Source organism: Mesoflavibacter zeaxanthinifaciens DSM 18436, assembly GCF_000422365.1.
Taxonomy (GTDB): Bacteria; Bacteroidota; Bacteroidia; order Flavobacteriales; family Flavobacteriaceae; genus Mesoflavibacter; species Mesoflavibacter zeaxanthinifaciens.
Genome location: NZ_AULQ01000002.1, coordinates 1 through 57,671 on the forward strand (window position 1 = coordinate 1; position 57,671 = coordinate 57,671).

48 protein-coding genes (1 of these 48 running past the window's edge) are annotated in these 57,671 nt (G+C 32.5%); 31 read left to right on the forward strand and 17 right to left on the reverse strand.

The features are described from left to right. The 4 genes from H574_RS13875 to H574_RS0102870 form a co-directional block, all read right to left on the reverse strand. Positions 1-1,049: fibronectin type III domain-containing protein (locus tag H574_RS13875; protein WP_036227028.1), on the reverse strand; the 1,049-nt coding region annotated here is incomplete at its 3' end. A gap of 145 nt (positions 1,050-1,194) precedes the next feature. Continuing rightward, a complete protein-coding gene (locus H574_RS0102860) occupies positions 1,195-2,232 on the reverse strand; it encodes an aldo/keto reductase (RefSeq protein ID WP_027879109.1) in 1,038 nt (345 codons plus the stop codon). A 141-nt stretch (positions 2,233-2,373) separates the two neighbouring features. Next, the gene (locus tag H574_RS0102865) at positions 2,374-3,330 is read right to left on the reverse strand and encodes an OmpA family protein (RefSeq protein ID WP_027879110.1); all 957 of its coding nucleotides are present in this window, start codon (positions 3,328-3,330) and stop codon (positions 2,374-2,376) included. A 27-nt stretch (positions 3,331-3,357) separates the two neighbouring features. Beyond that, positions 3,358-4,119, reverse strand: coding sequence for an exodeoxyribonuclease III (locus H574_RS0102870; RefSeq protein WP_027879111.1), 762 nt, complete (start codon positions 4,117-4,119; stop codon positions 3,358-3,360). Positions 4,120-4,237: 118 nt separating this feature from the next. Between H574_RS0102870 and H574_RS0102875 the strand changes: the two genes are divergently transcribed. From H574_RS0102875 to H574_RS0102895, 5 genes are all read left to right on the forward strand, one after another. Next, on the forward strand, positions 4,238-7,681 hold the full coding sequence (locus H574_RS0102875) for a hypothetical protein (protein WP_027879112.1): 3,444 nt from the start codon (positions 4,238-4,240) through the stop codon (positions 7,679-7,681). An 81-nt stretch (positions 7,682-7,762) separates the two neighbouring features. Further along, positions 7,763-8,797, forward strand: a complete 1,035-nt coding sequence (locus H574_RS0102880; RefSeq protein WP_027879113.1) for a flavin-containing monooxygenase — start codon at positions 7,763-7,765, stop codon at positions 8,795-8,797. 92 nt (positions 8,798-8,889) lie between these two features. Then, positions 8,890-9,279, forward strand: a complete 390-nt coding sequence (locus H574_RS0102885) for a hypothetical protein (RefSeq protein ID WP_027879114.1) — start codon at positions 8,890-8,892, stop codon at positions 9,277-9,279. Positions 9,280-9,345: 66 nt separating this feature from the next. Then, complete coding sequence (locus H574_RS0102890; protein WP_027879115.1) at positions 9,346-13,665, forward strand: CusA/CzcA family heavy metal efflux RND transporter; 4,320 nt, start codon at positions 9,346-9,348, stop codon at positions 13,663-13,665. A 93-nt stretch (positions 13,666-13,758) separates the two neighbouring features. After that, a complete protein-coding gene (locus H574_RS0102895) occupies positions 13,759-14,907 on the forward strand; it encodes an efflux RND transporter periplasmic adaptor subunit (RefSeq protein WP_027879116.1) in 1,149 nt (382 codons plus the stop codon). Between the two features lie 67 nt (positions 14,908-14,974). Here H574_RS0102895 and H574_RS0102900 read toward each other — a convergent pair whose 3' ends face one another. Beyond that, positions 14,975-16,519 carry a glycine--tRNA ligase gene (locus H574_RS0102900; protein ID WP_027879117.1) on the reverse strand — a complete coding sequence of 515 codons (1,545 nt, stop codon included), beginning with the start codon at positions 16,517-16,519 and terminating at the stop codon, positions 14,975-14,977. 79 nt (positions 16,520-16,598) lie between these two features. After that, positions 16,599-17,504 carry a hypothetical protein gene (locus tag H574_RS0102905; protein WP_027879118.1) on the reverse strand — a complete coding sequence of 302 codons (906 nt, stop codon included), beginning with the start codon at positions 17,502-17,504 and terminating at the stop codon, positions 16,599-16,601. Between the two features lie 204 nt (positions 17,505-17,708). Between H574_RS0102905 and H574_RS0102910 the strand changes: the two genes are divergently transcribed. Both H574_RS0102910 and H574_RS0102915 read left to right on the forward strand, forming a co-directional pair. Next, complete coding sequence (locus H574_RS0102910) at positions 17,709-18,398, forward strand: ComF family protein (protein ID WP_027879119.1); 690 nt, start codon at positions 17,709-17,711, stop codon at positions 18,396-18,398. 57 nt (positions 18,399-18,455) lie between these two features. Next, entirely contained in the window at positions 18,456-20,066 is a 1,611-nt protein-coding gene (locus tag H574_RS0102915) for an Ig-like domain-containing domain (RefSeq protein ID WP_027879120.1), read from the forward strand. Here H574_RS0102915 and H574_RS0102920 read toward each other — a convergent pair. Further along, positions 20,053-20,838, reverse strand: coding sequence for a nitrilase family protein (locus tag H574_RS0102920; RefSeq protein ID WP_027879121.1), 786 nt, complete (start codon positions 20,836-20,838; stop codon positions 20,053-20,055). The two genes, H574_RS0102915 and H574_RS0102920, sit on opposite strands and share 14 nt — an antisense overlap. Beyond that, a complete protein-coding gene (locus H574_RS14340) occupies positions 20,838-21,359 on the reverse strand; it encodes a hypothetical protein (RefSeq protein WP_027879122.1) in 522 nt (173 codons plus the stop codon). The genes H574_RS0102920 and H574_RS14340 overlap by 1 nt, the downstream gene beginning before the upstream one ends. 97 nt (positions 21,360-21,456) lie before the next feature. Here H574_RS14340 and H574_RS0102930 point away from each other — a divergent pair, with 97 nt between their 5' ends. Continuing rightward, positions 21,457-23,550: a S46 family peptidase gene (locus H574_RS0102930; protein WP_027879123.1), complete on the forward strand. Its 2,094-nt coding sequence runs from the start codon at positions 21,457-21,459 to the stop codon at positions 23,548-23,550. A gap of 45 nt (positions 23,551-23,595) precedes the next feature. Here the strand turns inward: H574_RS0102930 and H574_RS0102935 are convergent, their stop codons facing one another. From H574_RS0102935 to H574_RS0102955, 5 genes are all read right to left on the reverse strand, one after another. Beyond that, positions 23,596-25,365, reverse strand: a complete 1,770-nt coding sequence (locus tag H574_RS0102935) for a MutS-related protein (RefSeq protein WP_027879124.1) — start codon at positions 25,363-25,365, stop codon at positions 23,596-23,598. Positions 25,366-25,454: 89 nt separating this feature from the next. Beyond that, positions 25,455-26,201, reverse strand: a complete 747-nt coding sequence (locus H574_RS0102940) for a succinate dehydrogenase/fumarate reductase iron-sulfur subunit (RefSeq protein ID WP_027879125.1) — start codon at positions 26,199-26,201, stop codon at positions 25,455-25,457. Positions 26,202-26,279: 78 nt separating this feature from the next. Continuing rightward, a complete protein-coding gene (locus H574_RS0102945; RefSeq protein WP_027879126.1) occupies positions 26,280-28,292 on the reverse strand; it encodes a fumarate reductase/succinate dehydrogenase flavoprotein subunit in 2,013 nt (670 codons plus the stop codon). A gap of 13 nt (positions 28,293-28,305) precedes the next feature. After that, positions 28,306-28,980, reverse strand: coding sequence for a succinate dehydrogenase cytochrome b subunit (locus H574_RS0102950; protein ID WP_027879127.1), 675 nt, complete (start codon positions 28,978-28,980; stop codon positions 28,306-28,308). Between the two features lie 108 nt (positions 28,981-29,088). After that, positions 29,089-31,932 (reverse strand): WD40/YVTN/BNR-like repeat-containing protein, encoded by a 2,844-nt coding sequence (locus H574_RS0102955; RefSeq protein WP_027879128.1) that lies wholly within the window; start codon positions 31,930-31,932, stop codon positions 29,089-29,091. 101 nt (positions 31,933-32,033) lie between these two features. On the opposite strand from H574_RS0102955, the gene H574_RS0102960 reads away from it, so the two are divergent. After that, positions 32,034-33,326: an aminopeptidase P family protein gene (locus H574_RS0102960; RefSeq protein WP_027879129.1), complete on the forward strand. Its 1,293-nt coding sequence runs from the start codon at positions 32,034-32,036 to the stop codon at positions 33,324-33,326. Positions 33,327-33,386: 60 nt separating this feature from the next. Here H574_RS0102960 and H574_RS0102965 read toward each other — a convergent pair whose 3' ends face one another. Next, a complete protein-coding gene (locus tag H574_RS0102965; protein WP_027879130.1) occupies positions 33,387-34,715 on the reverse strand; it encodes an aspartate kinase in 1,329 nt (442 codons plus the stop codon). A gap of 102 nt (positions 34,716-34,817) precedes the next feature. On the opposite strand from H574_RS0102965, the gene H574_RS0102970 reads away from it, so the two are divergent. After that, positions 34,818-35,474 carry a hypothetical protein gene (locus H574_RS0102970; RefSeq protein ID WP_027879131.1) on the forward strand — a complete coding sequence of 219 codons (657 nt, stop codon included), beginning with the start codon at positions 34,818-34,820 and terminating at the stop codon, positions 35,472-35,474. On the opposite strand, the gene H574_RS0102975 is transcribed toward H574_RS0102970, so the two are convergent. Next, the gene (locus tag H574_RS0102975) at positions 35,475-37,025 is read right to left on the reverse strand and encodes a serine hydrolase (RefSeq protein WP_027879132.1); all 1,551 of its coding nucleotides are present in this window, start codon (positions 37,023-37,025) and stop codon (positions 35,475-35,477) included. A gap of 82 nt (positions 37,026-37,107) precedes the next feature. On the opposite strand from H574_RS0102975, the gene H574_RS0102980 reads away from it, so the two are divergent. Continuing rightward, positions 37,108-37,887: an alpha/beta fold hydrolase gene (locus tag H574_RS0102980; protein ID WP_027879133.1), complete on the forward strand. Its 780-nt coding sequence runs from the start codon at positions 37,108-37,110 to the stop codon at positions 37,885-37,887. A 101-nt stretch (positions 37,888-37,988) separates the two neighbouring features. Further along, on the forward strand, positions 37,989-38,267 hold the full coding sequence (locus tag H574_RS14530) for a hypothetical protein (RefSeq protein ID WP_081653165.1): 279 nt from the start codon (positions 37,989-37,991) through the stop codon (positions 38,265-38,267). Here H574_RS14530 and thiL read toward each other — a convergent pair. Next, a complete protein-coding gene (thiL, locus tag H574_RS0102985; RefSeq protein ID WP_027879134.1) occupies positions 38,264-39,319 on the reverse strand; it encodes a thiamine-phosphate kinase in 1,056 nt (351 codons plus the stop codon). The genes H574_RS14530 and thiL overlap by 4 nt on opposite strands. A gap of 158 nt (positions 39,320-39,477) precedes the next feature. Between thiL and H574_RS0102990 the strand changes: the two genes are divergently transcribed. From H574_RS0102990 to H574_RS0103080, 19 genes are all read left to right on the forward strand, one after another. Further along, positions 39,478-41,028 carry a choice-of-anchor B family protein gene (locus H574_RS0102990; protein WP_036227034.1) on the forward strand — a complete coding sequence of 517 codons (1,551 nt, stop codon included), beginning with the start codon at positions 39,478-39,480 and terminating at the stop codon, positions 41,026-41,028. Between the two features lie 6 nt (positions 41,029-41,034). Next, positions 41,035-42,303, forward strand: coding sequence for a choice-of-anchor B family protein (locus H574_RS0102995; protein ID WP_027879136.1), 1,269 nt, complete (start codon positions 41,035-41,037; stop codon positions 42,301-42,303). After that, the gene (locus tag H574_RS0103000) at positions 42,304-43,659 is read left to right on the forward strand and encodes a hypothetical protein (protein WP_027879137.1); all 1,356 of its coding nucleotides are present in this window, start codon (positions 42,304-42,306) and stop codon (positions 43,657-43,659) included. After that, a complete protein-coding gene (locus H574_RS0103005) occupies positions 43,660-44,433 on the forward strand; it encodes an MbnP family protein (RefSeq protein WP_027879138.1) in 774 nt (257 codons plus the stop codon). Between the two features lie 6 nt (positions 44,434-44,439). Continuing rightward, entirely contained in the window at positions 44,440-45,519 is a 1,080-nt protein-coding gene (locus H574_RS0103010) for a cytochrome-c peroxidase (RefSeq protein ID WP_027879139.1), read from the forward strand. A 105-nt stretch (positions 45,520-45,624) separates the two neighbouring features. Continuing rightward, positions 45,625-45,954: a HesB/IscA family protein gene (locus H574_RS0103015; RefSeq protein WP_027879140.1), complete on the forward strand. Its 330-nt coding sequence runs from the start codon at positions 45,625-45,627 to the stop codon at positions 45,952-45,954. 21 nt (positions 45,955-45,975) lie between these two features. Continuing rightward, complete coding sequence (gene sufB / locus H574_RS0103020) at positions 45,976-47,424, forward strand: Fe-S cluster assembly protein SufB (protein ID WP_027879141.1); 1,449 nt, start codon at positions 45,976-45,978, stop codon at positions 47,422-47,424. A gap of 13 nt (positions 47,425-47,437) precedes the next feature. Further along, positions 47,438-48,310, forward strand: coding sequence for a quorum-quenching N-acyl-homoserine lactonase MzmL (mzmL, locus tag H574_RS0103025; protein WP_027879142.1), 873 nt, complete (start codon positions 47,438-47,440; stop codon positions 48,308-48,310). A 6-nt stretch (positions 48,311-48,316) separates the two neighbouring features. Then, on the forward strand, positions 48,317-48,703 hold the full coding sequence (locus H574_RS0103030; RefSeq protein WP_027879143.1) for a hypothetical protein: 387 nt from the start codon (positions 48,317-48,319) through the stop codon (positions 48,701-48,703). Positions 48,704-48,708: 5 nt separating this feature from the next. Beyond that, positions 48,709-49,461 carry a Fe-S cluster assembly ATPase SufC gene (sufC, locus tag H574_RS0103035; RefSeq protein WP_027879144.1) on the forward strand — a complete coding sequence of 251 codons (753 nt, stop codon included), beginning with the start codon at positions 48,709-48,711 and terminating at the stop codon, positions 49,459-49,461. Positions 49,462-49,553: 92 nt separating this feature from the next. Next, positions 49,554-50,867, forward strand: coding sequence for a Fe-S cluster assembly protein SufD (gene sufD, locus H574_RS0103040; RefSeq protein WP_027879145.1), 1,314 nt, complete (start codon positions 49,554-49,556; stop codon positions 50,865-50,867). Positions 50,868-50,979: 112 nt separating this feature from the next. Further along, on the forward strand, positions 50,980-51,789 hold the full coding sequence (locus tag H574_RS0103045) for a hypothetical protein (protein WP_027879146.1): 810 nt from the start codon (positions 50,980-50,982) through the stop codon (positions 51,787-51,789). Between the two features lie 57 nt (positions 51,790-51,846). Beyond that, the gene (locus H574_RS0103050) at positions 51,847-53,061 is read left to right on the forward strand and encodes an aminotransferase class V-fold PLP-dependent enzyme (RefSeq protein WP_027879147.1); all 1,215 of its coding nucleotides are present in this window, start codon (positions 51,847-51,849) and stop codon (positions 53,059-53,061) included. A gap of 165 nt (positions 53,062-53,226) precedes the next feature. Continuing rightward, positions 53,227-54,297: a zinc metalloprotease gene (locus H574_RS0103055; RefSeq protein ID WP_027879148.1), complete on the forward strand. Its 1,071-nt coding sequence runs from the start codon at positions 53,227-53,229 to the stop codon at positions 54,295-54,297. Between the two features lie 84 nt (positions 54,298-54,381). Continuing rightward, positions 54,382-54,861 (forward strand): hypothetical protein, encoded by a 480-nt coding sequence (locus tag H574_RS0103060; RefSeq protein WP_027879149.1) that lies wholly within the window; start codon positions 54,382-54,384, stop codon positions 54,859-54,861. A gap of 79 nt (positions 54,862-54,940) precedes the next feature. Beyond that, positions 54,941-55,366, forward strand: coding sequence for a SufE family protein (locus H574_RS0103065; RefSeq protein ID WP_027879150.1), 426 nt, complete (start codon positions 54,941-54,943; stop codon positions 55,364-55,366). A 34-nt stretch (positions 55,367-55,400) separates the two neighbouring features. Then, positions 55,401-55,721, forward strand: coding sequence for a DUF59 domain-containing protein (locus H574_RS0103070; RefSeq protein ID WP_027879151.1), 321 nt, complete (start codon positions 55,401-55,403; stop codon positions 55,719-55,721). A gap of 11 nt (positions 55,722-55,732) precedes the next feature. Beyond that, entirely contained in the window at positions 55,733-56,236 is a 504-nt protein-coding gene (locus tag H574_RS0103075; RefSeq protein ID WP_027879152.1) for a DUF2480 family protein, read from the forward strand. Positions 56,237-56,358: 122 nt separating this feature from the next. Next, entirely contained in the window at positions 56,359-57,264 is a 906-nt protein-coding gene (locus H574_RS0103080) for a DUF3078 domain-containing protein (RefSeq protein ID WP_027879153.1), read from the forward strand. Positions 57,265-57,429: 165 nt separating this feature from the next. On the opposite strand, the gene hflX is transcribed toward H574_RS0103080, so the two are convergent. After that, positions 57,430-57,671 carry the end of a GTPase HflX gene (gene hflX / locus H574_RS0103085; RefSeq protein ID WP_027879154.1) on the reverse strand. It continues 988 nt past the right edge of the window, so the window shows 242 of its 1,230 coding nt (coding positions 989-1,230); the start codon falls outside the window, past its right edge; it ends in the stop codon at positions 57,430-57,432.

Sequence of the window (57,671 nt, forward strand, 5' to 3'; positions counted from 1 at the left end):
ATATCCCAGTTACCATTACTATCTGCAAAAGTTGTTCCTGTCCATCCTGATGGTACATAGTTTGTATCATTTCCAAAATCTTCTGTAAAGATAAATGTTGATGTTCCACTAGAACATGTTACACCTACTGGTGCTGGTGGTGGTGTGTTAAACGTTGTGAAGTTTACTGGTCCCACCCAGTTACTAAACCCATCAGTATCACAATCAGCTCTTACATAAACTTCATAAGCTGTACTTGGTGTTAAACCACTTGCTGGATAAGGGTTGTTAGTCGATGTTGTTGTACCATCTGTTGTTGGCTCTCCTGTTCCTGCTGGTTGTATCCAAATTTGCCATTCAGTCTCTGATCCGCCTGCTAACCATGTTATATCTGCAGTGCTCTCACTTAAAGTTGTAACCGATAAATTTAATGGCTCAGGGCATGTCACATCAAAAATAGACACATCATCAAAAGCAAATCCTTCATCCTGAACAGATCCATCTGATCCAAAAGCTATTCTTAGCTGAACACTACTTTCGCCTGCTAAGCCTACTAAAGCATGACGTGCAGTTACCCATCCATTAGACCCAGAACCATTTCGTCCTGTCCATCCTTCTTGTTGCCCTCCTGGATTACCATTAATTGTAGTATCTGTATACCAATTATTAGGGTCTCCAAAAGCACCAACATTTTGCCATGTTGCTCCACCATCAATAGATGACTGTAATACAGTTCCATCCCAACTAAACTCTGATTCCCACCAAATACTCATTTCAATGCTTGGTGATGACAATGTTGATAGATCAAAAATTGGACTACTTACAAAAGAGTCCTCATTACTATTATAATTTCCGGTTAGATTTGTTACCCATGAGTTACTACCAGATGCTGCACTATTTATAATAGTAGCTGCTGGCGTTCCTAAAGCCCATGTTCCTGTACCGTTTGCTGTCCAGCCACCATCTCCAGATTCAAAATCTTCTGAGTAAGGATAACTGGTAATTTGTGAAAATGATTGTATGCTCGAAAATAAAGCAATCAAACAAATTAGTAGAGTAGTTTTTTTCATATTAATTAATGAGATGTTTAGTTTTAGAAACATCTAAGCTATTAAAAAAAACCTACTACTACTTACCCTAAATAGTTAATATAGATAAAATGTTTTAATTTATCGTTTAAAAGAAAACAGCGACTAATCCCTTAATGACTATCGATTAAGGAGCAGGATTAGGTATTATGGAATGAATTTGATTTATTTTTTCTAAAATTTCTGAAGATAATTCAATATTAATGCTTGAAATATTTTCTTTAAGTTGCTCTAAATTAGTTGCTCCAATAATATTACTAGTTATAAATGGTCTTTGATTAACAAAAGCCAATGCCATTTGCGCTAAGCTAAGATTATTAGCTTCTGCTAGCTCTAGATATTTTTTTGTTGCAATTGTTGAATTTTCACTACTGTATCTAGCAAATCTTGGAAACAATTTTAATCTAGAGTTTTCTCCTGCAGTTCCTTTAATATATTTACCAGATAACACACCAAATGCCATAGGCGAATAAGCTAATAATCCTATATTTTCTCTTATTGAAATTTCAGCCATGTCTCCTTCAAAAACTCGGTTAATTAAAGAGTATGCATTTTGAATGGTTATCGGTCTTATTAAATTATGCTTTTTAGATTCTTCTAAATAGCGCATTGTTCCCCATGCTTTTTCGTTAGAAAGTCCTGCAAAACGAATTTTTCCTTCTTTTTTTACAGCCTCTAACTGCTCTAAAACGTCTTTAAAATTATCTTCCCATTTGTCGTTTGGATTATGATTATAATCTCTTACCCCAAACGTATTAGTTTGTCGTTCTGGCCAATGTAATTGAAACAAATCTATATAATCTGTTTGTAGTCTTTTTAATTCTTTTTCTACAGCATCTTTAATTGATCCTTTTTGAAATCCTGATGTACGTATGTGTGCGGTATAATCGCCTGGCCCAGCTATTTTGGATGCGATAACAACTTTTTCTCTATGTCCTGTTTTTTTAAGCCATGTCCCTATTATTTCACTAGTTCTTCCTTGCGTTCTTGCTTCAGCAGGTACAGGATATAATTCTGCTGTATCTATAAAATTCACACCTTGTTCTATTGCATAATCTAATTGTGCATGACCTTCTTCTTCTGTATTTTGATTTCCCCAAGTCATAGTACCTAGGCAAATTTTACTCACTTTTATATCTGTGTTTGGAAGCGTTGTATATTTCATTTTTTGGATAGTTTACTTTTTAACAAATATAAAAAGACCTTTAATTAAATAATTTAACTAAAGGTCTAAATGTTTGTTAAGAATTTTATACTCAAAACTTAACAATTTGCGCTAAGTATAACTCAAGACTGTGCTAACGCCCTAATTATTTAACAACTCTGTGATTTTGTCTAATTTTGGTGTTAAAATAACCTCTATACGACGGTTTTTTGCTTTTCCTTCAGCTGTGTCGTTAGTTGCAACAGGAGCATACTCGCCACGACCTGCAGCTGTTAAACTTTCTGGATTGATATTTTTATTTTCTTGAAGGATATTTACTATTGCTGTAGCACGTTTAGTTGATAAATCCCAGTTGTCTTTTACGTTTCCGTTACCAGAAAATGGGTCGTTATCTGTGTGTCCTTCTATCAATACTGAAATGTCTGGATTATCTGCCAACACTGTTCCTAACTGCTTTACTGCTTGTTTACCTTGTGTTCCTACTGCCCAACTACCTGATTGGAATAACAGTTTATTTTCCATAGATACATAAACTTTTCCGTTACGTTTTTCTACGGTTAATCCTTTACCTTCAAAATCTACTAACGCACTTGAAATGGCGTCTTTTAACGCATTCATTTCGGCTTCTTTTGCAGATATTATAGCCTCTAGATCTGCTACACGTTGCGATCTTGCTTCAAGTTCTTTTTTTAACTGCTCTAATCTAGCGTTTTCTGTAGCTAATGCTTGCTCTTTAGCTTCTAATTGCGCTAATAATTCTCTGTTCTTTTTTGTGTTTGCCGCAATTGCAGAACTACTATTAGCTTCTAAAGCGTCATATGATGCTTTTAAAGTATCATAATTAGTTTTTGTTGCTGCTAGATCTGCTTGTAATTGGTCGCGTTTTGCTACAGCTTCGTCATATTTTGCTTGTAATGAAGCTAAGTCATTTTCAGCTTGGTTTTTTGCTTTTTGTAAATCCTTATTTTGATCTTTTAACGATCTATTTTCTTTTTTTAAGTCTGCATATTTACTTTCTAGCTCTTTGTACACTTTTGGCGATACACAACTTGATAATACAAAAGTTGAAAGCATTAAAGTTAAAAAGGTGTTTTTCATTTTTTATTTATTTGGGATTGTTGTTTATTAGTTTTCTAGTTCTAGCAAAATTGGACAATGGTCACTATGTTTTGCTTCTTGTAATATAACTGCTCTTTTTATTTTTTGTTGTAATGGCTCGCTAACCATTGCGTAATCTAAACGCCAACCTTTATTGTTTGCTCTTGCATTGGCGCGGTAGCTCCACCACGAATATTCTTGTCTTTCTGGATGAAGATATCTAAAGGAATCAATAAAACCGCTATCTATAAAGCTTGTTAACCACTCGCGCTCTTCGGGTAAAAAACCTGAAACGCCTTTCATTTTTGGGTTATGAATATCTATTTCTTCATGACAAATATTGTAATCTCCACAAACAACTAGATTAGGTCTTTCTTGACGTAAATCATTTAAATATTGATGAATCATGTCCATATATTCAAATTTGTGCGATAATCTAGCATCGTTTGTTCCAGAAGGCAAATACATACTCATCACCGATAAATGTCCAAAATCTACACGCAAGTTTCTACCTTCAAAATCCATAGATTCTATTCCTGTTCCAAACTCGACATGATCTGGTTCGGTTTTACACAACACAGCTACACCGCTATAGCCTTTTTTTTGTGCGCTAAACCAATAATTATAATGGTAACCAGCGTCTTTAAACAAGTCTAAATCTAGCTGTTCTTCCATTGCTTTTATCTCTTGCAAACACAAAATATCTGGATTTGCACTTTTTAACCAATCTATAAATCCTTTGTTTATTGCTGCTCTAATTCCGTTAACGTTGTATGAGATAATTTTCATCTTAATTATTAATTTCTGCTAAAATAAATAATGCGTTACTTTTACAAGATGAATTATAGCCTTTTTAACTAAAAAATATTAACAAAATAAAGTAACCATTTTACTGTTATAGTTGTAGATGAAAAATTGCTTTACCTTTTTTATTTTCTTGTCAGTCTTTTTTGCTTTTGGGCAAGACCAAGACGATTTATTGGTAAAGAAAACCATCGCCGTTAAAGACACTATAAAAGTAGATAGCGTAAGTATAAATTCTAATTTTTTTGAACTAAAAACTAATAGCAATCAGGTTTTAGATACTACGTATTACACTATTGATTTTGCAACGTCAACGCTTCAACTTTTAAAACCTATTGAAGGAGATTCTGTAATAGTAAGTTACCAAAAATATCCTGAATTTTTAACTAGAACTTACCAACAATTTGACAAAAGCGTTATTGTAGAAAGTATTGCAAACATTGACAAACTTGTACAACTTAAACAACCCAATATTACAAACACTTTTACACCTTTTGATGGTTTAACCACTACAGGTAGTATAAGTCGCGGCGTAACTATTGGTAACAACCAAAATTCTGTTTTAAATAGCGAATTAGATTTACAAATCACTGGTAAACTAAACGATAAAGTCTCACTGCGCGCCAGCATACAAGATGCCAACATACCATTACAAGAAAGTGGTTACTCACAACGTTTAGACGAGTTTGACCAAGTGTTTTTAGAGCTTTTTAGTGACCGTTGGGCAATACGCGCAGGAGATATCGACTTACAAAATAACAACTCTTATTTTGCTAGTTTTTCTAAGCGTGTGCAAGGCTTACAAATAAGAGCGAACTTGGGTAACGACAACCATCAAACCAATCTTTTTGCGTCTGGCGCTTTGGTACGCGGGCAATTTACCAACTACCAATTTACCGCTCAAGAAGGTAATCAAGGTCCGTACAAACTGCAAGGTCCAAGTGGCGAGTTGTTTATACTTATCGTTTCCGGAAGTGAAACCGTTTACGTAAATGGCGTACCGTTAAAAAGAGGAGAAAACGAAGATTATATTATAGATTACAATGCAGGTGAAATTATTTTCAACCCTACGTATCCTGTAACTTCAGAAATGAGAATTAGTGTTGATTTTCAATATTCTGAACGAAATTATTCTAGAATTGTCGCTTTTGGAGGTGGAAATTACAGTAGCGACAAACTGAAAATTGGCGCTTCTGTCTATTCTGAAAACGATTCTAAAAACAATCCATTACAACAAAATATCTCTCAAGCACAAGCTGAAATTTTAAGCAACGCAGGTGATGATCAAAACCTAATGACAGCGCCTTCTGAAGTCCCAGAAGCATATAATGAAAATAGAATTTTATACAAAAAAGAAATTTTTAACGGAGAAGAGATTTACATATTCTCCAACAATCCAGATGACGAGCTTTACAGCGTTACCTTTACTTTAATTGGAGAAAATCTAGGTGATTATATACTATCATCGTCAAATGCCATTAATAATATTTATGAATACGTTGCGCCAATAAATGGTATACCACAAGGTAATTATGCACCTGTAGTACAATTAGTAGCGCCAACGCTTTTACAAATTGCAGTAGTAAATGGTGAATACACACCAAATGAAAAAACAAACATTAGTTTTGAATTAGCCGGTAGCAAAAACGACCTTAACCTGTTTTCTAATTTAGATGATGAAAACAATAATGGTTATGCAGGTAAATTAACCGTAGAACAGTCCATAATCAAACAAGATAGTCTTTGGAATCTTAATGCAATTGCAGATATAGATTACATCAATCAAGATTTTAAAACTATACAACGTTTATACCGACCAGAATTTAATCGTGACTGGAATTTAAGCCAAAACAGCACCAATCTTCAAAATACAACCTTAGGAAATCAAGCTTTAATTTCAGCAGGTTTTGAGGCTGTTCACCCAGAAAAAGGAAATGCAAGTTACAACTTTCAGCATTTAAACTACTCAGGAACATTTAGCGGAAGCAAACACAATTTAAACACCAATTTAAGACTTAAAAAACTTAATATTTCATCACAAACAAGTCTATTAAATTCGGATGCAACTTTTAACAAATCTAGATTTTTCAGAAGTTACAACAAAGCCATTTACGCCTTAAAAAAGCAATGGTTTGGGGCTGGTTTTTCAGCTGAAGAAAACAAAGAGCGCATTAAAGAAACACAAGCTTTTACAGACCTATCTCAACGTTTTACAGCTTATCAAGCCTTTACAGGAATTGGTGATAGCACCAATGTTTTTGCAGAAGTTGGTTATAAATTTAGAGTTAATGACAGTATTCAAAATCAAAAATTAACTCGTGTTAATACCTCAAAAACATACTATTTAGATTCGCGTTTGATAAGTAACAAAAACACCAATCTATCAATGTATGTTAATTACCGTACGCTGACTTATGAAGATGAAGACATTGCAGACGAAAACTCTCTAAACTCGCGTATATTATTCAATCAAAAGTTTCTAAAAAATGGTGTTATTTGGAATACTGCTTTCGAGACTAATTCTGGCTCTTTACCTCAACAAGATTTCACTTACGTGCAAGTAGAACCTGGTCAAGGCGCATACACTTGGATTGATTATAATAATAACGGTATACAAGAATTAGAAGAATTTGAAATTGCTCAATTTACCGATCAAGGTGAATATATTCGTGTGTTATTACCTAATCAAGTTTATATAAAAACACATCAAAACAGATTGAGTCAAACCCTAACTTTAAACCCAATAAATTGGGTGAATTCAGAGCAAAAAGGAAAAAAATTATTATCTAAATTTTACAATCAAACCAGTTATTTAATTGATAGAAAAATTAGAAGAAACGGTGATAATTTTGATTTAAATCCTTTTAAAAAAGACGAAGACAATCAATTGGGACTTAACCAAAACTTTAGAAATGTACTGTTTTTTAACCGAGGCAAGCAACGCTATACAACGTCTTACACGTATTTAAACAATCAATCTAAAAGCACACTAAGTTTTGGGTTTATAGAAAACAAATTGAAAAGTCACCAATTAAATTTCACGCACAAAATAGCTAATAGTTGGCTAGTTACTTTAACCTCTACTTTAGAAAATCAATTTAATAAAAGTCAAAACTTTAGCAGTAAAAATTTCGATTTAGATACTGAAGCTTTCAACCCAAAAATATCATATTTATTAAATGATAATGTTCAATTTGACGTGTTTTATCAATATACAAACAAAGAAAATACAATTAATAATTTAGAAACTTTACAGCAGCAAAAGTATGGTTTATCATTTGCGTTTTCGCCTAAAAGCAATGCACAATCTGGCGCAATTTCTGCTGAATTTAACGTATTCAATAACGACTTTACAGGCAACGCCAACAGTCCTGTAGCTTATCAATTATTAGAAGGTTTACAACCAGGAAAAAACTTTACTTGGACACTTTTAGCGCAAAAAAAACTAACCAAATTTTTAGATTTAAATCTTAATTATTTTGGTAGAAAAACTGAAACCTCAAAAACCATTCATACCGGTAACGTACAGTTAAAAGCTTATTTTTAAGCATTTACGTATTTTAAAAACTTCCATTTGCTAAAACCCTTTAAAAAACGTATACTATGACAATAACCACAATACGTTTTAATGAAAGATTTTATAATTATTGGTGCAGCACAAGCAGGATTATCTATGGCTTATCACTTAAAGAAAAATCAAAAAGATTTTTTAATAATTGATAAAGAGGATGAAATTGGTGCTTCTTGGCTTAACCGTTGGAACTCGTTAAAACTATTCACACCAACCGAGTTTAATCATCTTGCAGGAATGCCTTTTCCTGCACCTAAAGGACATTATCCTGACAAATACGAAGTCGCAGATTACTTTAAAGCTTATGTAGAAAAATTTGACTTCCCAGTGCAATTAAACACGCTTGCAGAACGCATTGAAAAGAAAGACAATCATTTTATTGTAAAAACAAATAAAGGTGATTTAAAGTGCAAAGAAGTTATTGTAGCAACTGGACCGTTTCATATTCCTTACACGCCAAAATTTCATAATAATCTTTCCGAAGATATTTTTCAAATACATAGTAATTACTACAAAAATCCGGAACAACTTAAAGATGGCGCAACACTGGTTGTTGGTGGCGGTGATAGCGGATTTCAGATTTTAGATGAAATTTCAAAACAAACCAATAATAAAACTTATTTCTCAGGAAATACAGACATCAAAACTTTACCACAAGAAATCTTAGGAAAAACACTTTGGTGGTGGTTTACTATAACAGGCTTTTTAAGTTTTAGTAAGGACTCTTGGCTTGGAAAAAAGATTAGTAAATCTAAACAGCCAATTATTGGCACAGATGTAAAATCTATAATTAAAAGAGATAACGTTATACCTGTCGGATACACACTTGACGCCGAAAAAAACACTATTAAAACATCAAAAAAAACACTTAACGATGTAAAAAATATTGTTTGGGCAACCGGTTATAAACCCAACTTTAATTGGATAAAAAATATTGAGTTAACCCAAAATGGTTATCCAAAACATCATCGTGGTATTAGCACAACAAACGGACTATATTTTATTGGTTTACCATGGTTACACACACGTGGATCTGCTACTTTAGGCGGCATAAAAAAAGACGCCAATTACCTAGCTAATAATATTTTATAAATAAAAATCCTTAATTAAAAACGTTCTATATTAACAGTCATATGTAACTTTTGTAACAGTTTAATTCCTTTAATTTTGTAATTTCGTAAGGCATGAACAAAATATTGGCATTAACATATTCGTTTCTGATTCTTATTCAAAGTTTCAATATTAACTTAGACGACATTTCTAAGATTAATGCCTTGATTGATCATGCTCAATTTCATAAAGAAATGTATGGCGATTCTTTTTTTGATTTTTTAGCTGAACATTATGGTGAAGCTAGAGATGATCATGAAAGCGACCATAAAGAACATAAAGATTTACCGTTTAAAGACAATCACCACATGTGCACACATATTAACTTGTCTTTTATAAGTCCTAATATTTCATTTAAAATAAGCAATGAAGTCTTCATTGAAATCCCTTTCAACTTCTTCTATAAAGAATCCTTTACTTCTTTCGAAAAACCATCTGTTTTTCAACCACCAAAACACGCATAATTCATTTTAAAATTCATCCTGTTTTTAATTATAGACAGGTACTTTTCAATTTTATCATTATGAATTATGTTAGAAAAAATCATAAAATCAAGCTTAAATAATAAGCTAATTATTTTCCTTTTTACAGCATTTATTATTGGTTTCGGAATTTTCTCTTTAACCCAAATTCCTATTGGCGCTGTACCAGATATTACCAATAACCAAGTCCAAGTGATTACCACATCTCGCAACTTATCAACCCAAGATGTTGAGCAATTTATCACCTATCCTGTTGAGCTAGAAATGGCAAATTTACCAGGCGTAGAAGAGATCAGATCTGTCTCAAAATTTGGACTTTCGGTAGTCACCATTGTTTTTAAAGATGAAAAGGGCACATATCTACCAAGACAATTAATTGCAGAAAAAATCAAGTCAGCTTCTGAGAAAATTCCAGACGGTTTTGGCTCGCCAGAAATGGGACCAATTACCACTGGTTTGGGTGAAATATTCCAATACATTTTAGATGTAAAACCTGGTTACGAAGACCAATATTCCATTACCGATTTGCGCACCATCCAAGACTGGATTGTAAAACGACAACTCTCTGGTATTCCTGGTGTAGTAGAGGTTAATACTTGGGGCGGATATTTAAAGCAATACGAAGTTGCCATTAACACAAACAAGTTAAATGCTATGAATATTTCGGTGTCCGAGATTTACGATGCATTAGAAAAAAACAACAGTGTTGCTGGTGGTGGTTATATCGAAAAAACTGATGAAGCCTATTTTATTCGTGGCGAAGGCTTGGTTAAAAACCTTGAAGATATTGAGCAAATCGTAGTCAAAAATGAAGGCGCGCCAATTTATATTAAAGACGTTGCTAAAGTTGGTTTTGGAAGTGCCACGCGTTTTGGTGCTATTACCGGTAATGGCGAAGGCGAAAAAGTGCTTGGGCAAATTATGATGCTTAAAGATGGTAACTCTAAAGCCATTATTGATGCTGTAAAAGAACGCGTAAAAAGCATTGAAAAAAGTTTACCTGAAGGTGTTTACATCAACGGATTTTTAGAACGTAGTGAACTGATTGGGAAAACCACCTTTACCGTGTCCGAAAACCTAATTTTAGGATCACTCATTGTCATATTCGTTGTAGTGTTATTGCTTGGCAATTTGCGTTCAGGTTTGGTCGTTGCGTCTGTTATTCCGTTGAGTTTATTATTTGCCATTTCAATGATGAATATTTTTGGTGTAGATGCCAATCTAATGAGTCTTGGCGCGATAGATTTCGGAATTATTATTGATGGCGCAGTGATTATTGTCGAGTTTATTGCTTTTAGAATTATTACGGAAAGTGAAAAACTAAAATCACTCACAAAAGAAGCAAAACAGTCAGAAATCGATCAAATTACATTAAAAAGTGCCTCAAAAATGATGAATTCTGCCATTTTTGGACAATTAATCATCTTAATTGTTTTCATTCCAATTTTATCATTAAGCGGTGTAGAAGGCAAAATGTTTAAGCCTATGGCATTAACATTCAGTTTTGCGTTAGTTGGTGCAATGTTACTTTGTCTCACTTATGTTCCAGTAGTATCATCATTGTTTTTGAAACCTAAAGCACCAAGCGAAAAAAATGTTTCCGTTAGGTTAATGAAAGTGCTTAACTCTTGGTACAGACCTACTATTAATTGGGCTTTACATCGTAAAAAAACAGTAGTAAGTATAGCCGGAATTCTACTCGCTATCAGCATCTTTTTATTTAGTAAAATGGGTGGTGAATTTGTACCAACTTTAGACGAAGGCGACTTCGTAATTCAACCTGTTTTAAAAACAGGAACATCACTTGGAAAAACCATCGAAATCACGACTAAAATTGAGAATATTCTATTAGAAAATTTCCCGGAAGTTGACCAAGTTGTTAGTCGTATTGGTGCTGCCGAAGTCCCAACAGATCCAATGTCTATGGAAGAAAGCGATGTCATCATAAAACTAAAACCAAAAAACGAATGGGTAAGCGCGAAAAGTAAAGACGAACTAGCAGATAAATTTAAAGAAGCATTAAGCATCATTCCTGGTATGGAAGTGGAATTTACACAACCTATCGAAATGCGTTTTAACGAGCTAATCACAGGTGTTAGAGCCGATGTGGCTATTAAAATATTTGGCGAAGATTTATCCATTTTAGCCAATAAAGCAGACGAAGTCAAAGAACTAATTAAAAATGTAGAAGGTGCTTCAGATATAATAATTGAAAAAGTTGAAGGTTTACCTCAAATGAGTGTGTCTTTCAACCGAAGTAAAATTGCACGTTACGGACTTAATATTTCCGATGTTAATCAAGTAATTTCAATGGGATTTGCTGGCGGAACTGTTGGTCAAGTTTTTGAAGGCGAAAAGCGCTTTGATTTAGTGATGCGTTTAGACCAAAACAATAGAAAAAACCTAGCCAGTCTTCAAAATTTATATGTCGATACACCAAGTGGAACAAAAATTCCGCTTAGCGAATTAGCAGAAATCACATACACCACTGGACCTGCAAAAATTTCAAGAGACGACACCAAACGTCGTATAGTCGTTGGGATTAATGTACGTAACCGCGATTTGCAATCGGTAGTAGATGATGTCAGATCCATTCTAGACCAGCAACTAAAATTACCTGTTGGTTATAATGTAACTTATGGTGGACAATTTGAAAATTTACAAAGTGCCAAAGCACGTTTAATGATTGCGGTACCAATTGCTTTAGCCTTAATTTTTTTACTGCTGTATTTTGCATTTAGCTCAGTAAAAGAAGCCTTATTAATATACTCTGCTATTCCATTATCTGCTGTTGGTGGCGTATTGCTTTTATGGTTACGCGATTTACCGTTTAGTATCTCGGCAGGTGTTGGTTTTATTGCACTTTTTGGTATTGCCGTACTTAACGGTATTGTACTTATAGAGCATTTTAAAGAACTAAAAGAACACGGTATGGATGATATTGAAGAACGCATAAAACGTGGTACTTCAGAGCGTTTGCGACCTGTTTTACTAACCGCAGCAGCAGCAGCTTTAGGATTTTTACCTATGGCGGTTTCGACCAATGCTGGTGCCGAAGTGCAGCGTCCGTTAGCAACGGTAGTGGTTGGTGGACTAGTCTCTGCAACCGTATTAACCCTAATCGTGTTACCTGTTTTATACGCTTGGTTTGAAACTAAAAAAGACATAAAAATGAATAAAACAGCAATCGTTAGCATAATTGGTTTCTTTTTTATGATGAATGCTAACGCACAAAATCCATTAACTATTGAAGAAACTTTGGATTTAGCAATAGATAACAATGCCAGCTTAAAAGCGTCGAGTCTTAAGGTAGACGAAAGTAATGCTTTAATAGGAAGCGCATTTAGTTTTGATAAAACGTCTATTTATTACAGTTATGACGAAAATAATTTAGCCATAAACAATCAACCATTAAAGGTGTTTGGTATTGCTCAAGATTTTAAATTTCCAACGGTATATTTTGCGGAAAAGAAAACGAATAAAGCAAAAGCTAGTTTAGAAGAAACACATTACAATCTTCGATTTCTGCAATTACAGCAAGCGATTTACGCCAACTATTATCAGTTGAGTTATGCTAAAAACAAGGCAAAAACTTACAAATATTTAGATAGTCTGTATCAAGATTTTGCCAGTAAATCAAAACGCCGTTTTGAACTTGGCGAAACCAATTATTTAGAAATGATTACCGCTAAATCCAAACAAAAACAGTTAGAAACCTTATACAAACAAGCACTTAAAGAAGTTGAATTTTCTAAAGAGCAATTAAAAAGTGTTGTGCAAGTTGATAGTTTAGATATAGTAGACCAACCGCTTGAACAGTTACAAATTGAAACTATTTCAACACAAAACAATGTTGGTTTTCAATACTTTGAACAAGCTAAAAACTATCAAAACGCCATCTATCAACAGGAAAAACAAAACCTGTTACCAGACATTAGTGTAGAGTATTTTCAAGGTACAAATGACCAATTAAATACCAATTTAAAAGGGTATCAATTCGGGTTAAAAATTCCGTTGTTGTTTTCTGGCAATGCTTCAAAGATAAAAGCTTCAAAAATTGCTAAAGACATTATTACAGAGCAACAGCAAGATTACAAAACCAAATTAAATACTAAATACAATGCGCTTTTGGCGACTTTAGCGCAATATGAAGAAGCTGTAAACTACTATAATAATGAAGGTGAAGAGCTGAAAAATCAAATTATAAAAACCGCAAACCGTACCTTTAAAGAAGGTGAAATTGACTTTTTTCAATACATACAAAGTCTTGAAACCGCTAGCGAAATTGAATTATCGTACCTAGAAAATTTAAACGCTTACAATCAAACCGTAATACAAATTAACCACCTTACTCTAAATATTTTTTAACATGAAAGCCCATAATGGGCATTTGGCAAATAAAGACCAACAACTTTAGAAAAGTAAATAACCGAACCAATGGTTCTTGAAAATTTTAAATCTATGAAACATATATACATACTTCTTTTTTCGCTTTTATTTTTAACCTGCGGAAATAAAGAAAACAACTCAGAAACAGTCGAAAACACAGCAACAAAAAACAATATTATAACCGTAACTAAAGCTCAATTTAAAAGCGAGCAAATGGTTTTAGATACGTTGAAAACACTTGATTTTTCAGCAGGAATTGCCGTTACCGGAATGATAGACGTGCCACCAAAAAACAAATCGAGTATCACGACATTTATTGGCGGATATATTACAAACACACCACTATTAGTTGGTGACGAAGTTAAAAAAGGACAACTTTTAGTGAGCTTAAAAAATCCTGAGTATGTTGAAATTCAGCAAAACTATTTAGAAATCGCAGAGCAACTTAATTATTTGAAAGCTGAATTTAACAGACAAAAAACGTTGTTTGATGAAAAAATAACTTCAGAAAAAAACTACCTAAAAGCACAAAGCACTTACAAAAGTAGTTTGGCTACTTACAACGGACTAAAGAAAAAATTACAAATGATGAATATTAGTCCAGCTGCTGTAGAACAAGGAAACATTACCTCAACCATTAGTTTATATGCACCAATTAATGGAAACGTCACTAAAGTAAATGTAAGTAATGGCGCTTATGTTGCGCCAAACGATGTGATATTAGAAATTGTAGATATTGACCATATTCATTTGGAATTATCAGTCTTTGAAAAAGACATTATGCACATTAAAAAAGGTCAAAAAATACTCTTTAAAATTCCTGAAGCTTCAGAAAAAACTTTTGAAGCAGACGTGCATTTAGTTGGCACTACCATTGATGAAACTACAAGACGTGTTAAAGTTCACGGACACGTAGATAAAGACTTAGCCAATTTTATTGTTGGTATGTTTGTAGAAGCTAACATTATTACAGACAGTAAAAAAGGTCTTGGCTTACCAAACGAAGCTATTGTAAGTGAAGACAAAAACAATTATGTGCTTGTTTTAGATGAAACAACTACTGATGGCTATCAATTTAAAAAGCTAAAAGTAAACATAGGTCAAGAAGACGAAAATGCTACAGAAATTTTAAATCCTGAAGCATTACAAAACAAACAAATATTAGTTAAAGGTATAGGAATGTTACTAGAAGAAGGTGGCAAAGGTGGACATAGTCATTAAACTAAAACGCCCAAAACATAAAGTTTTGGGCGAATTTTATTTATAAATTTCTGTTTTTACAGGAATTTTACATCTTCATTAACCATTCTTTTACATCAACTTCTTTTTTAATGATGTCGCGTAATTCTTCAACTTTAACACGTTTTTGCTCCATAGTATCTCTATGACGTATCGTTACAGTGTTATCTTCTAGACTTTCGCCATCTACAGTGATACAAAATGGCGTACCTGCTGCATCTTGACGACGGTAACGTCTACCAACTGCATCTTTCTCGTCATAGGTAACGTTAAAGTCCCATTTTAAATCGTCTACAATATCTTTTGCCATTTTAGTTAAACCTTCGTCTTTTTTAACTAATGGTAAAATTGCTGCTTTTGTTGGTGCTAAAACTGCTGGTAATTTTAAAACGGTTCTTTCGCTTCCGTCCTCTAAAGTTTCATCTTGTAAACTGTTAGAAAACACTGCTAAAAACATACGATCTAAACCAATTGAGGTTTCTAAAACATAAGGCGTATAACTTGTATTGTCTTCGTTATCAAAATACTGAAGTTTTTTACCAGAATACTCTTCGTGTTGTTTTAAATCGAAATCTGTACGAGAATGAATTCCTTCTAATTCTTTAAATCCGAATGGGAATTTAAACTCGATATCTGTAGCTGCATCTGCATAATGTGCTAATTTTTCGTGATCATGGAAACGGTAATTATCTTCGCCTAAACCAAGCGATTTATGCCATTTAAGACGTGTTTCTTTCCAGTAATCAAACCATTCTTTTTGTGTTCCTGGTTTGATAAAGTATTGCATTTCCATTTGTTCAAACTCGCGCATTCTAAAGATAAATTGCCTTGCAACAATTTCGTTTCTAAAAGCTTTTCCTGTTTGAGCAATACCAAAAGGAATTTTCATACGTCCTGTTTTTTGAACGTTTAGGAAGTTTACAAAAATACCTTGTGCTGTTTCTGGACGTAAGTATAAATCCATTGCGCTGTCTGCACTTGCACCTAATTTGGTACCAAACATTAAGTTGAATTGCTTAACGTCTGTCCAGTTTTTACTTCCGCTTAATGGACAAGCAATTTCTAATTCTTCAATTAAGGCTTTTACGTCTACTAAATCTTCATTTTCTAAAGATTTACCTAGACGTTTTAGGATGGTATCAATTTTTTCTTGATAGCCTAAAACACGACCGTTTGTGCTTAAAAATTCTTCTTTATTAAAAGCATCGCCAAAACGTTTTTCGGCTTTTTTAACTTCTTTATCAATTTTAGCTTCGATTTTTAAGCAATAATCTTCAACTAAAACATCTGCACGGTAACGTTTTTTTGAGTCTTTATTATCAATTAACGGATCGTTAAAAGCATCTACGTGTCCAGACGCTTTCCAAGTGGTTGGGTGCATAAAAATTGCAGCGTCTAATCCTACAATATTATCGTGCATTTGCACCATTGCGCGCCACCAATAGTCGCGTATGTTTTTCTTTAATTCTACACCGTTTTGTGCGTAGTCGTAAACTGCGCTTAGTCCATCGTAAATTTCGCTACTTTGGAATACGTAACCATACTCTTTTGCGTGAGAGATTACTTTTTTAAATTGATCGTCGTTGTTTGCCATAATACAGCAAAGATAAACGTTTATAAAAAGTTTACAATATAATTTTTGGCTGATTTAAGCCTAATAATTAAGAAGAAAATTAGTCTAACAATATTGAAGTACTAGCTAAACGGTTGTCTTGGTTAAAAACGTTTACAAAATAAACACCTTGTTTAAAAGGTTCATCTTTATCAGCATCTATAAAAGTTGAAACTGCTAAATCTTTATTGTTAAAATTAACATCTAGTTTTTTACTGTAAATTAAGGTTTGTTTACCAAACTTAGCTTCGTCTTTGTTTGACACCACATTATTATTTGGATTAACTATTTGTATATAAATATCTTTTTTACCCTTAGTAATTAAATCATTTTTTGGTATTACAAATTCGACTAAAAGTTTGTTTGTTCTTTTTGCTTTATCTGTTGTTACAACCTTATTTTTACTAACACGTTTTACTGCTTTTGCATCTAACATGGTAATTTGCATTTGACTTGCCTTAACAATGTGTTTATTTAAGGTTTCATTACGTTTTTTAAGCTTTACATTTGTTTCTTTTAATGTATTGGCTTTAACTTTTATACTGCTTAATTGTTGTTTAGATTGAGTAACTTCTGTTTGTAAAGTTTTATTTTGAGTCTCTAAACTATTAACTAAGTTAAGAATACGCGCCTTTTCTTCCTTAAGTAATTGTACTTTGGACTTATAATGAGTTAATAAATTGGCTGTGACTTTTAGTGTTTTTATAGAGTCTAACGCTTGTTCTAGTTTTAGCTTAGAAGCTTCTAATTGTAAACTTAATTCTTCATTCTCAATATCTAAAGTATCAAATCTAGATATCATCTCTGACAACTCATTTTGAATTAAGCTTTTTTCTTGAGCTAAGTATGCATTATACTCTTCTAACTTATTTTGATTTTGAAATGTAAATACTCCTAAAACGGATAACGCTATTATCAATGAACCAATAATTAACTTGTAGTTATATGTTTGAGGGAAAACTATCATTGTTAATTTTTTTTTTGCAAAGTAAACAAGAAGAATAAAGACCATCAATAATTATCGATAAAACGAAAAAATAATTGATTAACTATGTTAATTGATTATCAAATTATAATTATTAAAACCTAAATTTAGAAATATGTTTAATCATAGGTTTTTAATATTAAACATTTATTCATTATTTTCATTGAAGAATAAAATGAATATTCGATGCAAAATTTAATAAGAGATTTTATTAATGTTTTCTTCCCTTCAGTTTGTAACGCTTGTAAAAACTTACTTTATGATAATGAAGATTTTATATGTACAGATTGTAGACATAAATTACCAAATACAGAGTTTCATTTTAATAATGATAAAAGTATTGATAATGTTTTATACGGTCGTGTTGCTATAGAAAACGGTACTGCTTTACTTAGGTTTGAAAAACAAGGCACGGTACAATATTTAATACATCAACTTAAATACGGTGGCAATGAAAAAGTAGGTGAATTTTTTGGAAAATGGATAGGCACAGAACTTAAAACTATAAAAAGTTATAATGATGTAGATATAGTAATACCAGTACCCTTACATCCAAAAAAACTAAAAAAACGTGGTTATAATCAAGTTGAAAAATTTGGAAAAGAAATTGCTTACGCATTGCAAGCTGAATTTATAGATGATATTTTGATAAAAATTAGTGGTTCTTCAAAATCTCAAGCATCAAAAAAACGTCTTGAAAGATGGCAACTTAATAACGAACTTTTTTCTACTAAAAACATAGAAAAATTGAACAATAAACACATTTTATTAGTTGACGATATAATTACTACTGGAAATACAATAGAGTCTTGCTGCATACAACTTCAAAAAGCAAATAATATAAAAATAAGCATTGCTTGTATGGCAATAGCATAAAGGATTTTTCGTTAAGACATAAATATGTTGTTAATTTGTGCTTCTATTTGATTTTTTATGCAAAAACGTTGGATAAATTTTAGTTTTTATTTAATACTAGCACTTACTGCTATTAACTGTGCCAACCGTGGATCTATTGGTGGCGGACCAAAAGATGTAACTCCACCTGAAATAGTAAAAACTGTACCTGAAAATTACTCGACTAACTTTAACGCAAACGAAATAAGAATCTACTTTAATGAATATGTAAAAGTTAAAAATTTACAGAAGCAGTTAATTATTTCGCCTCCAATGGATATTCAACCAGAAATAACACCTTTAAGTTCTGCTAGTGAGTATATAAAAATTAAAATTTACGACATTTTAAAACCTAATACAACATACGCCTTTAATTTTGGTAATAGTATTGTAGATAACAACGAAGAAAACCCTTACGAGTATTATCGTTACGTCTTTTCTACCGGAGACTATATTGATTCTTTAAATGTTAAAGGAAGTGTGGTAGATGGATTAGACCGAATAACAGAATCTTTCATATCTGTTCATCTTTACGAAGTAGATTCTACTTACACAGACTCAATCATATATAAAGAAAAACCTAAATACGTCACCAACACATTAGATAGTACAACAAATTTTACTATCGAAAACTTAAAAGCTGGTACATACCGCTTAATTGCTTTAAAAGACAATAACAACAATAATTTATACGAGCAAAAAAGTGATAAAATTGGCTTTTTTGAAGATTACATTACCGTACCAGATACTTCTGCTAATTATCAACTTAAAGTGTTTAAAGAAGATTTAGATTATAAAGCATTTAAACCAAGATTAGTTGCAGGCGAAAAAATAGCATTTGGTTACCAAGGTGATTATACAAAAACTAAAATAGATGTATTATCCAAAGTACCTGAAGATTTTAAATTTAGAATTGTAAAAGAGCAAGACACAGATACTTTAAATTATTTTTACTACCCAAAATTAGAAGACACAGACTCTTTAATTTTTAAAGTACAAAACGATAAAATAATAGACACATTTACTGTTAAGCTTAAGGATAATTTAAAAGACTCTTTAAATCTAAGAGCAGAACCTATAAATACTATTGCTATAAACGAAAGTTTTAAATTAAAAGCTAATATCCCTATTACTAAAGTAAATAAGGATAACATTAGCATTATGGATAAAGACTCTGTATTTATTGATTTTGATACTAAACTTGACACATTACTAAATCATCTGGAAATCAAATTTGCAAAAGAAGAAAAAAGCCAATATAAAATAACAATTTTACCAGAAACAGTAACAGACTTTTTTGAAAACACTAACGACTCTTTAAATTACAATTTGCAAACTCCAGATCCTGATGCGCTAGGAGAAGCAAGAGTTTTAGTAAAAAATGCAACTTATCCTATTTTAGTACAACTTGTTAATGATAAAAGTGAAGTTAAATACGAAAAGTATAGTACAAAACCAGAACCATTAGATTTTTTCTATTTAAAACCAGGAAAATACTATTTAAGAGTTGTTTTTGACAGCAATAAAAACGGAAAATATGACACAGGTGATTTTTTAAGAAAAATTCAGCCAGAACGTGTAAGCTACCGTAAAAAAGAAGTCGAAATTAGGGTTGGTTGGAGTAATGTTGAAGAGTTTATTCTAAACTAAAACTATCTTTATCATCTAAAAAACGAAGTTTACTTCTTACATCATCAATATGTTTTTTGTTTAAAACTATTACTTCTACACCTTCAAAATTTGGCTGTATGGTTGAAAGTTTTTTACCTAAAGCATCATAGACTGCAGAGTGACCAGAATATTCATAGTTATTAGCATCTAAACCAACACGGTTAACACCAATACAATAACTCATGTTTTCTATTGCTCTAGCTTGTAACAAAGTATTCCAAGCATGTACTCTTATTTTTGGCCAATTAGCAACGTAGATTAATACATTATAATCTTCTTCAGCTATTCTTGTCCAAACAGGAAATCTTAAATCGTAACAAATTAGAGGTTGTATTTTAAAACCTTTATAATTTACGATGACTTTAGAATTTCCTCTTTTGTAAACCTTGTCTTCGCCTGCTAAAGTAAACGTGTGCTTTTTATCGTATGTGTCTACCAAACCATTTGGATGCACAAAAAATAATCTATTGTAATAATGGTTATTATCTTTAATTGCAACACTTCCGACAATAGCTGCTTGTTTTTGAAAAGCCATTTTCTTCATCCAAATAATGGTCTCTCCTTCTTCAGTTTCGGCAATATGTTCTGGCGTCATTGTAAAACCCGAAGTAAACATTTCTGGTAATACAATTAGATCTACATCTTGTGTAATTTCTTCAATTTTTTTGGTGAAATTTTCTCTGTTTTGATTGGGATTTTCCCACACCAAATCTGCTTGAATTATCGCAACATGTAGAGTATTTTGTTCCATTACAATTTTTTTAATTTCTTTTCTGCTTTGGCTACTTTATCATTAAGTTTTTCAATTTTTTTTAGCCATTTAGCTTCATCTTCTGTACTTAATTTTCCTTTTTTACTAAGTTTTTCATATTTAGATTGTGCTTTTTTAGCTTCTTTTTCGGCTTTTGCTAATTGTTTTTCTGCTTTAGCTTTTTTAGCAATTGCATTTTCTTTCTTTTTTAATGCTTTTTGCGTCTTTTTTTGTTGTTTTTCAAGCTTTTTTAATTGTTTTGCTTGTTTTTTGGCTTGTTTTTTAGCTTTTTCAGATGCCTTTTTCTCTAATTCAATTTGTTTTAATGCGTTTTGCTTTTCTTCAGCTAAATTGTATATTTTTTGCTGCTGCTCTTCATTTAAAGCATTAGTAATATCCTTACCATTAGACAATATTGTTTTATCATCTACTTGGTATTTTTTATCGTCTAAAGTAACCTCTTGTGCAAATGTAAAACCTGCACCAAATAGGATAATAATTAAAGTAATTATTGATTTCATTTATAAAATATTTAATACCTAAATATAAGTAATTGATGTTTGCTGGCTTACGCCTTTAACTAATTTTTTATATTTGAGTTTTAATAAACTAAATACAATGAGACTTATAAAATTTTTACTGCTTTTTATCACTTTTAGTGTATCTGCACAACAAGGTGGAATGTGGATTCCTTCGCTTTTGGATGGAATGAATGAAACCGAAATGGCTAACCTTGGAAGCATGCTTACTGCTGATGATATATACAGCGTTAACAAATCTAGTTTAAAGGATGCTATCGGTCATTTTAATGGTGGTTGCACTACCGAAGTGATCTCTCCAAAAGGATTAATTTTAACTAATCATCATTGTGGTTACAGTCAAATACAATCGCACTCTTCTTTAGAAAACGATTATATTAAAAATGGTTATTGGGCAATGAATTTAGATGAAGAATTGCCAAACGAAGGTCTTTTTGTCGAATTTATTGTACGTATTGAAGATGTTACTAACGATGTTTTAGCTGGTGTAACTGATGAAATGTCTGAGAAAGAAAAACAATCTGTAATTGACAAAAACAGCAATAAAGTTCAGACTTACTACGATATAGAACCTTGGCAAGACACTAAAGTTAAGGCGTTTTATAAGGGTAATCAATATTTTTTATTTATTACAGAACGTTTTGAAGATATTAGATTAGTTGGTGCGCCACCAGCAAGCATAGGTAAATTTGGTAGCGATACAGATAATTGGGTATTCCCGAGACATACCGGCGATTTTTCTTTATTTCGTATTTATGCAGATAAAAATAACAGACCAGCAAAATATAGTACAGACAACGTACCATACACACCAAAACATTATTTACCAATATCTTTAGATGGTATAGAAGAAGACGATTTTACCATGGTATTTGGTTTTCCTGGTCGTACAAACGAATATCTTCCTGCAGTAGCTATACAACACATCACACAAGAATATAACCCAAGCAATATTGCAATACGCGAAGCTGCTTTAAAAGTTATTGACGCCAACATGAAAGCTAACGATGAGGTACGTATTAAATACGCCTCTAAACAAGCAAGAATTGCTAACGCGTGGAAAAAATGGATTGGAGAAAATCTTGGTATCGAAAAAAGTAATGCAATAGCAGAACGACGTGCTTTTGAAGCTGAATTTACAAAAGCTTTAAAAGACAAAAATTTAGAAAGTAAATACGGAAACATTCTTCCTGAATTTGATCGACTTTATAAAGATTTTGCAGCAATAAACATTAAAAGAAGAAATTTTATTGAAGTATTTATTGTTACCAACGAGTTAATGACCATGACGCTTAGAGCTTATCAAATGGAGCAAGCTATTAAACAAAATCCTGATAATTTTGAAAAAGCTAAAGCGCGTTTTGCTTCAACTTTAAAAAGTATTCATAAAAATTATGATGTAAATGTAGATAAAGGTGTTTTTAAAAACGTTATGCCTTTTTACACACAAAAAGTAGACGCTTCTATTTATGATAAAACAGCTCTTACAGATTTAAACGACGCATTAAAACTTCTTGATGGTAAACCAAAAGACGTCCTTAAAAAGTTAAATAAAGACGTTGCTTATAAATATGCAAAAGCATTTATTGATGAGTTTTACAGCACAATAAACCCAGAATTTGAAACTAAAAACGCACCGATCACTGCTTTAGAAAAACAATACATGAAAGCTTTGATGGAAGCGTTACCTGATGCTAGATATTTTCCTGACGCTAACAGTACAATGCGTGTAACTTACGGGAAGGTAAAAGGCTATTCGCCTAAAGACGCAGTTTACTATATGCCAGTAAGCTACTTAGATGGTGTGATTGAAAAGTATGTACCTGGTGATTACGAGTTTGATGTACCACAAAAACTTTTAGACCTATACGCTGCAAAAGATTTTGGACAATATGCAGATGCAAACGGTAAAGTACCTGTTTGCTTTTTAGGCACCAATCATACCACTGGAGGAAACTCTGGTAGTCCTGCAATAGACGCAAATGGTAATTTAATCGGACTAAATTTTGATCGCGTTTGGGAAGGTACAATGAGTGATATGAATTACGATCCAGAAATTTGTCGTAACATAATGGTTGACGCTAGATATGTTTTATTTATCATAGATAAATTTGCTGGTGCGAAACACTTAATTGAAGAGATGGAATTAGTGCATCCTAAAAAAAATAAATAATCCTAATTTAAAAAAAAGCCGAAACTAAAAGTTTCGGCTTTTTTTTTAAACAATATTCATCTTCTTTAACAAGAAGCTAGCATTCATGTTTTGACAAATTCCCTTTTTAAAGGTGTAATCAAAAAATAGCTCATCATTAACTATTTGAGCATCGAAATAATAGTTTTTAACTGCTTGTAACTCTTTTTCTATTTCGCACAAACTTAAGTCGTGTGTAGCAATTATTCCTGTTGCTTTACTTGCCACCAATTTCTCTACAAACTTTTTACTACCAATAGCTTTATCTGTACTGTTTGTTCCTTTTAATATTTCATCTAAAATGATAAAATAATCGTCGGTTTTAATAGTTTCAACTATATATTTAAGTCTGGTAAGCTCACTAAAAAAGTAGGAACTATCATCTGTTAAAGAGTCTGTTGTGCGCATACTTGTTATTAACTTTACGGGACTATATTGACTTGACTTTGCGCAAACGGGCAAACCTACATTTGACATTACAATATGCAAAGATACAGTGCGTAAAAAAGTACTTTTACCAGCCATATTAGCGCCTGTAATTATAAAAAATTGTTGATTTTTAATTTCAAAGTCATTATCAACTCGCTTTTCTGACTTTAATAAAGGATGACCTAATTGCTCAACTTTAGTCGTTTGCTTGGTATCTAATATTTCAGGAAAAATATAATCTGGATTATTAAAAGTATAATTACCAAAACTGTTATAAGCATCAAAAAAACTAACCACTTCAAACCACTGTTCTACGGTATCATGATAATTTTCTATCCATTTTTCTATGGAGAAACTGTGTTTAATATCTGTCAAAAAATAACCGTTACCAAAAATGGCAGAAATGAAGTTATTACGATTATCTAATGCATCCATTGCTTTAGATAATTCTGTTAAAATCTCAGAAGCTTTTTTTGACTCTTGTTTTATTTTTTGTTGTTTATCTTTTAGTAAAGAGGCGTTAAATTTTTCGTTTTCAATTAACTTAAGTAGCAACGCGTATTGTCTAAACGTATCTCTTATTTTATCTGTGCTTGAAGCTAAACTGCTTAATTTTTTTAAATATTTACCAGTAATAAAAAAGCCAACAAAAATCCAGTATCCAAAATATTGTGGTTGTAAAATTTTAAAAATGACTAGTGCTAATAACACTAAAGATGAAATTCCGAAAACTAATGGAATATGCTTCATCCATTTTGGTAAAAAATTTTTATGATTATTTAAAAAATAAACGACTTGATTAACATCGGTTTCTACGTGTATTAAACTTGCTGTTGCTTGATATTCTTGACGCCAACTAGGTTTTTCGGCTAACTCTTTTATAGCTTGTTGTCTATCTTTTATATTTGTTATTTGATTAGCTTTTAACGCATTTGCTAGTTTTTCCTGTCCTTGTTTTGTTGCTGTTCTATCTAAAAACTGAAAAAATGATCCTCTACCAAACAAATCAATATCTAATGCATAATTATGATTAACATTTTGATATTGTTCTCCTTTGTCTTTATAGAAAAAATCTCCTGATATAATTCTAATTTCTTCCTCATTAATTGAAACTAACTGTTTATATAACAACAGTTGTTTTTTTATATTGGTATATTTAGATAATAGCAATAAAAACAGGCTCAATCCAAGTGTAGTTATAATTGAAAAAAATATCCATTCTCCAAAAAAACTATACAATCCAATTGTGGTAAGAATAAAAATCGAGAAGCGTAATAGACTTAAACCAAATAATTGCTTACTTAGTTTTGACACCTGATTAGAATAGTTTGTAATATTTTTTTGGTAAAAAGCAGAAGGTTGTTGCATATTCAAAATTAAAAAGTAAAGAAACAAAAAAATCTCAAGAAGCAAGCCTCTTGAGATTTTACTAATTATATCTTATTTTAGGTTATAAACTAACCTTTAAGACTTGCTTTTAAGTATTCGCTATTCATACGAGCTATGTTTTCTAAAGAGATTCCTTTAGGACACTCAACCTCACATGCTCCTGTATTTGTACAGTTACCAAAACCTTCTTCGTCCATTTGCTTCACCATGTTCATAACACGGTCTGTAGCTTCTACTTGTCCTTGTGGTAATAAAGCAAACTGAGATACTTTAGCACCAACAAAAAGCATTGCACTAGAGTTTTTACAGCTAGCTACACATGCACCGCAACCAATACATGTTGCTGCAGAAAATGCATCGTCTGCATCATGTTTATTTACAGGTATTGCATTAGCATCTATAGTATTACCAGATGTATTTACAGAGATAAATCCTCCTGCGTGCTGTATACGATCAAAAGCACTTCTATCTACAACTAAATCTTTAATTACAGGGAACGCTTTTGCTCTAAATGGCTCTATAAAGATTGTGTCACCATCTTTAAACATACGCATATGTAATTGGCATGTTGTTACGCCTCTATCTGGTCCATGTGCTTCTCCATTAATATATAAAGAACACATACCGCAAATACCTTCACGACAGTCATGATCAAACGCAACAGGCTCTTCACCTTTGTTAATCAACTGTTCGTTTAATACGTCTAACATTTCTAAAAAAGACATATCTGGAGAAATATCGCTGACTTGATAGTCAACCATTTTTCCTTTATCGTTGGCGTTTTTTTGACGCCATATTTTTAATGTTAAATTCATATATTCAGATTTTAGTATTGAGTATTGAGTATTGAGCGTTTAAATCTGTGTCTAACATCTCTTACCTCAATACTTAATCTATTTATAACTTCTTTGTTTTAACTCAATATCGTTAAATTCTAATTCTTCTTTATGTAGTTGAGCTTCACTTGGTTGCCCTTTGTATTCCCAAGCAGCAACATAAGCAAAGTTTTCGTCATCACGTTTTGCTTCACCTTTTTGTTCTCCACTTTCTTCAACAAAATCTTCTCTAAAGTGTCCACCACAAGATTCTTCACGATGTAATGCATCTTTAGCAAATAACTCTCCTAATTCTAAGAAATCTGCTACACGACCAGCTTTAGCTAACTCTTCATTAAATTCGTTAGCAGTTCCTGGTACTTTAACTTCTTTCCAAAATTCTTCACGTAAGGCTTTAATTTCTGAAATAGCTTCAGTTAATCCTTTTACGTTACGTGCCATTCCTACTTTATTCCACATGATTTTTCCTAATTTCTTGTGGAAATAATCTACAGAGTGCTTTCCTTCATTGTTTACAAAAAACTCTATACGTTCTCGAACGTTTTTTTCTGCTTCTTCAAATTCTTTAGATTCTGTAGAAATAGGTCCTGTTCTAATATCGTCTGCTAAATAATCACCAATTGTATAAGGCAATACAAAGTAACCATCTGCTAATCCTTGCATTAATGCAGACGCACCTAAACGGTTAGCTCCGTGATCAGAGAAATTAGCTTCACCAATTGCATATAATCCTGGTACTGTTGTTTGTAAATTATAGTCTACCCAAAGTCCACCCATTGTATAGTGTACTGCAGGATAAATCATCATTGGTGTTTCGTATGGATTTTGATCTACAATTTTTTCGTACATCTGGAATAAGTTACCATATTTAGTTTTGATAACTTCTTGCCCTAATTTTTTTACTAAAGCAGCATCGTTTTCGTCTAATCCTTTAACGTGTGCTTGCTCTTTACCGTAACGTGTTATTGCAGAAGCAAAATCTAAGTACACTGCTTCTCCTGTTGCGTTTACACCGTAACCTGCATCACAACGTTCTTTAGCTGCACGAGAGGCAACATCACGAGGTACAAGGTTACCAAATGCTGGGTAACGACGCTCTAGGTAATAATCTCTATTTTCTTCAGCAATTTCTGTTGGTTTTAATCGTCCTTCTCTAATTGCTTTTACATCTTCTATATTTTTTGGTACCCAGATACGTCCATCATTACGTAATGATTCTGACATTAACGTTAGTTTAGACTGATGATCACCTGAAACAGGAATACAGGTTGGATGTATTTGAGTATAGCATGGGTTTGCAAAGTATGCACCGCGTTTGTGTGCTTTCCAAGCTGCTGTTACATTACTTCCCATTGCATTTGTTGATAAGAAAAATACGTTTCCGTATCCTCCTGATCCTAAAACTACTGCGTGTGCCGAATGACGTTCTATTTCACCTGTAACTAAGTTACGTGTTATGATACCTCTTGCTTTACCATCTACTACTACAACATCAAGCATTTCATGACGGTTGTACATCTTTATCTTTCCACGTCCTATTTGACGGTTCATTGCAGAGTAAGCTCCTAATAATAATTGCTGACCTGTTTGTCCTGCAGCGTAAAATGTACGAGATACTAATACACCACCAAAAGAACGGTTGTCTAATAATCCTCCATATTCACGAGCAAAAGGTACTCCTTGAGCTACACATTGGTCAATGATATTTGCAGAAACTTCTGCTAAACGATATACGTTTGCTTCTCTAGAACGGTAATCTCCTCCTTTTACAGTATCGTAAAACAAACGGTAGTTAGAATCACCATCTCCTTGATAATTTTTGGCAGCATTAATACCACCTTGTGCTGCAATAGAGTGCGCACGTCTTGGTGAATCTTGAAAGCAAAATGCTTTTACGTTATAACCTAACTCTGCTAAAGTAGCAGCAGCAGATCCACCAGCTAATCCAGTACCAACAACAATAACATCAATAAGACGCTTGTTAGCTGGGTTAACTAAATTAATATTATTTTTATGATTAGTCCATTTGTCTGCAATTGGACCCTTAGGTACTTTTGAATCTAAACTCATAGTCAACTATTTTTTAGTGATTAAAATGGTGAAACAATGCAATAAAAATAAATCCTAACGGAATTAATATAGCATAGGCTTTACCAAAACCTTTTAATCCTTTTGTATATTTATTGTTAGCTCCAACTGACTGGAATGCCGAGTTAAAACCGTGAAGTAAATGCAGTGCTAAGAATACAAAACCTAAACAGTATAAAGCAACTCTCCAGATTGGTTCAAATTTATGCACTAACTCTTCGTAATATCTAAACTCACCATTAGGTAATGTTCCAGACATATCACCAACAATATACTTAGTATTGATTTCTGGAAACCAAAAATCGATAAAGTGAATAATTAAGAATACTAAAATGAAGCCTCCACTCCAGATCATATTTCTACTCATCCAAGTAGAATTTGCACTACCATTGTTTTTAGCATAGCTAATTTGACGTGCTTTCTTATTTTTAATTTCTAAAACAAATCCCATGATGAAGTGAAAAACTACCCCAAAAATTAAAACAGGCTGCAATACAAACTGTATTAACCAAAACGTACCCATGAAGTGTGATACTTCATTAAACGTATCTGGGCTAAAAACAGATAAGATATTGATTGCGAAGTGTTGAAGAATAAAAATCATAAGAAAGAATGCCGAAAGTGCCATAGCAACCTTTCTTCCTATTGAAGAATTTAAAATTCCGCTCATTGTGTATATGGTTATTTTTTCTTTTTACAAAGATAAGCCTCAGAGCAATTTATAACAAATTAAAAGCTTTATTTACGCTATTTAGAATGAGTTTAATTAACCTGAGTTTTACTTTACTTCAAACGTTTTAGATGTATTATTGATTTTTACAAAATACTTACCTTTAGGCAAATAAAATTTTCCGTTTTTAGCTTTATTAATAACAAGGGAAGCGTTTTCCTTTAAAAGCTTTTTCTTTGCTTTTTCTGTAATCTCTAAACCATAATCTACATAATTAAATCCTTTATTTAATTTAACATTATCACTATGTAGAACTGTACCTTTTTCTGTTACTATATTAAAATCTGCTTGACCTGAATTATTACTATAAAACTCGACAACTACTTTTGGTTCAAACGGTTTAGCCCATTTATTCCAACTACTTCCCCAACGTCCAGAATATCTAATATTATTTATATCAAAAATTGAAATGTTTTGAGATGCACTTTCAACATCATCATATTTTTGAAGATTAGCCACATTGGTTTTATAAATACTTCTTCCGTGTGTTGCCAACAACAAATCATTAGTGTCTTCATGAATCACTAAATCATGTACAGCAACTGCTGGTAAACCTTCAGAAAACGCTTGCCAAGTTTCACCTTTATTAAAAGATACATATGCACCGTTATCGGTTCCTAAATACAATATATTTTGATTTACTGGATCTTCTTTAATCACGTTTACTGGAGACATTGGTACGTTTGAAGAAATATTTTTCCATGTTTGACCATAATCATCAGATCTATAAATATAGACTGAGAAATCATCCCAACGGTAACCGTTTAATGTAGCATAAACACGTTCTTTTTTATGCGAAGATGCTATAACACGACTTACCCATAGATCTTTAGGAAAAGATGTAGAAATATTTTGCCAAGATGCTCCTCCATTTTTTGTTATATGAAGTAAACCATCATCGCTACCTGCATAAATTAACCCAAATTGAAATGGTGATTCACTAATACTAGTTAATGTGCCATAGGCTACGTTTCCTTTTTTACCACCTTTAGTTAAATCGTCGCTAATAGCTTCCCAAGTATTCCCTTGATCTAAAGAACGCATTAATTTATTACCTCCTAGATACAAAATATCCTGATTATGACTTGATAGTTGTATTGGAGTTTGCCAGTTAAAACGATAAGGGCTTTCGCCTAATTGATGCTTTGGTTGTATGTAAGTTTGCTCTTCGGTATCTAGATTTAGACGGTAATAATTCCCAAACTGATAACCTGTATAAACGATATTTGGATTACGGTTATCAATTTCAATTTGCATACCATCTCCTCCCATAATCATTTCCCAAGGGTATTGTCCATATTGTTGCCAACTTCTGTCTTCTGGTGCGTTGTTTGCACCTTTCCATACACCATTATCCTGCAAACCTCCATATACATTATATGGTGTTTGATTATCTACATTAATAGCATAAAATTGCCCAACGGATGGTGAGTTATTTTTTATCCAAGTTTCACCATCATCATATGTAATATTTACCCCACCATCGTTACCATTAATTAAATGATTTGGATTCTTTGGATTAATCCAAAGCGCATGATGATCTGCATGTACATTTTCTGCAGAAATCGAAGTAAATGTTTTACCTCCATCCTTAGATTTTAAAATAGGCACACCATAAATATATAGGTGTTCTTTATTAGCAGGTGATACATAAATATGTCCAAAATAGTATCCGTAACTATAATATAAATCTTCTATATAATCATCGTGAGTTTTACTCCAAGTTATTCCGCCATCAGTACTTTTATATACTTCTGCACCAATAACAGGCGTATCAAACAACATAGAGTTTGCATCTTCTAGATATGTTGCTATATCTGCAGGTTTTACATTACCGCTGCGCACCATTTGTTTAACGTTTTCTGCTCTGTATTTTTCTTGAAATCCGTTAGTCTTTAAAAAATTATTCAGCTTCTTATCTTCTAATTTTAAAAACACATCTGTAGTCATCGATTTAAAATCGTCTTTCTGCAAGCCGTTACTTTCATCTTTTTTACCTTCAGAAGGTCTTCTAAATTGACTATCATGTATAGCATAAACAATATTACTGTCGTAAACTGCTAATCCTATTCGACCAACACCATTCCCAGTAGGAAAACCACTTTTTTCTGTAGATACTTTTTGCCAAGTTTCACCTGCATCGGTACTTTTATAGATTGCTGAGTTATTTCCGCTTCCATCAAAATTCCAAGCTTTTCTATCTTTAGTCCAAGACGTAGCAAACATGATATTATAATCGTTTGGAGCATGTTGCATGTCAATAATTCCGCTAACATCATCTATATACAATGTTTTGGTCCATGTTTTACCTCCATCTTTAGTTTTGTAAACACCTCTATCTACGCTTTTAGAATACAAACTACCCGTTACACCAACAACCACTTCTTCTGGATTATTAGGATTAATTAATATACGTCCAACGTGTTGCGAGTTTGGTAAACCAACATGTTGCCAAGATTTTCCGTTATCAGTAGATTTAAGTATTCCTATACCAGCGTAAGACGATCGTGAGGCATTGTTCTCTCCAGTTCCTACCCAAATAGTTCTAGTGTTCCAATCTACAGCAATATCACCAACATTTTGGGTTTGCGCGTTGTCTAAAATAGGCGTAAAAGACGTACCATTATTTGTAGTGTGCCAAACGCCACCAGATGCGTAACCAACATAAAATTCGGTTGGATTTTCTGGATTTACAGCCAAATCTACCACGCGACCACTCATAACTGTAGGTCCAATATTTTCAAAAGGTACATTTTTAACTAAAGAAGCGTTTACAAGTTCTTTTTTATTAATTAAAGCTTGTTGTACCTCTCTTGAAGTCGTTAAGTTTTGTTGTGCTTCAGCACTAAAAGTAAAAAGTGCTGTTAAGATTAACAGAAGTTTAAGTTTCATAGTTAGTATAATTTTCTTTAAAGATAATTAATCTTCTTATTTTTGAAGTAAATAAATAGATAATAACTTTTCGCTTTCGCGGAAAGTAAAACAATATCATAATGAAATACCATAAAATAGAGAAAGAACTTTTTATAAAAAACCGTAAAAATTTTGCTGCAAAAATGCTTCCTAGCAGTTTAGCAGTTTTTAATTCTAACGATATTTATCCGATTGGTGCAGATAGCACGTTACCATTTCAGCAAAATCGAGATCTTTTTTATTTAAGCGGCGTAGATCAAGAAGAAAGTGTACTTGTTATTTTTCCTGATTGCCCAAACCCAAAACATCGCGAAATCTTATTTTTAAAAGAAACTAACGAACATATTGCTGTTTGGGAAGGCGAAAAATTAACCAAAGAAAAAGCGTTTGAAACTAGCGGTATCAAAACCGTATACTGGTTACAAGATTTAGATAAAATCTTATTCGAAATCATGACGCAATGCGATACTGTTTACATTAATACTAATGAGCATTACCGTGCTAATGTTGAAACCGAAACACGCGAAGACCGTTTTACAAAAAAACTTAAAGACCGTTTTCCTGCACATCGAGTAGCAAAAAGCAACCCTATTTTACAACGATTACGCTCTGTAAAAGATCAAATTGAAATTGACTTAATACAAAACGCTTGTAATATTACCGAAAAAGGTTTTAGACGTATTTTAGAGTTTGTAAAACCAGGTGTTATGGAATTTAACATTGAAGCCGAGTTTATGCATGAGTTTTTAAACAATCGCTCTCGTGGTTTTGCATACACGCCAATTGTTGCATCTGGAAACAATGCTAACGTATTACACTACATAGAAAATAATCAAGAGTGTAAAGCTGGTGATTTAATCCTTTTAGATGTTGGTGCAGAATATGCTAATTACAGTAGTGACATGTCTCGTACTATACCTGTGTCTGGTAAATTTACAGCACGTCAAAAAGAAGTTTACAACGCTGTAAACCGTGTAAAAAATGAAGCTACAAAACTACTTACACCAGGAACCATTTGGGCAGATTACCACGTAGAAGTTGGTAAATTAATGACTAGCGAGTTAATAGGTTTAGGCTTATTAGACAAAGCAGATGTACAAAACGAAAACCCAGATTGGCCAGCTTATAAAAAATACTTTATGCACGGTACGTCTCACCACATGGGATTAGACACACATGATTACGGTATTTTAACCGAGCCTATGCAAGCTAATAATGTTTTTACTGTAGAGCCTGGTATTTATATACCAGATGAAGGTTTTGGTATTAGATTAGAAGATGATGTAGTTATCCAAGAAACAGGAGAACCTTTTAACTTAATGAGAAATATCCCAATTGAAGCAGATGAAATTGAGGAGATTATGAATAAATAATAGTCTTTAGTAAAGATTTTAAAAAGCGAACCGAATGGTTCGCTTTTTTTTCAAATCAACTTAAACTAAAACTTGGTTATTTTCAAAGACATAGCGTTGTAGTTTTTTAAGGGTTTCTACTTTATCGCTAGTATTAATTAATAGTGAGATATTATTATTGCTTCCGCCGTAAGAAATCATTCTTACATTAACATCTTGTAAAATTTGAAACAGATTAGGTGTATCAGGATGATAAACAATTGCGTTTCCTACCAAACATACAATACTCATAAAATCGTCTACCTCAACATGCGCAAAAGCATTAAGCTCATTTACAATGTCTTGTAAATAGGTAGTGTTGTCTATGGTTAATGACACTGCAATTTCAGACGTGGTAATCATGTCTATAGAAGTCTGATAGCGCTCAAAAATTTCAAAAACTTTCTTTAAAAAACCGTGCGCTAATAACATTCTTGCCGACTTAATTTTGATTGCCGTAATACCATCTTTTGCAGCTATAGCCTTAATACCTTCGCCATGTACTTGATTAGTAATTAACGTACCGTGTGCATTTGGCGACATGGTGTTTTTTAATCGCACAGGTATATCATAAGCGCTAACTGGCATTACCGTTTGCGGATGTAAAATTTTAGCTCCAAAATATGCCAACTCAGCAGACTCGTCAAAAGACAAATTAGAGATTGCTGTTGTGTTTTCTACAAAACGCGGATCGTTGTTATGAAATCCATCAATATCAGTCCAAATTTGTACTTCTTCGGCTTTTAATATTGCACCAATTATAGTTGCGGTGTAATCGCTTCCGCCACGTTGTAAATTTGCAATATTCCCATCTGCATCACGACAAATAAAACCTTGTGTGATGTAGATTTGAGATTCGGAATTCTCAAAAAGGATGCGGTTTAAATTTTGTTGAATATAAAAATTATCAGGCTCGTTAGTTTTATCAATTCGCATAAAATCTAATGCCGAAATCAAACAAGCATCGATACCTTCTTGATGTAAATATCTAGTAAAGATATAGGTTGATAATCTTTCGCCTTGCGCTACAAATGTATTGTATGTTAAGCGATTATATTCATTATTGGTATTTTGCGTTAAAACCTCAAAAATATTAGATACATACGCATTAACTTCTGCATTAAATGTTGGATTAGTTATTAACTGATCTATAGTATTTTTATATGTTTTATGTAATTGATCAAGTAACACTATTGCTTCTTCGGCATTATTTTGCTTCAATTGCTCAGAAATATTAACCAACGCATTTGTTGTGCCAGACATTGCAGATAATACAACCACTTTTTTCTTACCATCATTAATAATGTTTTTTACATTAATCATGCTTTCTACACTACCTACAGATGTACCACCAAATTTTAATACTAGCATTTTTTTATTATTTAGACTGCTAAACTACTATTAACCTTAGCAATAGCCTTAAAAATGAAAAAATTATACTACTTTTACACAAATTGTTAAATAATTAACATTATGAAAACCATTTCATCTTGCGTTGAAGATATCTTAATTGCACAACCATTTTTAGAAGAAGCTTTAACACGCAGTATTATAAATTATTCTGCTTTAGCAGAAGAGCTACGCGAACCTATTAGCAATATGCTAAGAAAACCCGTAAAATCTGGCGCTATTATGATGGCATTAAGACGTTACAATACACCAAATAATTTACGTCATTCTTTAAAACTAAAAACGACGCTTCAAAAACTTGGTGATATTACGGTACGTTCTAACCTTAGTGATTTTACGTTTCAAAACTCGGAAACCTTAATACAATGTCACACCAAAATTTTAGAACAAGTCGAAACGAACAAAGACATTTTTTATGCGTTTACCAGAGGAATTTACGAAAGCAACATTATTATTTCTAGCTCTGAAAACAAGAAAGTTTTAAAACGTTTTAAAGATGAAATTCAAATTGGATTGCAAGAAGGTTTGTCTGCAATAAGTGTACGATTACCTAAAGACAACTCTAAAGTATCTGGTTTGTATTATCAAATTTTTAAGCGCTTAGCTTGGGAAAACATCCCAATTTACGAAGTGGTTTCTACTACCAATGAGTTTACTGTATTGGTTGAAGATCACGTGGTAGACAAAGCGTTTTCTGTGATTAAAAATTTGAAGAATTAACTATTCTGTCCTTTTTAAAAACAAATCTTCAAAATCGTAACTAAAATCTGTTATAGGTGCAATTGGTTTTAGGGTAGCACTTTGTGCTTTTCCTTTTTCATCAAAAGTAAATTGCATAAAGCAATCGGCATCATAACTACGATTATCCCATTTTACTACAAATGTTGTGGCGTTATATGGTAATAATTGACCTTTAATAGTTTTAGAGTTTTCCGATGAAATTAACAAATCTTCACCTTCTTCTTTAATCACCATATCACCAAACCAAGCATCGGTAAACGTACCTGTAATTTGTTCTGGACTAGGTATGATTGGGTTTGATGTCATCATTTCAACTTTATTAAATACTTCGGTTTTGATACTATCGTTGTACTTATACCAATCTTTGTTGCTTTGTCCTAATTTGTCCAACCAATCTCTATCTTCGTAACCTAAATACGTGTCTTTAATGGTGTTGGTTATAGTGGTAAATGCAGAACCATTCATTTGATTAGTTAAGACAACTATTCCTAAATTTAGTTCTGGAATGATAGTAAATTGGGTCACTGTTCCTAATAACCCGCCAGTGTGATACACTTGTTTATATCCGCCTTTTACATCGGTTACAAACCAACCTAAACCATACCCTCTAAAATTAGAATTGTAACTGTCATTGGCTCTAACTTTTAATGGTGTTTGTAGTTGCCAAAGCTCGTGTAATTGATCTTCACTTAATAATCGTGTTCCGTTTTCGGTTACAGCATCATTCATTAAAAATTTTGCCCAAGTTAGCATATCGGTAACGTTACTTACAATTCCTCCAGCAGCATTAGCAGTATCATCCCAATCATGCGGAATTTCTTCTAATTTACCATCAGCCATCGTATGTGCTTCGATTATATTAGACTTATCTGTCACACGACTGTAAGCAGCTTTACTGTTAGTCATCCCAACAGGTTTTAAGATTTTAGTTTCTATAAAATCTTCCCAAGATAATCCGCTTACACGTTTTAAAACTTCACCAGCAACGATAAACATATTGTTATTGTATTCAAACGTACTTCTAAACGAGGTACTTGGCTCGATATACTTTAAATTATCAATTACTTTTTGCACATCAAAATGGTCGTTTTCTGGAAAAAACATTAAATCTCCTGCACCTAAACCTAGTCCACTTCTGTGCGTAACCAAATCTCTAACCGTAAAATTTTGGGTTACCCAAGCATCGTATAATCTAAATTCAGGAATGTGTTTTGTAACTTTATCGTCCCAACTTAATTTACCTTGGTCTACCATCATTGCTAATGCAAAACAGGTAAACCCTTTACTGTTTGACGCTATACCGACTAAGGTGTTTTCATTCATTTCTTTTTGGTTAGACAATGCTCTAACACCATGTCCTTTTGCGTAAACCACTTTTCCATCTTTTAAAATCCCAACAGAAATACCAGGAACATCAAAGGTTTTTAAAGTTTTTTCTACTAATTTATCTAATTGCTTTTCTTCGATTTGAGCTTGTAAAAACAAACATGTAAAAAAGGCAAAAATGAAAGTGATTTTATTAATTTTCATTTTAAAAATTTTAAGTTGAAAGTCTTCAAATATAATAAATCCTTGAGCTACTTTTTACGCTCTTAACTTATATTTGCAAACTATGACAACAACCTACAAAAACATTACGGTTTCTTATAACGATATTGGCAAAGGTGATACAATAGTATTAATCCATGGATTTTTAGAAAACAGCACCATGTGGAATGCTTTAGTTGACACATTAAAATATACTAACAGAATAATAACTGTAGATTTATTAGGTCATGGTCAAACCGATTGCTTGGGTTACATTCATACTATGGAAGATAATGCAGACATGATACATGCATTAATTACCCAATTAAATATTAAAAACTTTACAGTAATAGGTCACTCTTTAGGCGGTTACGTTGCTTTGGCTTTCGCCGAAAAACATCCAGAATACATTAATGGGTTATGCTTAATGAACTCGACACCATTTGCTGATAGTCAGTTACGTTATGATACTAGAACACGAGCTATAAAAGCAGCAAAGAGAAACTACGAAAGCTTGGTTAGTATGTCTATTAGTAATTTATTTTACGAAAAAAATAGAGAATTATTTAGTGAAGACATTGAAGCCTTAAAAACAGAAGCTTTAAAAACACCTTTGCAAGGTTACATTGCTACTCAAGAAGGTATGAAGCTAAGAAAAGATAGAACCAAAATTTTAAAACATCTTAACTGCAAGAAACTAATTATTGCTGGTAAAAACGACCCAATTTTAAGCTTAGAAGACCTTGAATCTTTAAAACCTATTAATCTTCTAGATATTAGCATTTTAGAAGGCGGACACATGTCTTATATTGAAAATGAAAGTGATTTCTTACAAGAAACAGTGTATTTCATCGAAAAAATATAACTTTTTATCGGTGTTTTAGATTTTATTATTTACATTCGAAATGTTAACTACTACATTTTTAATCTTTTAGCCCCAAAGCTATCTAAAACAAACATACACCGATGAGAAAAGTAGACAACCAAACAACTAATCGCAGTAGTCTATACTGCGCTATTTTTGGACACAACTTTCAGGTGAGTAAAAATATCACCTATCATGTTAAAGAGTACAAATGTTGCAATTGCAAAAAAGAAATGACCACCAATAGCAATGGTGACTTAACAGAATTAACTCCTAAATTTAAAGAAATTAATTCCGTTTTAGAACGAATACATAACAACAAACTAATTAGGTTGTCTAGACAAAGGATTGATTATCCTCAATTTAAAATGACGTCCTAGTCCTCTGTAGATTTAAAACTTTTCCATCCTTGCGCTTGCAATTCAATTTTTTGATCTGCTCTTGTAACTAAGTGTGCTCCTGAATTTTTTTCAGTAATATATCCTATTACTGTTAGGTTTGGATTGGCCTTAATTTTCGGGAAATCTTCTTGGCTTATCGTCATTAAAAGCTCATAATCCTCACCTCCGTTTAAAGCTATTGTTGTACTATCGATATTAAATTCTTCACAAGTAGCAATAACTTGAGGATCTAAAGGTATTTTGGTTTCGTATAGATCGCAACCTACTTCACTATTTTTACATATATGAAGTATTTCTGAAGATAAACCATCACTAATATCAATCATAGATGTAGGTTTTACATCTAACTCCTTTAATAACTTAACAATATCCTTTCTTGCCTCTGGTTTAAGTTGTCTTTCTACCAAATAAGTATACTGATCTAAATCTGGTTGATTTTGAGGGTTTACTTTAAACACTTCTTTTTCGCGTTCTAAAACTTGAAGTCCTAAATAAGCAGCTCCTAAATCTCCGGTAACCACAAGCAAATCGTTTGGTTTAGCTCCACTACGATATACCTCATTATCTTTATCTACATGACCTATTGCTGTAACAGAAATTACTAGTCCAGATGTTGAACTTGTAGTATCTCCTCCTACTAAATCTACGCCATAAATATTGCAAGCAGTTTGTATACCTGCGTAAAGCTCTTCTATAGCTTCTAACGGAAACCTGTTAGAAACCGCAATAGACACAGTAACTTGAGAAGCTTGTGCATTCATTGCATAAATATCAGATAAATTAACCATAACTGCTTTGTAACCTAGGTGCTTTAAAGGCATGTAGGACAGATCAAAATGCACACCTTCAACTAAAAAATCTGTTGATACTACAACTTTATCTCCTTTAAAATCTAAAACAGCAGCGTCATCGCCAATTCCTTTAATAGTTGATGATTGTTTGATTTCAAAATTTTTAGCTAAATGGTCTATCAAGCCAAATTCTCCTATTTGACCTAAATCTGTACGTTGTTGATTTTTATCTTCTATCATAGTGCAAAAATACTAAGGCTATTTTAAAAGGTAGGTAAAAAGTAAGATTAATTGTTATAATTAATAGTTAGCATAAATCTAAATTAACTACAAATTTTATTTAATTGTTAGTATTTCTGTTAAATTTGCTAAAATCTCAATATCAGAACTTAACCTAAATGAATTATTTAAAAAAATTACCATTTATAGCTTTTAGTCTTTTTTATTATTTAACTAATGCTCAAAGTCCATGTGAAAATGGATTTGCTTCCCATACAATAAATGGCGTAACAACATCTTACCCTTGCAACGGTTACGACTTGCTATCTAGAGTACCTATTTCTGTTTTAGCAACTACACTAGGGACAGAAGAAGGTAGTGATATTTGGGGATGGACCGATCCTTTAGACGGAAAAGAATATGCTATTATTAGCACAACAAACAGCACTGCTTTTGTTGACATTTCTGACCCTTTAAATCCAACTTTTTTAGGAAGAATAGAAACTGCAAACGGAAACACATCCTATTGGCGAGATGTAAAAGTGTATAATAATCATGCTTACATAGTTGCTGATGGCGTAGGTAATCATGGCATGCAAGTTTTTGATTTAACCAATTTAAGAAATGGTCCAAATCCGGATTTAACATTTACTAGTGCTATAAATGATGGTGGAGTTGTGGTATTTAGTGGCGATAACGGAATTAACATTGGCAGCTGTCATAATATAGTTATTAATGAAGAAGACGCAACCGCTTATCTGGTAGGCTGTAACGCAGTTAGTGGCGGACCTATATTTGTAGACATTTCTAACCCTAGCGCACCAACTATTAGTGGTAGTTACGCCGCAAGCGGATATACACATGACGCACAAGTTATAACTTATAATGGACCAGACACAAACGCTAGTAATGTTACTGGAGTTTCTAGTTATATAGGTAGACAAATTTTAGCAGCTAGTAATGGAGGATCTAATGATAAAGTTGTGTTTTTAGATGTTACAGACAAAAGCAATCCGCAGTTTATTTCAGAAATTACATATCCAAGTCCAGGTTACGCACATCAAGGTTGGTTTACAGAAGATCATAAATATTTCATTTTTGGAGACGAAACAGACGAAATGAATTTTGGAAACAATACACGAACTTTAGTGTTTGATGTTAATGATTTAGATAACCCATCATTGTTATCAACATATTATGGACCTTCAGATGCAATAGACCATAATGGCTACATTAAAGGTAACAAGTTTTACTTAGCAAATTATCGTGCTGGCATGCGTGTAGTAGATATTTCAACAGTAAACACAACTTCTAACTCTATGACAGAAATTGGTTATTTTGATACTTACCCATCTAGCAACAGCACAGCTTTTAATGGCGCTTGGAGTATATATCCTTATTTTGCAAGCGGAAATATTATTATTAGTGATATAGAAAGCGGCTTATTCGTAGTTAGAGAAAGTGATAATGCATTAAATAATAAAGAATTTGAAATTGCTAATAATTTTTCAATGTCTCCCAACCCAACAAAAGGTAAAAGTAAATTAACAAGTAACAGCACAAAAAAAATAATGACTGTTCAAATATTTAATGTACTTGGTAAAAAGGTATTTGATAAAAACAATATCAATGCCAGAAGCTTCGTTTTACCAACAGACAATTATAATAATGGGATTTATATTGTCCGAATAAACGATAGAATATCTAAAAAATTGATAATCAATAAATAACAAAAAATGAACAACTTTAAGCTTAAAATAAAACACTATTACAAAACATTAAGTTTAATAGTTATTCTTTTATTAAACCTTAGTTGTTCAGAAAATGAAGAGATTACCTCAACACAGCCTAACAATAGTACACAAAGCTCTCAATCACCCTGTATTGATGGATTAGCAGGAAATTATCCCTGTAATGGCTTTGATTTAATGGGAGAAATAGATGTTCTAACTTTAAGCGGATCTACTGCAGCAAGAGGTAATGACATTTGGGGATGGACAGACCCATCAACCCAAAAAGAATATGCAATAGCCGCTTTAACTAACAGCACAGCATTTATAGATGTTACTGATGCAACAAACCCTATATTTTTAGGTAGACTTGAAACAAACACAACTTCAAGTATATGGAGAGATGTTAAAACTTATAATAACTATGCTTTTATTGTTGCTGATAATGCAGGCACGCATGGGATGCAGGTCTTTGATCTTACTAGGCTAAGAAACCTTACTTCTATACCAGTAACATTTACTGCAGATACAACCTTTAACGGTGTAGATAGCTGTCACAACATAGTCATTAATGAAGAGGAAGGTGCAGCATACCTTGTTGGATGTACCAATAATAATGGAGGTCCTATATTTGTAGACATTACTGACCCTTTAAATCCGACATACTTAGGCGAATATAACTCAGCAGGCTACTCTCATGATGCGCAAGTTGTAACTTATAACGGACCAGACAGCGACTACACTGGACATCAAATATACATAGGTAGTAATGGCAATACAGATCAAGTTGTAATTTTAGACGTTACAGATAAGTCTAACATCACTCAAATAAGCAGTATATCTTATCCTCAAACAGCCTACGCACATCAAGGTTGGTTTACAGAGGATCAAGCCTATTTTATTTTAGGTGATGAGGTAGACGAAATCACCTATGGCTTTAACACAAAGACTTTAGTTTTTGACTTTAACGATTTAGACAACCCTTCATTATCTTCAACATATTTTGGACCAACACCTGCAATTGATCATAACGGTTATGTAAAAGGAAACGAATATTATTTAGCCAACTATCGTGCAGGTCTAAGAGTATTAGACATCAGTAATGTGTCTGCAGCATCCAACGCTCTTGTTGAAACTGGTTTTTTTGATACTTATCCTGCAGATGACAATCCTGATTTTAATGGTGCATGGAGTGTATATCCTTATTTTGAGAGTGAAAATATTATAATAGGAGATATTGATGCTGGACTTTTAATTATTAGAAAAAGTAATTAAATGAAACATATTTATCTAAAAATAATTGCCTTAGCTTTCGTTTTAACTTCTTGTAAAACTGAAGATGACACACTTCAATCTCAACAAGAACAAGAAACTCCAGAAGTTACAACAACAGGCAGTATAGAAAACATATCAACTTTTGGCGGTTCAAAAAATGATAGCGCAGAAGCAGTAATCAAAACATCTGATGGCGGATACGCTGTTGTTGGATATACACAATCTGTAAATGGCGATATCACAAACAAGTCTGACGAAAGTTATGATGCATGGTTATTAAAATTTGACGCTAACAACAATTTACTATGGAACAAAACTTACGGAGGTAGTAATGATGAAAAAGCTAATGATATTATCCAAACTAACGATGGTGGATTTATTGTAATAGGATACACTTTTAGCAACGATGGAGACGTAAGTAATAATGCTGGTCAACAAGATTTTTGGGTATTTAAAACAGATCCTCAAGGTAATATTGAATGGGAAAAAACTTATGGCTATTCTGGTTTAGATTACGGATTATCAATAATACAAACAAATGACAACGGTTATTTTTTAACAGGTGTTTTAGACGTTACTGCTTCTGGAGGAGAAGGTAACACCAGAAGTAATCAAACCTTACATGCTGGCGGCGACTATTGGGCTTTAAAAATAGATGAAACAGGTAACCTTCAATGGAGTAAATATTTTGGCGGTTCCTTCTCAGATACGCCTTACGACACAATACAAACAGAAGATAATGGCTTTATTATTATAGGATCCTCAGATAGCACCGATTTTGACGTTACAAATAACATCGGTTCTTACGATTTTTGGGTTATCAAAATAAATAGTCAAGGTATTTTAGAATGGAAAAAAAATTATGGAGGCTCTCAAATAGACGAAGCACGTAAGATAATAAAAACAAATAATGGTAATTATCTAATTGTTGGTGACACAAGAAGTGAAGATGCAGATATCTCAAACAGTTTAGGTGCTGCAGATGTATGGTCTATTATAATTGATGATTCTGGTCAACTTCTACAAGAAACCAATTATGGAGGAGAAAGTTTTGATGTTGGTCGGGCTGTTATTTCTGATTTAGAAAACGGATATCTTTACTGCGGAAGCTCTAGAAGTGGCACAGGACAACTCACTCAAAATAATGGACAAAATGATATTTGGGTATTTAAAACTAATTCTAATGGTGATTTAAATTGGCAAACATCAATTGGAGGAAGCAACATAGATTACGGACATGGAATTACTCAATTAGACAATGGTAAAATTGTAGTTGTTGGCGTCTCTAGCAGTAACGATATTGACATACCAGAAAACAAAGGTTTTGAAGACTTAATTATAACAACATTAAATTAAATGAAGAAAATAGCAACATTAATAGCTTTATTTTTAACCCTAACTGCATGTAGCGAAGATGCAGACGACAATGCTGTAGCAGAAACAAATGCTAGTGTTAGTTTTAAATTTACACACAATTGGAATGACCAATTATTAGATAGTTCTAATTTTGAAAACTTAGATCTTACAAACGAAAACGGAGAAGTAATAAACATTGACAGAATAAGATACCTTATCTCTCGTATTGAATTAATTAATACCGACAACAACCTTAGCTATGTATTTGACGGTTATAAATTTACAGATTTATCAAACGAAGATACATATGATTTCTCTCCAGAAACCAATGCCGTTCCACTAGGTAATTATCAACTTAAATTTATTTGGGGATTTAACGAACAAGATAATATAAACGGTGCTTATCCAGATTTAAATATTGCTTCTTGGAATTGGCCAGACATGCTTGGTGGCGGTTATCACTTTTTACAATTTGATGGCATGTATAATGTTAACACAACTAACCCTGCTCCTTTTAATTATCATAACGGAACTGCAAGAGTAAGCGAAGGTGTTTTTGAGCAAAATTTTGCAACAATAACATTTTCAGAGTCATTCACTATTTCAAACAATGCAACGATTGAAGTTAAAATGAATATTGCCCAATTTTTTACCAATCCAAACACTTGGGATTTAAACGTATTAGACACACCACTAATGCCTAATTATACCGCACAAAAAATGATGCAAGAAAATGTATTATCTGTATTTAGCTTAGGTGAAATTATACAATAAATATTAATGAAATATTGGATTACATATTGCCTATTAACAATTATTATTTGTTCGTGTTCAAAATCTGAAGACACAATAAACAATAATGATGCTTATGTACCTATACCTTATCAATTAGAAGTACCGCAACATTTTGACCAATTGTTAATAGATCCAATTATTCCTTTTGACAATCCAATGACAGAAGAAGGTGTTTCTTTAGGAAAACGCTTATTTTACGATCGTATTCTATCTGTAGATAACACAAAAGCTTGTGCAAGTTGCCATATGCCACAAAATGGATTTTCAGACTCTAATAAATTTAGCATAGGTGTTTCAGGAAATTTTGGTAATCGCAATAGTATGCCTTTAATTAACTTAGCATGGAATTTTGATGACAAATACTTTTGGGACGGACGCGCATTAGGACTAGAACATCAAGCATTAGAACCAGTTACCAATCCAATTGAGCTAGAAAATCCTTCATGGAGTGATGTAGAAGACAGACTTAACAACCATCCAGAATATCCAAATTTATTCAACCAAGCGTTTGGTACTTCAACTATTACAAAAGACTTAGTAACAAAAGCAATTGCACAATTTGAGCGTACTTTAATTTCTGGTAATTCAAAATTTGATAAATTTCTAAATGGAGGAGCCACCTTAACTGCTCAAGAACAAGAAGGTTTAAATGTGTTTATGGATGAAGAACGTGGTGATTGTTTCCATTGTCATGGTAATCCTAACAATCCGCTTTGGACAGACAATCAATTTCACAACAATGGTTTAGATGCTACTTTTACAGACTTAGGCTTGGGTGCAGTTACAGGCAATCCTAATGATAATGGTAAGTTTAGGTCACCAACACTACGTAATTTAGCTTACACTGCACCATATATGCACGACGGTAGATTTCTAACTTTAGACGATGTTATAGAACACTACAGTAGCGGTCTTCAAAATTCTTCAACTATTGATCCTTTAATGAAAAAAGTAGAGCAAGGTGGCGTTCAACTTTCAGAAGAAGACAAGAACAACTTAAAAGCTTTCTTGTTATCACTTTCTGACCCTTCATTTATAAACAATCCCGCATTTCTTCCTCAATAAGAAAAATCAATCTGCCTATTTATTAATATAATGTTACTAAATATGGTAAACAGAGACTTAAATTGTATCTTTGCATTCTATTTAGATAAACTCTAATAAACAGGTATGATAAAAGTTTCTGATACAGCAAAAAAGAAAGTCATCGAATTAATGAATGATGATGGCTTTAATCCTAGCACTGACTACATAAGAGTTGGTGTAAAAAGTGGTGGTTGCTCTGGTTTATCTTACGATTTAAAGTTTGACAAAACCAAAGCAGAAGAAGATAAAGTTTTTGAAGATAATGAGGTTAAAATTATTGTTGACAAAAAAAGTTTTTTATACCTAATAGGTACCACTTTAGAATATTCAGGAGGATTAAACGGAACTGGATTTGTGTTTAATAACCCTAATGCCAACCGTACTTGCGGTTGCGGAGAAAGTTTTTCACTTTAAAAAAAGAAGACAAAAATTACTATGTCAAAATATACTGAAGACGATTTAAGAGAAGAATTAAAAACTAAAGAATACGAATACGGTTTTTACACAGATATTGAATCTGACACCTTTCCTGTTGGTTTAAACGAAGACATTGTTCGTGCCATTTCGGTTAAAAAAGAAGAACCTGAATGGATGACCGAGTGGCGTCTTGATGCCTTCAAAACTTGGAAAGAAATGGTAGAACCAGAATGGGCAAACGTACATTACGAAAAACCAGATTTTCAAGCTATTTCTTATTACTCGGCTCCAAACAACAAACCTAAATACGATAGTTTAGACGAAGTAGATCCAGAATTATTAGACACTTTTAATAAACTTGGAATTTCTTTAGACGAACAAAAAAAATTAGCAGGTGTTGCTATGGATGTTGTTGTAGACTCTGTTTCTGTTGCAACAACATTTAAAAAGACATTAGCAGAAAAAGGTATTATTTTCTGTTCTATCTCTGAAGCTATTCGCGAATATCCAGATTTAGTAAAAAAATATATTGGTACCGTTGTACCTAAAAAAGATAATTTTTACGCAGCATTAAATAGCGCAGTATTTAGTGATGGTAGTTTTTGCTACATCCCTAAAGGTGTAAAATGCCCAATGGAATTATCAACATACTTCCGTATTAATCAAGCAGGAACAGGACAGTTTGAGCGTACATTAGTTGTAGCAGATCAAGGTAGTTATGTAAGCTATCTTGAAGGTTGTACAGCACCAAGTCGTGACGAAAACCAATTACACGCTGCTGTTGTAGAGCTTATAGCATTAGATGATGCCGAAATAAAATACAGTACCGTACAAAACTGGTTTCCTGGAAATGCCGAAGGAAAAGGTGGTGTTTATAACTTTGTAACCAAACGTGGTTTATGTGAGAAAAACGCAAAAATTTCTTGGACTCAGGTAGAAACAGGTAGTGCTGTAACTTGGAAGTACCCAAGCTGCGTATTAAAAGGAGATAACAGTGTTGGCGAGTTTTATTCTATTGCAGTAACTAATAATTTCCAGCAAGCAGATACAGGGACTAAGATGATCCATCTTGGTAAAAACACAAAATCTACAATTATTTCTAAAGGGATTTCTGCAGGTAAATCTCAAAACTCTTACCGCGGATTAGTACAAATAGCAGGTCGCGCAGAAAATGCACGTAACTTTTCACAGTGTGATAGTTTACTAATGGGTAACGAGTGTGGCGCACATACATTCCCATACATTGAAGCAAAAAACAAATCGGCACAAATAGAACACGAAGCTACAACCAGTAAGATTGGAGAAGATCAAATCTTTTATTGTAATCAACGTGGTATTGATACCGAAAAAGCAATTGCTTTAATCGTCAACGGTTTTAGTAAAGAAGTATTAAATAAATTACCTATGGAGTTTGCTGTAGAAGCGCAAAAACTTTTAGAAATTTCATTAGAAGGTTCTGTAGGATAATCAATATTTAACTATGAAAAAACTAATCATTCTTCTTATTACCCTTTCATTATTTGTTGCTTGTAAAAAAGACAAAAAAGAAACTAGTGTAGAGCAAACAGAAACTGAGGTTAAAAAAGAGCCTATTAAAATGTTTATGTTTGATGGTGGTACTGTTCAAGTTAACATGCTTGAAATTTTTTCTCAAGATGATGCTTACAAAGGACAATCAAAAACCTTTGCAGATGCTTTTTATTTAATTCAGCATCCAGACGGTAACTTATTATGGGACGCAGGATTGTCTGAAGATTTAATAGGAAAAGAACCATTTACAACTCCAGAAGGCGCTTTTACTGTAAGTAGAAAAACTGGAATTGAAGAACAACTAAAGTCAATAGGCTTATCAACCAATGATGTAAAATATATTGCCCTATCGCATACACATTTTGACCATTCTGGATCTGCATCTAAATTACCAAACGCCATTTGGATCGTTCAAGAAAACGAGTATAACTTTGTAACTAGCGAAGAACAAAAAAAACAAAGTCCAGACAACTTTAACGCGATAAAAAACTTAAAAGCTTTAAAGAAAATAAATGGTAATTATGATGTTTTTGGTGACGGAAGAGTTGTTATAGTATCAACTCCAGGTCATACGCCAGGTCACCAATCTTTATTTGTAGATTTAGAACAAGAAGGACCATTAATGCTTACAGGAGACATGTATCACATGGAAGAAAGCAGAGAAAACTCTAGAGTACCAATCTTTAATCATGATGTTGACCAAACTTTAGCATCAATGGAAGTTTTTGAAACATTTGCAAAAGAAAAAGAAGCACGTGTTATTATACAACATTCAACAAAAGATTATAACAGTTTAAATCCAGCACCAGAACCAATTCAATAGTAAAAAATGAAAAAAATAATTCTTATTTGTACTATCATATTAGCTTTTGGTTGTAAAGACGAAAAGAAACACACCGAAACCACTTCAACAGATAAAAAAGTTGAAACCAAAAGATTAGTTGGAGAGTTTGTATACTATGCAGACGCAGCAGTTTTTCAAGTAAAAAATGATATTTACGGTGTTATTTTAGATGAAAAATCTAAAGCTTTAAATAAAGAAGCAGAGCCTTACAAAAAAGAAGCTACAGATATGGTTATAGCAGATGTAGAGGCACAAATTATCCCAAAAGATAAAAATGAAGAAGGCTGGCCATACAAACTAAAAATAGAAAAAATACATAGTGTTAAAGCACTAGACCCGAATAAAAACGACGTTATTAAATTAGGAAAATAAACAGTATGTTAAAGATAAATAACTTACACGCAAGCGTAGAAGACAAATCTATATTAAAAGGTATTAACCTAGAAGTAAAACCAGGTGAAGTACACGCCATTATGGGACCAAACGGTTCTGGTAAAAGTACATTAGCTTCTGTAATTGCTGGTAAAGAAGATTACGAAGTTGAGGATGGAGATATCTTTTTAGAAGGAGAAAACATTAACGAGCTTGCAGCAGAAGAGCGCGCACATAAAGGTGTATTTTTATCGTTTCAATATCCAGTAGAAATTCCTGGAGTTTCGGTAACCAACTTTATGAAAACTGCTATAAACGAATCTAGAAAAGCAAAAGGGCTAGAAGATATGCCAGCTAACGAGATGTTAAAGCTAATTCGTGAAAAATCAGAATTACTAGAAATAGATCGTAAATTCTTATCTCGTTCTTTAAACGAAGGGTTTTCTGGAGGAGAAAAAAAGCGTAACGAAATTTTCCAAATGGCAATGTTAGAACCAAAATTAGCTATTCTTGACGAAACTGATTCTGGTTTAGATATTGACGCTTTACGTATTGTTGCAAACGGTGTAAATAAATTAAAAAACAAAGATAACGCTGTTGTAGTAATTACGCACTACCAACGCTTATTAGATTACATCGTACCAGATTATGTACACGTGTTATTAAATGGACGTATTGTTAAATCTGGAACTAAAGAATTAGCACACGAGCTAGAAGAAAAAGGTTACGATTGGATTAAAGAAGAAGTTGGTGCATAAGCACTTTCTAGCAAATTAAAATTATGTAGAATAATACAGCTTTAAGCAGCATTTACAAATGCGTTGAAGACTGAATACTGAAAACTTAACAAATGAGTTTAAAAGAAAAATTAGTTTCATCTTTCATGGCTTTTGAAGACCATGTAGACGTTGATACTAAAATACATGATATTCGTACAGAAGCTATAAAACTTTTCGAAGATAAAGGCTTTCCTACAAAAAAAGATGAAGCTTGGAAATACACATCTTTAAACAGCATATTAAAACATGACTATAGCGTATTCCCTAAACAAGAAAACGCTATAGAATATAGTGATATAAAACAATATTTTATTCACGATATAGATACTTACAAGATTGTTTTTATCGACGGTAAATACTCATCTCATTTATCTCAAACTACACACGAAGGTCTAGATGTTTGTTTAATGTCTGCTGCATTAACAAAACCAAAATACCAATTGGTTATAGAAAATTACTTTAACAAAGTAGCAGAAAAAGATGGCTTATCATCTTTAAACACAGCATTTTCTCAAGAAGGCGCGTTTATTCACGTCCCAAAAAACAAAGTAGTTAACAAACCTATTCAAATTGTACATTTTTCTACAGGTAACGAGTCTGCACTTATGCTTCAACCTCGTAACTTAATTGTAGTTGACGAGAATAGTCATGTACAAATTATAGAACGTCATCAAAGTCTTACAGACAATCCTGTATTAACCAATAGTGTTACAGAAATATTTGCCAACAAACGCGCAATTGTTGATTATTATAAAATTCAAAATGATAATCTAAATGCCTCTTTAATAGACAACACTTTTGTAGAGCAAAAGCAAGAAAGTTTTGCTTCTGTTCACACCTTTAGTTTTGGTGGTAAATTAACCAGAAATAACCTTAATTATTATCAAAACGGAGAGCGTATAGATTCTACATTAAAAGGAGTAACAATTATTGGTGAAAAACAACATGTAGATCATAACACATTAGTACATCATATAGAACCAAATTGCGAAAGTCACCAAGATTACAAAGGTATTTTTGACGATAACGCAACCGGCGTATTTAATGGTAAAGTAGTTGTTGAAAAAGAAGCACAAAAAACAAATGCTTTTCAATCTAACAACAATATTTTAGTTAGCGATAAAGCTACAATTAACACCAAACCTCAACTAGAAATTTTTGCAGACGATGTAAAATGCTCTCACGGTTGTACAATTGGTCAGTTAGACGAAAGTGCTTTATTCTATTTAAAATCTAGAGGTATCCCAGAAAAAGAAGCAAGAGGATTATTAATGTTTGCATTTAGTAACAACGTATTAAGTTCGGTAAAAATACCAGAACTCAAACAAAGAATAACAAAACTTATTGCTCTTAAATTAGGCGTCAATATAGGATTTGATCTATAAAAAAAAGCAGCTATTAAATAGCTGCTTTTTTTTATACAACAATTTAAAAATACGACAATTGCCTAATGTTATATGATATTCTTGTCTCTTAAATTTGACAAAAAATAATATCATGAAAAACATTATTACTCTTCTATGTCTATTTATCACAACGTTATTAATAGCACAAAAAAATCCTCCAATTAAAGAAGCGCCTTTAAACCCAATAATTTTAAAATACAAACTAGAACATTTCAATTTAGTAGGAAATATTCAAACCGTAACACTTAATAATTCATGGCAATTACAATTTAATGAAGATGGGTTACTTGTTAAAGAATATAATGATGTTTACGATGCAAATAAAAAACTGGTTAAGGAATATAAGTATCCAGATAATACAACAATATTAGAAACGAAATATGAAGGCGAAAATGGTGTAATAAACTCAAAATATATACTTAACGACGATCTAAATATTATTCAATACGAAGTATTAGACACTAAAAACATACCTGATTATTATATTCTAGATCCAATTACATACGAGTATAAAGACCAATTACTTATAAAAGCCACTACAGATAAAAGTAAACACAACTACAACTTTAAAAGCGAAATAACAACATACAAATACGATAACAAAAAAAGGCTTATACAAACCAGTTTATTGTACGATAATGAAGAAGACATAAAATTTAGAAACACCTACGATTACTCTAAATTTAATGAAGGAAAAATTCTATTTTTAAAAAACAACGGATATTATCAAATAAGCCAAGACTACAATAACAAAGGAACATTAACTTACGAAGTAGTTAAAGAAAACGGTAACAAAGCCAACCCATTATCGATAATCTATCGTAGTCCAAAGTATGATGAATATGGTAATTTATCTACTTTTAGTGATGGAGAATATAGATATACTTATTTCAAAAAATAATCACTAAATAAATTATAAAAATTCCATTTTAAGCGTTACAAGTAGTAAATTTGTAGCATGTTAGAAATAAATAAAATAAGACAAGATTTTCCTATACTTAATAGACAAGTAAATGGTAAACCTTTAGTGTATTTTGATAATGCTGCAACGTCGCAAACACCACAACAAGTTATAGATGTAATAGTAGATTATTATTCTAATTATAACGCTAATATACATCGCGGTGTACACACACTAAGTCAAGAAGCCACAGATAAGTACGAAGCTGCACGTAAGACTATTCAAAATCATTTTAATGCTAAACATACTTATGAAGTTATTTTAACTTCAGGAACAACACACAGCATTAACTTAGTTGCTAATGGTTTTGCTTCACTTTTAAATGAAAAAGATGAACTTTTAGTCTCTGCATTAGAGCATCACAGTAATATCGTTCCTTGGCAAATGCTTTGCGAAAAAACAGGAGCAACGCTTAAAGTGATCCCTATGACTAATGAAGGCGAATTAGACATGAATGCCTATGTTAATTTACTTTCTGAAAATACTAAATTAGTCTTTGTTAATCATATTTCTAACGCATTAGGCACCATTAATCCTATTGAAACAATTATTGAAAAAGCACATCAAGTTGGCGCTGCTGTTTTAATAGATGGTGCGCAAGCTTGTCCACATATAAAACCAGATGTACAAGCATTAGATGTAGATTTTTATGTAACCTCTGCTCACAAAATGTGTGGACCAACAGGTGTTGGTATGCTTTATGGTAAAGAAGAATGGTTAAAAAAACTTCCGCCTTATCAAGGTGGTGGAGAAATGATTGACCAAGTTACTTTTGAGAAAACAACGTACGCAGGTTTACCACATAAATTCGAAGCAGGAACACCAAATATTTGTGGAGGCATTGCTTTTGGAACCGCAATAGATTATATGAATGCTATTGGCTTTGATAACATTGCTACTTATGAGCATGAGCTTTTAAAATACGGTACTAAAAAACTTTTAGAAATTGAAGGATTAAAAATCTACGGAACTTCTAAAAACAAAACATCTGTAATATCATTTAACTTAGATGGTATACATCCTTATGATGTTGGTACATTATTAGATAAAATGGGGATTGCTGTTCGTACTGGTCATCATTGTACGCAACCAATAATGGATTTTTATAAAATACCAGGTACAGTAAGAGCTTCGTTTGCATTCTATAATACTAAAGAAGAAATAGACGCTTTAGTTACTGCTGTAAAAAAAGCAAAGATGATGTTAAGTTAAACATGATTTACATATATTTTTTTTAAAGCACTTCATAAAAGAGGTGCTTTTTTATTGAATAAAATTGTCATTTTGTCTAATAATTAATATTTTGTTTGAAAAATATTTAATAATTTATGATTTATACCGTATATTAACTAACATAAACTGATTAAATATAGCAAAATGAAAAAATTATTTTTAGGAATAGCTAGTGTAGCACTGCTGTTTATGTCTTGTAACGACAATCAAAGTGAATCATTAAACGAAGAACAAGCTAAAGTAGACATGTCAGATTTTTATTTGTATACAGATGCAGATAATGATGAAACTGCAAGAGCAGCACAAGGAAAAGCCGTTTGCTACTCGATGGTAAACCTAAACCGTCTATTAAACGAAAATCCTGGTTTAGATAAAAAAATGTATGACATAGAATACAATACTAGAAGTTTTATTGCTTCAAAAAAACCTGATGGTGCAGGTAACGGAAATGGAAATGGCGGCGGATCTGGAGGATCTGGCGGCGGTGGTGGAGACACTTCCGACAATTTAGGCGTGGTAAATATTCCTGTTTACGTACATGTAGTTTACAGTAATTCTGCTCAAAATGTTAGTGATCAACAAATTAATGCTCAAATCGCTGTGTTAAATGATGATTTTAGAGCTTCAAATAACGATGTTAACCAAGTCCCTTCAGAATTTGCTAATTTAGTAGCTGACACTGAAATCAACTTTACATTAGCTGGTACATTTAGACACTCAAACTCTACATCTGCTTGGAGTACTAATGATGCTGTAAAAGCTGCTTACCCACCAGTAACACCTTCTACTCACTTAAATATTTGGGTATGTAACATTAGCGGTGGTATTTTAGGATATGCACAATTCCCAGGTGGACCATCTGCAACAGATGGAGTTGTAGTATTATACTCTAGTTTACCAGGAGGATCGTCAGCACCTTACAACCAAGGAAGAACATTAACTCATGAAGTTGGACACTATTTAAACTTACGTCATATTTGGGGAGACGGAAGATGTAAGCAAGACGATTTTGTTGCAGACACTCCATCATCAGATGGACCAAATTATGGTTGTCCTTCTTATCCAACTGTTAATTGTCGTTCTAATGATATGACTATGAATTACATGGATTATGTAAATGATGAGTGTATGTATATGTTCTCTCAAGGTCAAAAAGAAAGAATGAGAGCTATCTTCCAAGCTGGCGGATCAAGATCTGCTTTAGTAGGAAACTAATCCATTAAAGTCATAAAATTCTAAAAGACGCCATATTTGGCGTCTTTTTTGTATTATTATAGTAAATAATAAATTTCAATAAAGATGAAAACCTATATTCTTATTTTTTTAACCTTGTTTTTAAACGCATGTAATGCTTCTAAAAATATACAATCTGACTTAGCTAAAAGTAACACAGAAATATCAACAAACGCTAAAACAACGCAATTAGACATTTCGTCATTTGAATATACTGCGGTTACAAGAGGCGGTTATTTAATGGTAAAATCTAATAAAGATAAAATTACATATAAATTATCTCGCACGTCTAAAGAAGAAACAAAAGATTGCACAACTAAGAATTGGGAAACTTTAACCAACTTAGCTAGTAATTTTGACATTACAAAAATTAATGAATTTGAAGCTCCAAGCAAAGCACGTCAATATGATGGTGCTGCAATTGCTAACTTAAAAATTTTTATTGGAGAAAAAACTTATAATTCGCAATCTTTTGATGCAGGTAATCCTCCAAAAGAAATTGCAGAACTAGTTAACTATCTTTTAAACTTAGTGCCAAAAAATTAAGAACGGTTTAACGACAAGTCAAGGCTTACAATAGAAGAATATTCATTAATTTTGTAACTGAAAAAGACAGAAACGACTTATGCCTAGTATAAAAGAAATACAAGAAGACATCATAGATGAATTTTCAATGTTTGAAGATTGGGAAGAGCGTTACCAATATATGATAGACCTTGGTAAAACCTTACCATTAATTGACGAGCAATACAAAACCGACGATCATATAATTAAAGGTTGTCAAAGCAAAGTTTGGGTACATGCCCAAATGGACGAAGATAAAGTTGCCTTTACTGCAGATAGCGATGCTATAATTACCAAAGGGATTATAGCTATTTTAATTCGTGTGTTCTCAAACCAACACCCAAAAGATATTATCGAAGCAGATACCGATTTTATTGATAAAATTGGATTAAAAGAACACCTATCTCCTACAAGAGCAAACGGATTAGTTAGCATGATTAAGCAATTAAAGATGTATGCAATTGCTTATCAAACACAATTAAAATAATTTCGCTTTCGCGGAATAACAAAAGAAAAAGAAAATGAGCACAATAGATACAGCCGAATTAGGAGAAAAAATAGTAAAGGTTTTAAAAACCATTTACGATCCAGAAATACCAGTAGATATTTACGAATTAGGATTAATTTACGATGTATTAGTAAACGAAGATTACGAAGTAAAAATCCTAATGACCTTAACAACACCAAACTGTCCAGTTGCAGAAACTTTACCTCTTGAAGTAGAAGAAAAAGTAAAATCTCTTAACGATATTAAAGACGCTGAAGTAGAAATTACTTTTGATCCACCATGGTCACAAGACTTAATGAGTGAAGAAGCAAAACTAGAATTAGGAATGCTATAAAAGCAATCAAAATGGCAGACGAAATTATAAACCGCGTAGCCAATAGCAAGCTGCAAGTAATAGATCTAGAAGATTATTATCCGTCTGGTAAACGTGTAGTTTTTGACATTAAAGATTGGCTTTATGAAGGATTAGTCCTTAGAGAAAAAGATTTTAGAGAACAAGTAAAAGCATATGACTGGTCTCAATATAAAAACCAGTACGTCGCAATAAATTGTAGTACAGATGCTATAATACCAGATTGGGCATTTATGTTGTTGGTCGTTAATTTAGAACCTTTTGTCGAAAAGTGCCATATCGGAACTTTAGAGGAATTAGAAACTTCAATCTACCAAGATAAAATCGATCAACTAGACACCTCAATTTACCAAGATAAACCAGTAATCGTTAAAGGCTGTAGCAACAAGCCAGTCCCTATAAACGCTTACACTATGCTTACTTCTAAACTAAAAAAACACGCCAAATCAATAATGTATGGAGAAACATGTTCTTCTGTGCCATTATTTAAGCGTTAATAACTTTGTTAATTATTTAAATTACTGAATAATAGACTTTTAAGTTGTTTTGATAATTTCACATAAATCAAAAGTAAAACTTACCTTTGCATCCGTTTTATTAAAAACTAAAATAATTAGAAATGAAAAAAGTATTACTTATTGGAGCTATATTTTTAGGAATCGTTTCCGTAAATGCTCAAACAAAAGAAGAATTAAAAGCTGAAAAAGCTGAAAAACAAGCACAAGCTGATAAGTTTCAAGCAGAAGCAAATGCTATACAAGCTCAAATAGATGCGTTACCAGGTTGGAGAGTTGGTGCTTTTGGTACCATTGGAGGAAGTATCTCTGAATTTAACAATTGGTATGCTCAAGCAGCACCTAACAACAGTTCTGGTAATATTGGTTTTACTGTAAATGGTTACGCAAATTTAATTGAAGAGAAATTTTTCTGGCGTAATAACTTAAATGTGAATTTAGGTTGGGTAAAATTAGATGATAAAGACGATCCTACAGACAGCGATAAGTTTAGAGAAAACACAGACGTTTTTAATATCACATCTCTTTATGGTAGAAAATTAAGTGATAAGTGGGCAATTTCTGGATTAGGAGAATACAGAACAACACTTTTAAACAATTTTAATAACCCTGGTTATTTAGACCTTGGTGTTGGTGCAACTTGGACACCTATAGAAAACTTAGTAGTTGTAATACATCCATTAAACTACAACTTTGTTTTTGCTGATGAAGGTACTGTTTTTGAATCTTCTTTAGGAGCTAAATTTGTAGCAGACTATACTAGACAAATTGGTAAAGTAAACTTTAAATCTAACTTCTCTGGTTTTGCTAGCTATAAAAGCGGTGACTACTCTAACTGGACTTGGATTAACAGTTTTGGGTATACATTATGGAAAAACATAGGTGTTGGTTTTGACTTTGGTTTAAGAAGTAACAAACAAGAAGCTGCAGCTTACCAAGGTGTAAGTTTAGATAATGCAGATAATGATTTACAATCTTACTGGTTATTTGGTTTAAACTATAAACTATAATAAACACTCTAGATTTAGATATAAAAAAAGTGCTTCCCAAAAAGGAAGCACTTTTTTTATGCGTTAGGGATTGAGCTATTGTTGGAGCACATCTTTGATTGCGACTAGCGAAAGCCCGACGCACTTTTGTCATTAAAAACAAAAGTGGGTAACGCCCAAGTTATTTTACTCTTCTTCTCCTAAATTTTCATAATCGTAATCTGGATATAAGAAGTGATTATAAGGAAAACGTGTAACGTGTATTTCTCTTACTTCATTATATACACGCTTTTTAAATTCTTCTAAATTCCTTTTGTTTAGCGCAGAGATAAATAAAGCATTGTCTTCTCCTACTCTATTCATCCAAGTCCTTTTCCATTCAGCTAAACTATAATGATCTGTGGTACGTTCAGCAGTTAAATCGGTTT

What these genes read in the sequence shown, in the direction of transcription:
- H574_RS0102945 (WP_027879126.1), bottom strand. Translation starts at nt 28,292, where the DNA reads ATGAGTTTAGATTCAAAAGTACCTAAGGGTCCAATTGCAGACAAATGG.
- H574_RS0103055 (WP_027879148.1), top strand. Translation starts at nt 53,227, where the DNA reads ATGAAAAAATTATTTTTAGGAATAGCTAGTGTAGCACTGCTGTTTATG.
- mzmL (WP_027879142.1), top strand. Translation starts at nt 47,438, where the DNA reads ATGAAAAAACTAATCATTCTTCTTATTACCCTTTCATTATTTGTTGCT.
- H574_RS0102950 (WP_027879127.1), bottom strand. Translation starts at nt 28,980, where the DNA reads ATGAGCGGAATTTTAAATTCTTCAATAGGAAGAAAGGTTGCTATGGCA.
- H574_RS0103060 (WP_027879149.1), top strand. Translation starts at nt 54,382, where the DNA reads ATGAAAACCTATATTCTTATTTTTTTAACCTTGTTTTTAAACGCATGT.
- H574_RS0102935 (WP_027879124.1), bottom strand. Translation starts at nt 25,365, where the DNA reads ATGCAACAACCTTCTGCTTTTTACCAAAAAAATATTACAAACTATTCT.
- thiL (WP_027879134.1), bottom strand. Translation starts at nt 39,319, where the DNA reads ATGATAGAAGATAAAAATCAACAACGTACAGATTTAGGTCAAATAGGA.
- H574_RS0102965 (WP_027879130.1), bottom strand. Translation starts at nt 34,715, where the DNA reads ATGCTAGTATTAAAATTTGGTGGTACATCTGTAGGTAGTGTAGAAAGC.
- H574_RS0102905 (WP_027879118.1), bottom strand. Translation starts at nt 17,504, where the DNA reads ATGATAGTTTTCCCTCAAACATATAACTACAAGTTAATTATTGGTTCA.
- H574_RS0102960 (WP_027879129.1), top strand. Translation starts at nt 32,034, where the DNA reads ATGAAATACCATAAAATAGAGAAAGAACTTTTTATAAAAAACCGTAAA.
- H574_RS0102980 (WP_027879133.1), top strand. Translation starts at nt 37,108, where the DNA reads ATGACAACAACCTACAAAAACATTACGGTTTCTTATAACGATATTGGC.
- H574_RS0103045 (WP_027879146.1), top strand. Translation starts at nt 50,980, where the DNA reads ATGAAAAACATTATTACTCTTCTATGTCTATTTATCACAACGTTATTA.
- H574_RS0102940 (WP_027879125.1), bottom strand. Translation starts at nt 26,201, where the DNA reads ATGAATTTAACATTAAAAATATGGCGTCAAAAAAACGCCAACGATAAA.
- H574_RS0102990 (WP_036227034.1), top strand. Translation starts at nt 39,478, where the DNA reads ATGAATTATTTAAAAAAATTACCATTTATAGCTTTTAGTCTTTTTTAT.
- H574_RS0102975 (WP_027879132.1), bottom strand. Translation starts at nt 37,025, where the DNA reads ATGAAAATTAATAAAATCACTTTCATTTTTGCCTTTTTTACATGTTTG.
- H574_RS0103000 (WP_027879137.1), top strand. Translation starts at nt 42,304, where the DNA reads ATGAAACATATTTATCTAAAAATAATTGCCTTAGCTTTCGTTTTAACT.
- H574_RS14340 (WP_027879122.1), bottom strand. Translation starts at nt 21,359, where the DNA reads ATGAAATCAATAATTACTTTAATTATTATCCTATTTGGTGCAGGTTTT.
- H574_RS0102910 (WP_027879119.1), top strand. Translation starts at nt 17,709, where the DNA reads ATGCAAAATTTAATAAGAGATTTTATTAATGTTTTCTTCCCTTCAGTT.
- H574_RS0102860 (WP_027879109.1), bottom strand. Translation starts at nt 2,232, where the DNA reads ATGAAATATACAACGCTTCCAAACACAGATATAAAAGTGAGTAAAATT.
- H574_RS0103005 (WP_027879138.1), top strand. Translation starts at nt 43,660, where the DNA reads ATGAAGAAAATAGCAACATTAATAGCTTTATTTTTAACCCTAACTGCA.
- H574_RS14530 (WP_081653165.1), top strand. Translation starts at nt 37,989, where the DNA reads ATGAGAAAAGTAGACAACCAAACAACTAATCGCAGTAGTCTATACTGC.
- H574_RS0102920 (WP_027879121.1), bottom strand. Translation starts at nt 20,838, where the DNA reads ATGGAACAAAATACTCTACATGTTGCGATAATTCAAGCAGATTTGGTG.
- H574_RS0102870 (WP_027879111.1), bottom strand. Translation starts at nt 4,119, where the DNA reads ATGAAAATTATCTCATACAACGTTAACGGAATTAGAGCAGCAATAAAC.
- H574_RS0103050 (WP_027879147.1), top strand. Translation starts at nt 51,847, where the DNA reads ATGTTAGAAATAAATAAAATAAGACAAGATTTTCCTATACTTAATAGA.
- H574_RS0103015 (WP_027879140.1), top strand. Translation starts at nt 45,625, where the DNA reads ATGATAAAAGTTTCTGATACAGCAAAAAAGAAAGTCATCGAATTAATG.
- H574_RS0102930 (WP_027879123.1), top strand. Translation starts at nt 21,457, where the DNA reads ATGAGACTTATAAAATTTTTACTGCTTTTTATCACTTTTAGTGTATCT.
- H574_RS0102865 (WP_027879110.1), bottom strand. Translation starts at nt 3,330, where the DNA reads ATGAAAAACACCTTTTTAACTTTAATGCTTTCAACTTTTGTATTATCA.
- H574_RS0102915 (WP_027879120.1), top strand. Translation starts at nt 18,456, where the DNA reads ATGCAAAAACGTTGGATAAATTTTAGTTTTTATTTAATACTAGCACTT.
- H574_RS0103080 (WP_027879153.1), top strand. Translation starts at nt 56,359, where the DNA reads ATGAAAAAAGTATTACTTATTGGAGCTATATTTTTAGGAATCGTTTCC.
- H574_RS0102970 (WP_027879131.1), top strand. Translation starts at nt 34,818, where the DNA reads ATGAAAACCATTTCATCTTGCGTTGAAGATATCTTAATTGCACAACCA.
- H574_RS0102955 (WP_027879128.1), bottom strand. Translation starts at nt 31,932, where the DNA reads ATGAAACTTAAACTTCTGTTAATCTTAACAGCACTTTTTACTTTTAGT.
- H574_RS0102880 (WP_027879113.1), top strand. Translation starts at nt 7,763, where the DNA reads ATGAAAGATTTTATAATTATTGGTGCAGCACAAGCAGGATTATCTATG.
- H574_RS0102895 (WP_027879116.1), top strand. Translation starts at nt 13,759, where the DNA reads ATGAAACATATATACATACTTCTTTTTTCGCTTTTATTTTTAACCTGC.
- sufC (WP_027879144.1), top strand. Translation starts at nt 48,709, where the DNA reads ATGTTAAAGATAAATAACTTACACGCAAGCGTAGAAGACAAATCTATA.
- H574_RS0102900 (WP_027879117.1), bottom strand. Translation starts at nt 16,519, where the DNA reads ATGGCAAACAACGACGATCAATTTAAAAAAGTAATCTCTCACGCAAAA.
- H574_RS0102875 (WP_027879112.1), top strand. Translation starts at nt 4,238, where the DNA reads ATGAAAAATTGCTTTACCTTTTTTATTTTCTTGTCAGTCTTTTTTGCT.
- H574_RS0103065 (WP_027879150.1), top strand. Translation starts at nt 54,941, where the DNA reads ATGCCTAGTATAAAAGAAATACAAGAAGACATCATAGATGAATTTTCA.
- H574_RS0103070 (WP_027879151.1), top strand. Translation starts at nt 55,401, where the DNA reads ATGAGCACAATAGATACAGCCGAATTAGGAGAAAAAATAGTAAAGGTT.
- sufB (WP_027879141.1), top strand. Translation starts at nt 45,976, where the DNA reads ATGTCAAAATATACTGAAGACGATTTAAGAGAAGAATTAAAAACTAAA.
- H574_RS0103030 (WP_027879143.1), top strand. Translation starts at nt 48,317, where the DNA reads ATGAAAAAAATAATTCTTATTTGTACTATCATATTAGCTTTTGGTTGT.
- H574_RS0103010 (WP_027879139.1), top strand. Translation starts at nt 44,440, where the DNA reads ATGAAATATTGGATTACATATTGCCTATTAACAATTATTATTTGTTCG.
- H574_RS0102885 (WP_027879114.1), top strand. Translation starts at nt 8,890, where the DNA reads ATGAACAAAATATTGGCATTAACATATTCGTTTCTGATTCTTATTCAA.
- H574_RS0103075 (WP_027879152.1), top strand. Translation starts at nt 55,733, where the DNA reads ATGGCAGACGAAATTATAAACCGCGTAGCCAATAGCAAGCTGCAAGTA.
- sufD (WP_027879145.1), top strand. Translation starts at nt 49,554, where the DNA reads ATGAGTTTAAAAGAAAAATTAGTTTCATCTTTCATGGCTTTTGAAGAC.
- H574_RS0102890 (WP_027879115.1), top strand. Translation starts at nt 9,346, where the DNA reads ATGTTAGAAAAAATCATAAAATCAAGCTTAAATAATAAGCTAATTATT.
- H574_RS0102995 (WP_027879136.1), top strand. Translation starts at nt 41,035, where the DNA reads ATGAACAACTTTAAGCTTAAAATAAAACACTATTACAAAACATTAAGT.